This is a genomic window from Rhizobium sp. PAMB 3182, assembly GCF_052908355.1.
This window is the reverse complement of sequence record NZ_CM128607.1, coordinates 4,109,262-4,164,240: the sequence shown is the minus strand read 5'-3', so window position 1 is coordinate 4,164,240 and position 54,979 is coordinate 4,109,262. Positions and strand designations below refer to the sequence as shown.

At 61.7% G+C, this 54,979-nt stretch carries 60 protein-coding genes; 29 read left to right on the top strand and 31 right to left on the bottom strand.

Annotated elements, in window-relative coordinates:
* The first annotated feature begins 89 nt into the window (after positions 1-89).
* Both ACU5AZ_RS19960 and ACU5AZ_RS19955 read left to right on the top strand, forming a co-directional pair.
* Positions 90-1,184 (top strand): hypothetical protein, encoded by a 1,095-nt coding sequence (locus ACU5AZ_RS19960; RefSeq protein ID WP_446824055.1) that lies wholly within the window; start codon positions 90-92, stop codon positions 1,182-1,184.
* A complete protein-coding gene (locus ACU5AZ_RS19955; RefSeq protein WP_446824054.1) occupies positions 1,171-1,410 on the top strand; it encodes a phosphopantetheine-binding protein in 240 nt (79 codons plus the stop codon). Before ACU5AZ_RS19960 ends, ACU5AZ_RS19955 begins: the two co-directional genes overlap by 14 nt.
* Here ACU5AZ_RS19955 and ACU5AZ_RS19950 read toward each other — a convergent pair.
* The 8 genes from ACU5AZ_RS19950 to ACU5AZ_RS19915 form a co-directional block, all read right to left on the bottom strand.
* Positions 1,385-2,131 carry a hypothetical protein gene (locus tag ACU5AZ_RS19950; RefSeq protein ID WP_446824053.1) on the bottom strand — a complete coding sequence of 249 codons (747 nt, stop codon included), beginning with the start codon at positions 2,129-2,131 and terminating at the stop codon, positions 1,385-1,387. The two genes, ACU5AZ_RS19955 and ACU5AZ_RS19950, sit on opposite strands and share 26 nt — an antisense overlap.
* A 99-nt stretch (positions 2,132-2,230) precedes the next feature.
* Positions 2,231-2,617: a Fe-S cluster assembly scaffold SufA gene (sufA, locus tag ACU5AZ_RS19945; protein ID WP_446824052.1), complete on the bottom strand. Its 387-nt coding sequence runs from the start codon at positions 2,615-2,617 to the stop codon at positions 2,231-2,233.
* Between the two features lie 76 nt (positions 2,618-2,693).
* Positions 2,694-3,074 carry an SUF system Fe-S cluster assembly protein gene (locus tag ACU5AZ_RS19940; RefSeq protein ID WP_446824051.1) on the bottom strand — a complete coding sequence of 127 codons (381 nt, stop codon included), beginning with the start codon at positions 3,072-3,074 and terminating at the stop codon, positions 2,694-2,696.
* Between the two features lie 10 nt (positions 3,075-3,084).
* Positions 3,085-4,329: a cysteine desulfurase gene (locus ACU5AZ_RS19935; RefSeq protein ID WP_446824050.1), complete on the bottom strand. Its 1,245-nt coding sequence runs from the start codon at positions 4,327-4,329 to the stop codon at positions 3,085-3,087.
* Positions 4,330-4,345: 16 nt separating this feature from the next.
* Positions 4,346-5,623: a Fe-S cluster assembly protein SufD gene (gene sufD / locus ACU5AZ_RS19930; RefSeq protein ID WP_446824049.1), complete on the bottom strand. Its 1,278-nt coding sequence runs from the start codon at positions 5,621-5,623 to the stop codon at positions 4,346-4,348.
* A gap of 33 nt (positions 5,624-5,656) precedes the next feature.
* A complete protein-coding gene (sufC, locus tag ACU5AZ_RS19925; RefSeq protein ID WP_446824048.1) occupies positions 5,657-6,409 on the bottom strand; it encodes a Fe-S cluster assembly ATPase SufC in 753 nt (250 codons plus the stop codon).
* Between the two features lie 209 nt (positions 6,410-6,618).
* Complete coding sequence (sufB, locus tag ACU5AZ_RS19920) at positions 6,619-8,088, bottom strand: Fe-S cluster assembly protein SufB (RefSeq protein ID WP_446824047.1); 1,470 nt, start codon at positions 8,086-8,088, stop codon at positions 6,619-6,621.
* Positions 8,089-8,247: 159 nt separating this feature from the next.
* Positions 8,248-9,414, bottom strand: coding sequence for a cysteine desulfurase family protein (locus ACU5AZ_RS19915; RefSeq protein WP_446824046.1), 1,167 nt, complete (start codon positions 9,412-9,414; stop codon positions 8,248-8,250).
* Positions 9,415-9,635: 221 nt separating this feature from the next.
* Here ACU5AZ_RS19915 and ACU5AZ_RS19910 point away from each other — a divergent pair, with 221 nt between their 5' ends.
* Together ACU5AZ_RS19910 and tyrS are read left to right on the top strand one after the other, a co-directional pair.
* On the top strand, positions 9,636-10,313 hold the full coding sequence (locus ACU5AZ_RS19910; protein WP_261930013.1) for an alpha/beta hydrolase: 678 nt from the start codon (positions 9,636-9,638) through the stop codon (positions 10,311-10,313).
* Between the two features lie 173 nt (positions 10,314-10,486).
* A complete protein-coding gene (gene tyrS, locus ACU5AZ_RS19905; RefSeq protein WP_446824045.1) occupies positions 10,487-11,740 on the top strand; it encodes a tyrosine--tRNA ligase in 1,254 nt (417 codons plus the stop codon).
* A gap of 54 nt (positions 11,741-11,794) precedes the next feature.
* On the opposite strand, the gene ACU5AZ_RS19900 is transcribed toward tyrS, so the two are convergent.
* Complete coding sequence (locus ACU5AZ_RS19900; RefSeq protein WP_446826066.1) at positions 11,795-15,142, bottom strand: hypothetical protein; 3,348 nt, start codon at positions 15,140-15,142, stop codon at positions 11,795-11,797.
* Positions 15,143-15,334: 192 nt separating this feature from the next.
* Between ACU5AZ_RS19900 and ACU5AZ_RS19895 the strand changes: the two genes are divergently transcribed.
* The 5 genes from ACU5AZ_RS19895 to ACU5AZ_RS19875 all read left to right on the top strand — a co-directional run bounded on the left by ACU5AZ_RS19895 (position 15,335) and on the right by ACU5AZ_RS19875 (position 20,163).
* On the top strand, positions 15,335-15,805 hold the full coding sequence (locus tag ACU5AZ_RS19895; protein WP_446824044.1) for a peroxiredoxin: 471 nt from the start codon (positions 15,335-15,337) through the stop codon (positions 15,803-15,805).
* 7 nt (positions 15,806-15,812) lie between these two features.
* Positions 15,813-16,640 carry a ferritin-like domain-containing protein gene (locus tag ACU5AZ_RS19890; protein ID WP_446824043.1) on the top strand — a complete coding sequence of 276 codons (828 nt, stop codon included), beginning with the start codon at positions 15,813-15,815 and terminating at the stop codon, positions 16,638-16,640.
* 115 nt (positions 16,641-16,755) lie between these two features.
* On the top strand, positions 16,756-18,039 hold the full coding sequence (locus ACU5AZ_RS19885) for a M23 family metallopeptidase (protein WP_446824042.1): 1,284 nt from the start codon (positions 16,756-16,758) through the stop codon (positions 18,037-18,039).
* Between the two features lie 244 nt (positions 18,040-18,283).
* On the top strand, positions 18,284-19,744 hold the full coding sequence (locus ACU5AZ_RS19880; protein WP_446824041.1) for a DEAD/DEAH box helicase: 1,461 nt from the start codon (positions 18,284-18,286) through the stop codon (positions 19,742-19,744).
* Positions 19,745-19,746: 2 nt separating this feature from the next.
* Positions 19,747-20,163, top strand: a complete 417-nt coding sequence (locus tag ACU5AZ_RS19875) for an NUDIX domain-containing protein (protein WP_446824040.1) — start codon at positions 19,747-19,749, stop codon at positions 20,161-20,163.
* A 215-nt stretch (positions 20,164-20,378) separates the two neighbouring features.
* On the opposite strand, the gene ACU5AZ_RS19870 is transcribed toward ACU5AZ_RS19875, so the two are convergent.
* The 5 genes from ACU5AZ_RS19870 to ACU5AZ_RS19850 are packed head-to-tail and all read right to left on the bottom strand — an operon-like array spanning position 20,379 to position 22,864.
* Positions 20,379-20,702 carry a TfoX/Sxy family protein gene (locus tag ACU5AZ_RS19870; protein WP_446824039.1) on the bottom strand — a complete coding sequence of 108 codons (324 nt, stop codon included), beginning with the start codon at positions 20,700-20,702 and terminating at the stop codon, positions 20,379-20,381.
* Entirely contained in the window at positions 20,695-21,312 is a 618-nt protein-coding gene (locus ACU5AZ_RS19865) for a nucleotidyltransferase family protein (RefSeq protein ID WP_446824038.1), read from the bottom strand. Before ACU5AZ_RS19865 ends, ACU5AZ_RS19870 begins: the two co-directional genes overlap by 8 nt.
* Positions 21,313-21,314: 2 nt before the next feature.
* A complete protein-coding gene (locus tag ACU5AZ_RS19860; RefSeq protein ID WP_446824037.1) occupies positions 21,315-22,001 on the bottom strand; it encodes an XdhC family protein in 687 nt (228 codons plus the stop codon).
* 5 nt (positions 22,002-22,006) lie between these two features.
* Positions 22,007-22,333: an XdhC family protein gene (locus tag ACU5AZ_RS19855; RefSeq protein ID WP_446824036.1), complete on the bottom strand. Its 327-nt coding sequence runs from the start codon at positions 22,331-22,333 to the stop codon at positions 22,007-22,009.
* Positions 22,334-22,369: 36 nt separating this feature from the next.
* Positions 22,370-22,864, bottom strand: coding sequence for a flavin reductase (locus ACU5AZ_RS19850; protein ID WP_446824035.1), 495 nt, complete (start codon positions 22,862-22,864; stop codon positions 22,370-22,372).
* Positions 22,865-23,063: 199 nt separating this feature from the next.
* Between ACU5AZ_RS19850 and ACU5AZ_RS19845 the strand changes: the two genes are divergently transcribed.
* On the top strand, positions 23,064-24,134 hold the full coding sequence (locus tag ACU5AZ_RS19845; protein ID WP_446824034.1) for an ABC transporter substrate-binding protein: 1,071 nt from the start codon (positions 23,064-23,066) through the stop codon (positions 24,132-24,134).
* Positions 24,135-24,155: 21 nt separating this feature from the next.
* Here the strand turns inward: ACU5AZ_RS19845 and ACU5AZ_RS19840 are convergent, their stop codons facing one another.
* On the bottom strand, positions 24,156-24,605 hold the full coding sequence (locus ACU5AZ_RS19840) for a MarR family winged helix-turn-helix transcriptional regulator (protein WP_446824033.1): 450 nt from the start codon (positions 24,603-24,605) through the stop codon (positions 24,156-24,158).
* A gap of 80 nt (positions 24,606-24,685) precedes the next feature.
* On the opposite strand from ACU5AZ_RS19840, the gene ACU5AZ_RS19835 reads away from it, so the two are divergent.
* On the top strand, positions 24,686-25,147 hold the full coding sequence (locus ACU5AZ_RS19835; RefSeq protein WP_446824032.1) for a carboxymuconolactone decarboxylase family protein: 462 nt from the start codon (positions 24,686-24,688) through the stop codon (positions 25,145-25,147).
* Positions 25,148-25,159: 12 nt separating this feature from the next.
* Here the strand turns inward: ACU5AZ_RS19835 and fosX are convergent, their stop codons facing one another.
* Positions 25,160-25,591 (bottom strand): FosX/FosE/FosI family fosfomycin resistance hydrolase, encoded by a 432-nt coding sequence (gene fosX / locus ACU5AZ_RS19830; protein ID WP_446824031.1) that lies wholly within the window; start codon positions 25,589-25,591, stop codon positions 25,160-25,162.
* Between the two features lie 113 nt (positions 25,592-25,704).
* Between fosX and rpe the strand changes: the two genes are divergently transcribed.
* The 5 genes from rpe to ACU5AZ_RS19805 all read left to right on the top strand — a co-directional run bounded on the left by rpe (position 25,705) and on the right by ACU5AZ_RS19805 (position 29,722).
* On the top strand, positions 25,705-26,385 hold the full coding sequence (gene rpe, locus ACU5AZ_RS19825) for a ribulose-phosphate 3-epimerase (protein ID WP_446824030.1): 681 nt from the start codon (positions 25,705-25,707) through the stop codon (positions 26,383-26,385).
* The gene (locus ACU5AZ_RS19820) at positions 26,385-27,119 is read left to right on the top strand and encodes a DUF2259 domain-containing protein (RefSeq protein ID WP_446826065.1); all 735 of its coding nucleotides are present in this window, start codon (positions 26,385-26,387) and stop codon (positions 27,117-27,119) included. Before rpe ends, ACU5AZ_RS19820 begins: the two co-directional genes overlap by 1 nt.
* Entirely contained in the window at positions 27,120-27,620 is a 501-nt protein-coding gene (locus tag ACU5AZ_RS19815; RefSeq protein ID WP_446824029.1) for a hypothetical protein, read from the top strand.
* Positions 27,621-27,683: 63 nt separating this feature from the next.
* Positions 27,684-28,988, top strand: coding sequence for an adenylosuccinate lyase (purB, locus tag ACU5AZ_RS19810; RefSeq protein WP_446824028.1), 1,305 nt, complete (start codon positions 27,684-27,686; stop codon positions 28,986-28,988).
* A 173-nt stretch (positions 28,989-29,161) separates the two neighbouring features.
* Positions 29,162-29,722, top strand: coding sequence for an RBBP9/YdeN family alpha/beta hydrolase (locus ACU5AZ_RS19805; RefSeq protein WP_446826064.1), 561 nt, complete (start codon positions 29,162-29,164; stop codon positions 29,720-29,722).
* A gap of 4 nt (positions 29,723-29,726) precedes the next feature.
* On the opposite strand, the gene ACU5AZ_RS19800 is transcribed toward ACU5AZ_RS19805, so the two are convergent.
* From ACU5AZ_RS19800 to ACU5AZ_RS19790, 3 genes are all read right to left on the bottom strand, one after another.
* Positions 29,727-30,266 carry a methylated-DNA--[protein]-cysteine S-methyltransferase gene (locus ACU5AZ_RS19800; RefSeq protein ID WP_446824027.1) on the bottom strand — a complete coding sequence of 180 codons (540 nt, stop codon included), beginning with the start codon at positions 30,264-30,266 and terminating at the stop codon, positions 29,727-29,729.
* The gene (locus ACU5AZ_RS19795) at positions 30,259-30,855 is read right to left on the bottom strand and encodes a bifunctional transcriptional activator/DNA repair enzyme AdaA (protein ID WP_446824026.1); all 597 of its coding nucleotides are present in this window, start codon (positions 30,853-30,855) and stop codon (positions 30,259-30,261) included. The genes ACU5AZ_RS19800 and ACU5AZ_RS19795 overlap by 8 nt, the downstream gene beginning before the upstream one ends.
* 76 nt (positions 30,856-30,931) lie before the next feature.
* Positions 30,932-31,255 carry a DUF1476 domain-containing protein gene (locus ACU5AZ_RS19790; RefSeq protein WP_446824025.1) on the bottom strand — a complete coding sequence of 108 codons (324 nt, stop codon included), beginning with the start codon at positions 31,253-31,255 and terminating at the stop codon, positions 30,932-30,934.
* Positions 31,256-31,536: 281 nt separating this feature from the next.
* Here ACU5AZ_RS19790 and purC point away from each other — a divergent pair, with 281 nt between their 5' ends.
* From purC to ACU5AZ_RS19770, 4 genes are read left to right on the top strand one after another with little or no spacing between them, the layout of a single operon-like run.
* A complete protein-coding gene (gene purC, locus ACU5AZ_RS19785; protein ID WP_446824024.1) occupies positions 31,537-32,301 on the top strand; it encodes a phosphoribosylaminoimidazolesuccinocarboxamide synthase in 765 nt (254 codons plus the stop codon).
* A gap of 17 nt (positions 32,302-32,318) precedes the next feature.
* Entirely contained in the window at positions 32,319-32,561 is a 243-nt protein-coding gene (purS, locus tag ACU5AZ_RS19780; RefSeq protein ID WP_446824023.1) for a phosphoribosylformylglycinamidine synthase subunit PurS, read from the top strand.
* A 55-nt stretch (positions 32,562-32,616) separates the two neighbouring features.
* Entirely contained in the window at positions 32,617-33,288 is a 672-nt protein-coding gene (gene purQ, locus ACU5AZ_RS19775; RefSeq protein WP_446824022.1) for a phosphoribosylformylglycinamidine synthase subunit PurQ, read from the top strand.
* A 38-nt stretch (positions 33,289-33,326) separates the two neighbouring features.
* The gene (locus ACU5AZ_RS19770) at positions 33,327-33,728 is read left to right on the top strand and encodes a hypothetical protein (protein ID WP_446824021.1); all 402 of its coding nucleotides are present in this window, start codon (positions 33,327-33,329) and stop codon (positions 33,726-33,728) included.
* A 114-nt stretch (positions 33,729-33,842) separates the two neighbouring features.
* On the opposite strand, the gene ACU5AZ_RS19765 is transcribed toward ACU5AZ_RS19770, so the two are convergent.
* Positions 33,843-34,085 carry a DUF1127 domain-containing protein gene (locus ACU5AZ_RS19765; protein ID WP_446824020.1) on the bottom strand — a complete coding sequence of 81 codons (243 nt, stop codon included), beginning with the start codon at positions 34,083-34,085 and terminating at the stop codon, positions 33,843-33,845.
* Positions 34,086-34,212: 127 nt separating this feature from the next.
* Here ACU5AZ_RS19765 and ACU5AZ_RS19760 point away from each other — a divergent pair, with 127 nt between their 5' ends.
* Positions 34,213-35,634, top strand: a complete 1,422-nt coding sequence (locus ACU5AZ_RS19760; protein ID WP_446824019.1) for an aminotransferase-like domain-containing protein — start codon at positions 34,213-34,215, stop codon at positions 35,632-35,634.
* A gap of 7 nt (positions 35,635-35,641) precedes the next feature.
* On the opposite strand, the gene ACU5AZ_RS19755 is transcribed toward ACU5AZ_RS19760, so the two are convergent.
* Positions 35,642-36,091, bottom strand: coding sequence for a DUF5680 domain-containing protein (locus ACU5AZ_RS19755; RefSeq protein ID WP_446824018.1), 450 nt, complete (start codon positions 36,089-36,091; stop codon positions 35,642-35,644).
* Positions 36,092-36,315: 224 nt separating this feature from the next.
* Between ACU5AZ_RS19755 and purL the strand changes: the two genes are divergently transcribed.
* The 5 genes from purL (at position 36,316) to ACU5AZ_RS19730 (ending at position 41,016) form a co-directional block, all read left to right on the top strand.
* Positions 36,316-38,553 (top strand): phosphoribosylformylglycinamidine synthase subunit PurL, encoded by a 2,238-nt coding sequence (gene purL, locus ACU5AZ_RS19750; protein WP_446824017.1) that lies wholly within the window; start codon positions 36,316-36,318, stop codon positions 38,551-38,553.
* 23 nt (positions 38,554-38,576) lie between these two features.
* Positions 38,577-38,810, top strand: a complete 234-nt coding sequence (locus ACU5AZ_RS19745; RefSeq protein ID WP_261929981.1) for a BolA family transcriptional regulator — start codon at positions 38,577-38,579, stop codon at positions 38,808-38,810.
* 27 nt (positions 38,811-38,837) lie between these two features.
* Entirely contained in the window at positions 38,838-39,092 is a 255-nt protein-coding gene (locus tag ACU5AZ_RS19740) for a hypothetical protein (protein WP_446824016.1), read from the top strand.
* Between the two features lie 123 nt (positions 39,093-39,215).
* Positions 39,216-39,551, top strand: a complete 336-nt coding sequence (gene grxD, locus ACU5AZ_RS19735) for a Grx4 family monothiol glutaredoxin (protein WP_446824015.1) — start codon at positions 39,216-39,218, stop codon at positions 39,549-39,551.
* 208 nt (positions 39,552-39,759) lie between these two features.
* Complete coding sequence (locus tag ACU5AZ_RS19730; protein ID WP_446824014.1) at positions 39,760-41,016, top strand: multidrug effflux MFS transporter; 1,257 nt, start codon at positions 39,760-39,762, stop codon at positions 41,014-41,016.
* A gap of 15 nt (positions 41,017-41,031) precedes the next feature.
* Here the strand turns inward: ACU5AZ_RS19730 and ACU5AZ_RS19725 are convergent, their stop codons facing one another.
* Positions 41,032-41,850 (bottom strand): inositol monophosphatase family protein, encoded by an 819-nt coding sequence (locus ACU5AZ_RS19725; RefSeq protein WP_446824013.1) that lies wholly within the window; start codon positions 41,848-41,850, stop codon positions 41,032-41,034.
* A gap of 191 nt (positions 41,851-42,041) precedes the next feature.
* Between ACU5AZ_RS19725 and ACU5AZ_RS19720 the strand changes: the two genes are divergently transcribed.
* Positions 42,042-42,647, top strand: coding sequence for a thioesterase domain-containing protein (locus ACU5AZ_RS19720; RefSeq protein ID WP_446824012.1), 606 nt, complete (start codon positions 42,042-42,044; stop codon positions 42,645-42,647).
* Between the two features lie 46 nt (positions 42,648-42,693).
* On the opposite strand, the gene ACU5AZ_RS19715 is transcribed toward ACU5AZ_RS19720, so the two are convergent.
* The 7 genes from ACU5AZ_RS19715 to ACU5AZ_RS19685 form a co-directional block, all read right to left on the bottom strand.
* Complete coding sequence (locus ACU5AZ_RS19715) at positions 42,694-43,275, bottom strand: protein-S-isoprenylcysteine O-methyltransferase (protein ID WP_446824011.1); 582 nt, start codon at positions 43,273-43,275, stop codon at positions 42,694-42,696.
* On the bottom strand, positions 43,275-44,477 hold the full coding sequence (locus ACU5AZ_RS19710; protein WP_446824010.1) for a lipase: 1,203 nt from the start codon (positions 44,475-44,477) through the stop codon (positions 43,275-43,277). The genes ACU5AZ_RS19715 and ACU5AZ_RS19710 overlap by 1 nt, the downstream gene beginning before the upstream one ends.
* 177 nt (positions 44,478-44,654) lie before the next feature.
* Positions 44,655-45,527, bottom strand: a complete 873-nt coding sequence (ttcA, locus tag ACU5AZ_RS19705) for a tRNA 2-thiocytidine(32) synthetase TtcA (RefSeq protein ID WP_446824009.1) — start codon at positions 45,525-45,527, stop codon at positions 44,655-44,657.
* A gap of 52 nt (positions 45,528-45,579) precedes the next feature.
* Complete coding sequence (locus tag ACU5AZ_RS19700) at positions 45,580-46,530, bottom strand: glutaminase (protein WP_446824008.1); 951 nt, start codon at positions 46,528-46,530, stop codon at positions 45,580-45,582.
* Between the two features lie 78 nt (positions 46,531-46,608).
* A complete protein-coding gene (gene rpsD / locus ACU5AZ_RS19695; protein WP_446824007.1) occupies positions 46,609-47,226 on the bottom strand; it encodes a 30S ribosomal protein S4 in 618 nt (205 codons plus the stop codon).
* A 252-nt stretch (positions 47,227-47,478) separates the two neighbouring features.
* Positions 47,479-48,555 (bottom strand): glycosyltransferase family 2 protein, encoded by a 1,077-nt coding sequence (locus ACU5AZ_RS19690; protein WP_446824006.1) that lies wholly within the window; start codon positions 48,553-48,555, stop codon positions 47,479-47,481.
* Positions 48,556-48,695: 140 nt separating this feature from the next.
* Positions 48,696-49,634 (bottom strand): alpha/beta hydrolase, encoded by a 939-nt coding sequence (locus tag ACU5AZ_RS19685; protein WP_446824005.1) that lies wholly within the window; start codon positions 49,632-49,634, stop codon positions 48,696-48,698.
* 244 nt (positions 49,635-49,878) lie between these two features.
* On the opposite strand from ACU5AZ_RS19685, the gene pepT reads away from it, so the two are divergent.
* A complete protein-coding gene (pepT, locus tag ACU5AZ_RS19680; protein ID WP_446824004.1) occupies positions 49,879-51,111 on the top strand; it encodes a peptidase T in 1,233 nt (410 codons plus the stop codon).
* Between the two features lie 105 nt (positions 51,112-51,216).
* Complete coding sequence (locus ACU5AZ_RS19675; RefSeq protein ID WP_446824003.1) at positions 51,217-52,074, top strand: D-alanyl-D-alanine carboxypeptidase family protein; 858 nt, start codon at positions 51,217-51,219, stop codon at positions 52,072-52,074.
* A gap of 3 nt (positions 52,075-52,077) precedes the next feature.
* On the opposite strand, the gene ACU5AZ_RS19670 is transcribed toward ACU5AZ_RS19675, so the two are convergent.
* On the bottom strand, positions 52,078-53,586 hold the full coding sequence (locus tag ACU5AZ_RS19670) for a helicase HerA domain-containing protein (RefSeq protein ID WP_446826063.1): 1,509 nt from the start codon (positions 53,584-53,586) through the stop codon (positions 52,078-52,080).
* Between the two features lie 141 nt (positions 53,587-53,727).
* On the bottom strand, positions 53,728-54,885 hold the full coding sequence (locus ACU5AZ_RS19665) for an MFS transporter (protein WP_446824002.1): 1,158 nt from the start codon (positions 54,883-54,885) through the stop codon (positions 53,728-53,730).
* Positions 54,886-54,979: the final 94 nt, after the last annotated feature.

Sequence of the window (54,979 nt, the reverse complement as noted above, 5' to 3'; positions counted from 1 at the left end):
ACGTTAATGGATAGATACTATTGACCAACTTCATATGATCATTCATCACCAAGCCGGTGGGATGTACGGCGGGGTGAGAACAGCAATTCATGATTGCGCTGGATGTCTATAAATTTCTCAATAGGACCATCGCCGAACGGCCGTCTGTTTTCACGGAGGAAGACGCGGCTCAGTCGCGGAATTTCGTTCTGTTCCAAGACAAAAACAGTCGAATCATCGTTGTTTTCGATCAGCACATTTGCCGATCGATCCTGGTCGGTAGTTCATTCATACAGCCTGGTATAGCCGATGCGGTCGACCGCATTTTGAAAGTCGAGGACGACAAGCCCAATACATTGGTCAATACCTTCCTTCGGAAAAACCCAATCCAGGCAGACGGCGAGACGCATGCTTGCAAGCGCAAAAGATACCTGGCCGCATTCTCGGAAGCCGAGAAGGCCGCATCCCCGATGCTCCCAGATATTGCACGCGGCGTGTTGGAGGCCGCGGCGAACCGCAATGACGGAGTCACTGCGGACGATCTGGTCGCGCCCTATGTCGACCGCGCGCTGGCCATCATCGTTGAGAGATGCCTGGGTCAGAGTCTCGACCCTGAACTCTGGAGTGGAAGTGCCGGGTGCATCATGGAGTTTTTCCACTCGCGATCAAAGCTGCTCAAAAAGGAGGAACAGGTTAGGGATTTGATCGACAAACTCGGTGGTTCAGGACGTCATGACATGCTCGATTTGGCGTTAAGCTATGTCCTGCAGGGACGCGATCCCCTGCTTGGTACGCTCACCGCATTTTCCCTCTACCTTGCGTCGCTTTCCCCATCCAAAAGAGCTGTGTGCTTGGAAAAATGCGATGTACGTCAGCTGTTCGCCACGACATCTCCCGTCAATTACATAGGCAGGACAGCCACGAAGTCGGTCAAGATTGGCAACCTTGACGTTCACGAAGGCGATCAAATAATCCTCATGCTTCCCTGGGCCGCCAACCAAGGCACTCCCGGCAGCGCTGTCGGACTGGCATTCGGAGCTGGAAAGCATATTTGTGCGGGCCAAGCGCTGGGGCTAAGAATGGCGACAGCCTGGCTATCGATACTTCAGGAAATGCATGGACGGATATCTTGGGACCGCATGCCGAAACCGGCCGTGTCACCATCGGTATTCCTGCAGTGGGAGGCAAGTAATGGGTATAAATGAACGCGATTTTGAAGAATTCATTGGCGAATATTTTCGCGCAACAGGCAGAAAAGCAGGCAGTTCTACTCGACTGAGAGACTCCTGCATGGATTCGCTCGATTTTGTCGAGTTCCTGATGGCCTTGGAAGAACGGTTTGAGATCAATATAGACCCGTCGTTAATCGACCAGGACAAGGAAATACTTCAAATATACGCCATCATTAAAGACGCTCAGAAAATCTCATGATGTCTAAATTTTTCTGATCACCTTCAACTGAGTTGAAAAAGTCGATCCCCGCCTGCAGCGATACATTGGCGTCCATGACGAAAGATGCCGGTGAATGACAGAGAATAATCATTCCATTCTCATCAATCAGCGTCTTCAGGAACACAACAGTTATGGACAGGCGGCCAGCAAGCTCAAGCATGGCCGGGCTCGCAAATCTTTGAATACCGGCGGATTTAAAGTCAATTGAACTACAGATTATATTTCGTTTCTGAGCCGCTTTTCTCAAGATCGCCAGACTGCTGATCGACCGTTCGACAAAATGGATAAGGGAGACATCCAATCCCATTGCCGTTAGCTTCGACCTCATGTCGCTCTCGCTGGCGACCACACGATAATGTGCGATTCCATGATCGCACAGACACTTCGTGACGCCCGGATAGCGTTGATGGAAATCGACAAGCATGATCGGCATGTCGCTCCTCAACATGCTTAGCAGTTCGTCAGGAATGGAAGACTTGGCCGCCCCATAAAGATTGGGTGCCAGGCTGCAGTACAGGCGAAGAAGCTCTCTTCTGATGGCACTCTCGGTCCGTGCACCGGCACCAAATGCCATCATGGAAGAAAACAGGCTTGAATTGTGGAGAAGTCTCCAGCTTTTCTCAAAAGCGATCCGGTTGTCAGACTTGCCCTGAGCGGCGATTGCGATGCGAAACGCGCCTACTGTCAGGCTCTTCATCAAGCGCCGCAATTTTCGTTCGAAATACACGGTCAACCCATCGTTCAGCATACACACCCGAACGACTATTACCGCATAGGCCTGCCCACAGGTAGCGGGATTTTACGCTCCCGCCCCTTCACGCTGACGGGCCAGGTCGGCGAGATCGGCAGCCTTCAGCTCGACGGACTCGCCGCAGCCGCAGGCGGACGTCTGGTTGGGGTTGCGGAAGGTGAAGCCGGAGCGCAGCGTCGTGACTTCATAGTCCATCTCGGTGCCGAGAAGGTAGAGGACGGCCGACGGGTCGATCCAGACGTTGGCGCCGTTGCGGCTGACCTTGTCGTCCTTCGGGTCCGGGTCGCGCACGAGGTCGACCGAATACTCCATCCCGGCGCAACCGCCCTTCTTGATGGAGACGCGGATGCCCATGGCGTCTGGTCCACTATTGCCGACGATCGCGTTCACACGCTCGGCGGCCGCATCGGTCAGGGTGATGACTTCGAATGCCATATTGGCTGCTCCTTCCACGACCGGGTTCAAGGCCCGGTGCTTCCGTTTCAAGATGTAGGCGTCGGCCGCCGGCGGATCAATACCAGCCGAGCGCGACCTGCGCCTCTTCCGACATACGGTCCGGCGACCATGGCGGATCGAACGTCATTTCCACTTCGACGCCCGAAACGCCCTCCACGGCGCTGACGGCGTTTTCCACCCAGCCCGGCATCTCGCCGGCGACCGGGCAGCCGGGGGCGGTCAAAGTCATGACGATCTTGACCATGCGATCGTCCTCGATGTCGACCTTGTAGATCAGGCCGAGTTCGAAGATGTCGGCCGGGATTTCCGGGTCATAGACCGTCTTCAGCGCCGCGATGATGTCATCGGAAAGGCGGGCGATCTCCTCGGAGGGGATCGCCGAGGTCACGATGCCGTCGCGGGCATCCCATTTTTCTTCCGTTCCGGTCTCACTCATCAAAATCACCTCAGGCGAAGAAATTGCGGGCATATTCGAGCGCCTCCGCCAGCGCGTCGACCTCCGCCCTTGTATTGTAGAGGCCAAACGAGGCCCGGCAAGTGGATGTCACGCCGAAGCGCTTCAGCAATGGCTGCGCGCAATGGGTGCCTGCCCTAACGGCAACACCGCGCCGGTCGATCACCATCGACACATCATGCGCGTGAATGCCTTCAAGCTCAAAGGAGAATATTCCCCCCTTGCCCGGCGCTGTGCCAAATATTTTCAGGGAATTGATCGCCGACAGCTGGCTCTGCGCATAGGCGGCAAGATCGGCCTCGTGCGCGGCAATCGCCGAACGGCCGATCGTTTCCATGTAATCGAGCGCATAGCCGAGACCGATCGCCTGCACGATTGGCGGCGTGCCGGCCTCGAACCGGTGCGGCGGATCATTGTAGCTCACGGCATCCTCGGACACGTCGAGGATCATCTCGCCGCCGCCCTGGAACGGCCGCATGGCGGCAAGCCGCTCCTTCTTGCCGTAGAGCACGCCGATGCCCGACGGACCGTAAAGCTTGTGGCCGGTCATCACATACCAGTCGCAGTCGATGTCGCGGACGTCGACCGGCATATGGACCGCACCCTGCGAACCGTCAATCAGCACGGGAATGCCGCGCTCATGGGCGATGCGGCAGATCTCCTTGACCGGGACGATGGTTCCGAGCGCATTCGACATATGCGTGATCGCGACGAGCTTCGTCTTTTCCGTCAGCGACTTCTCGAAATCCTCGATATGGAAGGCACCTTCATCGTCAACCGGCACCCAGACGAGCTTGGCGCCCTGCCGCTCGCGGATGAAATGCCAGGGCACGATGTTGGAATGGTGCTCCATGATCGAGATGACGATCTCGTCGCCTTCGCCGATATTCGGCATGCCATGGCCGTAGGCGACCGTATTGATCGCTTCCGTCGAGGACTTGGTGAAGACGATCTCGTCGACCGAGGACGCATTCAGGAAACGGCGCACCTTCTCGCGCGCCGCCTCATAGGCGTCCGTCGCGGCATTGGACAGGAAATGCAGTCCGCGGTGCACGTTCGCATATTCTTCCGAATAGGCGCGGGACACCGCATCGATCACGACCTTCGGCTTCTGTGCCGACGCGCCGCTGTCGAGATAGACCAGCGGCTTGCCGTAGACCGTCTTCGACAGGATCGGGAAATCCTTCCGGATCGCCTCGACGTCATAAGGTCCGCTCATGGGTGCCATCTGGTCCATCCTGCTTGTCGCTTCCTCAGGCTCGCTGTTCCAGCCAGCTATCGATGACGCCTTCCAGCGCCTCGACGATGGCTTCGTCTTCCAGTTCCTCGACGATCTCGGCGACGAAGGCCTTGATCAGCAGGCCGCGCGCCTTGGCTTCGGAAATACCGCGGGCCATGAGATAGAAGAGGTGCGTGTGGTCGATGTCGGCAACCGTCGCGCCATGGGCGCACTGCACGTCATCGGCAAAGATCTCGAGCTCGGGCTTGACCGAGAACTCGCCCTCGTCCGACATCAGCAGCGTGTTGCAGGCCATGCGCGCATCGGTCTTCTGCGCGTCCGGCGCAACGCGGATCTGGCCCTGGAAGATGCCCTTGGCATTGTCGAACACGACATTCCGGATCACTTCCGTCGAGGTGGTGTTCGGCAGATCGTGGCCGAGCGTCAGCGTGACGTCCGTATGGGTCGCATCGCCCAGCAGATTGACGCCGCGCAGCTTGAGGTCGGCGCCCTCGCCCGTCGTCACGCCGTGGATTTCCTGGCGCACCAGCTTGCCGCCGACATTCAGCACGAAAAGGAACAGCTTGGAATCCTTGCCGAGATCGATGTTGATCTGGCCGAGATGGGTGTCGTCCGCACCTTGCGCCTGCTGGATGATCCAGGTGACCTCTGCGCCGTCTTCGAGCTTGATGTCACTGACCGATGACACGAGTGCCGCCGCCGCTTCGTCCATCGGCATATGGCGCTCGATGACGGTCGCTTTCGCGCCGGCACCGAACGTCGCAACAATCCTGCCGTGAACCTGGCCGCCGGCATGCACCGACTGCAGTTCGATCGGCTCGCCGACATCCGCACCGGCGGAGACCTCGACGATGAGCCCGTCGCGGACGAAAGCGCCGTTAATTCGGCCGATGGCATCGTCGGCGTCAGAGACCGACAGGCCTTCGGCGGCCGTGCCGCTTGCCAGAGCCGTGGAATAGGCCTTGATCGACACGCCGTCGATCGCGCCGTCCAGGCTTGCCTTGCCCTGGACGATCGCTTGCACCGAGGCACCTGCGACAAGCGGTGCCAAGACATCGGCATGGACGTCACGGACGTTGGCCGGGATCGTCTTCAGCAGCGTCTTCAGGTCCGTGTAATGCCACGCCTCGATACGGCGGGTCGGCAGACCGGCGACCTTCAGCTCGTGCATCAGCCGGTCGCGCGTCGAGGTCACCGCCCCATCGCCCGGAAGCTGGCCGAACAGACCGGCATAGGCCTCGATCAGCGCCGTCTCGGCGGTCGTCAGCCTGGTCTGAGCTTGCATGTTCATAATCTCAATCCTTGTACCGTTTCCGCTCAGGCCTCACGCCGCCTCGATGATGTCGGCATAGCCGTTGGCTTCCAGTTCATGTGCCAGCGTCTTGTCGCCGGACTTGATGATCTGGCCCTTGTAGAGGACGTGAACGGTGTCCGGCACGATGTAGTCGAGCAGGCGCTGGTAGTGGGTGATGACGATCACGGCGCGGTCCGGGGACCTCAGCGCGTTGACGCCGTCGGCGACGATCTTCAGGGCATCGATGTCGAGGCCCGAATCGGTTTCGTCGAGCACGCAGAGCTTCGGCTCCAGAAGTGCCATCTGCAGGATTTCCGCGCGCTTCTTCTCACCGCCGGAGAAACCGACGTTGAGCGGACGGCGCAGCATTTCCGGCGCGATCTTGAGTTCAGCCGATGCTTCCTTGACGCGGCGCATGAACTCCGGCGTCGAAAGCTCGTCTTCGCCGCGCGCCTTGCGCTGCTCGTTCATCGCCACCTTGAGGAACTGCATGGTGGCGACACCGGGAATTTCGACCGGATACTGGAAGGCGAGGAAGATGCCCTTGGCGGCGCGTTCGGCCGGGTCCAGTTCGAGAATGCTCTCGCCGTTGTAGAGAATGTCGCCATCGGTGACTTCGTAGTCTTCGCGACCCGACAGGATGTAGGAGAGCGTCGACTTGCCGGAGCCGTTCGGGCCCATGATGGCAGCAACTTCACCGGCCTTCACCGTCAGGTTCAGGCCGCGGATGATTTCGGTGCCGTCCTCGGCGATCCGTGCGTGCAGGTTCTTGATTTCAAGCATGATTGTTTCCTGTCTTCATGCGCGAGCAGGCTCAGCGCGATCTTAAGGTCAAATTCACAAAGCGGTTCGAATGAAAGGGAGTATCGAGGCGGAGATGGCTCCGACCGCCAGCCCGACAACCAGGCGCATCATCCTTCCCGGAATTCTCTCCAGGAGCACGGCGAGACCGCCGCAGACAATCGCATAGTATGTCAGGCCGACCGGATCCATCAGCCCACGCTCCCCTCCAGCGAGATGCCGATCAGCTTCTGTGCTTCGACGGCAAACTCCATCGGCAGTTCCTGGATGACTTCGCGCACGAAGCCGTTGACGATCAGCGCGATCGCCGCTTCTTCCGGGATGCCACGCTGCAGGCAGTAGAATAGCTGGTCCTCGGAGATCTTCGACGTGGTCGCCTCGTGCTCGAACTGCGCCGTCGAGTTCTTCGCCTCGATGTAGGGCACCGTATGGGCGCCGCACTTGTCGCCGATCAGAAGCGAGTCGCACTGGGTGAAGTTGCGGGCGTTCTCCGCCTTGCGGTGGGCCGAGACCTGGCCGCGGTAGGTGTTCTGCGAGACGCCGGCGGAAATGCCCTTGGAGATGATGCGGCTCGACGTGTTCTTGCCGAGGTGGATCATCTTGGTTCCGCTGTCGACCTGCTGGTGACCGTTCGACACCGCGATCGAATAGAACTCGCCGCGCGAACCGTCGCCGCGCAGGATGCACGACGGATACTTCCAGGTGATCGCCGAACCGGTTTCCACCTGCGTCCAGGAGATCTTCGAGTTCTTGCCGCGGCAATCGCCGCGCTTGGTGACGAAGTTGTAGATGCCGCCCTTGCCGTCCTTGTCGCCCGGGAACCAGTTCTGGACGGTGGAGTACTTGATTTCGGCGTCATCCAACGCGACGAGCTCGACGACGGCCGCATGCAGCTGGTTTTCGTCGCGCTGCGGCGCCGTGCAGCCCTCGAGATAGGAGACGTAGGCTCCCTCCTCGGCGATGATCAGCGTGCGCTCGAACTGGCCGGTGTTCTTCTCGTTGATGCGGAAATAGGTGGAAAGCTCCATCGGGCAGCGAACGCCCTTCGGAACGTACACGAAGGAACCGTCGGTGAAGACCGCCGAATTCAGCGTCGCATAGTAGTTGTCGGAGACCGGCACGACCGTGCCGAGATACTTCTTCACCAGTTCCGGATGCTCGCGCATGGCTTCCGAGATCGACATGAAGATCACGCCGGCCTTCTTCAGCTCTTCCTTGAAGGTGGTCACGACCGAGACCGAATCGAACACGGCATCGACGGCGATCTTAGACTTCTGGACGCCGGCCAGGATTTCCTGCTCTCTAAGCGGAATGCCGAGCTTCTCGTAGGTCGCCAGCAGCTCCGGGTCCACTTCGTCGAGCGTCTTCGGGCCCGAGGCCGATTTCGGCGCGGAGTAGTAGTAGATGTCGTTGAAATCGATCTTCGGATAATTGACGCGCGCCCAGCTGGGCTCTTCCATCGTCAGCCAGCGTTGATAGGCGGCAAGGCGCCATTCCAGCATCCACTCCGGCTCCTGCTTCTTGGCGGAAATGAAGCGGATGACGTCTTCCGAAAGGCCCTTGGGGGCCTTGTCGACTTCGATAAATGTCTCAAAACCGTATTTGTACTGGTCGACATCGATCCGGCGCACCTGATCGATCGTTTCCTGAACGGCTACCATTCTCGTTCTCCAATCTCGCCGGGTCCAAGGTCCGGCAGCTTGTCAACGTTTGACGGCAGATGTGGTGATCTGCCCCCTTATCTATTGTTCCGATACCGAGATTTCACCCTCTTGGGTGGAAGAAATCTGGCAATTCTCAATTTTTTCCGCGCACCATCGTCAGGCCGCTTGTCCGGCCGGCTTGCGCCGCCCGGCGATTTTGCGAAAGGCGGCGAGCGCCGCGTCGACGTCCTCGCCGGTGGTCGTCGGACCGATGGAAAGGCGCAGGGCGCCGAGGCGCGCATCCTTTCCCATCGCCACGAGCACGTGGCTCTCGCCGACTTTTCCCGACGAGCAGGCCGATCCGGCCGAAAGCGCAATGCCCTCAAGGTCGAATGCAATCTGCCCCGTCTCCGACTTCAGTCCCGGTAAAGTAAAGAAGCTGGTATTGGCAACCCTTGTCTCGTCCTGGCCGTGAATGAGCACATCATTTGCCGCGTCCCGCATGCCGGCCTCGAGGCGATCGCGCATGGCCGCAATACGTTCGTTGCGGGCGCGAAGATCGATCGCATTTTCCCGTGCAGCGATACCGAAGCCGATGATCGCCGTGGAATTTTCAGTCCCCGAGCGGTGACCCTTTTCCTGGCCACCGCCGCGGATCAGCGGTGCCGGCATCAGGATTTCGCCACGCGACACCAATGCGCCCGCCCCCTTGGGACCGCCGATCTTGTGAGACGACAAGATCAGGAAATCGGCGCCGAGCGCCGCAATGTCGACCGGAATGCGACCAACGGCCTGTACCGCATCGACGACAAGTACGCCGCCATGGGCCTTGACGATCTCGCTCGCCTTCGCAACCGGCTGGACGATCCCTGTTTCATTGTTGACCAGCATCAGGGCGACGAGTGGCAAGCCTTCCGCCTTGTCGTGATCGGCAAGCAGCGCCGCAAGCGCGTCCAGATCGACCACGCCACCTGCCGTCACCGGAATTTCCGTCATCGCGGCCCTGGCAAAACGGCCGCCCTCGCGGATCGCCGGATGCTCGATTGCCGAAAAATAGAGCCGCCCGGCTTTCAGCGGCGTGCGCCCCATCCGGAAGTCCGGCGTCAGAACGAGATTGGCGGCTTCGGTCGCGCCGCTGGTAAAGGTCACATGCGCCGCTTGCGCCCCGACAAGCGCCGCCACGTCCCGTCGGGCCGCCTCGATCGCCGCCCGGACGGCCCGGCCTTCGCCGTGTACCGACGACGGATTGGCGAACTGGGAAAGCGCCGCAACGACGGCGTCACGCGCGGCCGGCAACATCGGCGCGGTGGCATTCCAGTCGAAATAATGACGCGCGGCGGCCATGGCTACACTTCCAGGGTTTAGACATTAACAGGCAAGACAGCGCATTTTTCTTGAATTTTCTGCAACGCTTGCCTTATGACACCTCGAAACCCGTCCTTGCGGCGGCAGAACAAGTTTCGAATGGTTCTAAACTAGCTTCTAGAAAAGTTGACTGATCTCGTCAAGTCAACTTTCGTCCGAGACGCCGGTTTTTGGATCGTGAATATGAAGCCGGAGTACAAATGCCTGAAGTAATTTTCAACGGCCCTGCCGGCCGTCTTGAAGGCCGCTATCAACCCTCCAAGGAAAAGAACGCCCCGATCGCAATCATCCTGCACCCGCACCCCCAGTTCGGCGGCACGATGAACAACCAGATCGTATACCAGCTGTTCTACATGTTCCAGAAGCGGGGCTTCACCACGCTCCGCTTCAACTTCCGTGGCATCGGCCGCAGCCAGGGCGAATTCGACCATGGCGCCGGCGAACTCTCGGACGCCGCCTCGGCGCTCGACTGGGTTCAGAGCCTGCATCCGGACTCGAAGAGCTGCTGGGTCGCCGGCTACTCCTTCGGCTCGTGGATCGGCATGCAGCTTCTGATGCGCCGGCCGGAAATCGAAGGCTTCATGTCGATCGCACCGCAGCCCAACAGCTACGACTTCTCGTTCCTGGCGCCCTGCCCCTCGTCCGGCCTGATCATCAACGGCACGGCTGACAAGGTTGCGCCGGAAAAGGACGTCATCGGCCTCGTTGAGAAGCTGAAGGCGCAGAAGGGCATCCTCATCACCCACCGCACGGTCGAAGGCGCCAACCACTTCTTCAAGGACCGGGTCGATCAGCTGATGGCCGAATGCGAGGACTATCTGGATCGCCGCCTCGACGGCGAACTGGTTCCGGAGCCGGCTGCCAAGCGCATTCGCTGAGCGGATTGCAAGACACGCGGCCGGCCGGGTTCATTTAGCCCGCGCCGGCCGCATGCATTTTCAGCCAGGCAACCTGCCTTGCCACCGAGACAGGTGCACTTTTCAAAAAACAATGCTAAAGCCGCGCTCGTTTTCAGCCAGAAGCGCGACACCAGTCACGAAAGAACCACGTCATGTCCGAGTTCAAGTCCGATTTCCTCCGCACTCTCTCCGAACGCGGCTTCATTCATCAGATTTCCGATGAAAGCGGTCTCGACGAGTTGCTCTGCAAGGAAAGCGTGACGGCCTATATCGGCTATGATCCGACGGCATCGAGCCTTCATGTCGGCCATCTGATGCAGATCATGATGCTGCACTGGTTCCAGGAAACCGGCCATCGCCCCGTCTCCCTGATGGGCGGCGGTACCGGCATGGTCGGCGATCCCTCCTTCAAGGATGAGGCCCGCCAGCTGATGACGCTTGAAACGATCGAGAACAATATTGCCTCGATCAAGCGCGTCTTCGCCAACTACCTTGACTACGACAAGGCCGGCAATGCGGCGCTGATGATCAACAACGCCGAATGGTTGCGCCCGCTGAACTACCTTGAATTCCTGCGCGATGTCGGCCGCCATTTCTCGGTCAACCGCATGCTGTCCTTCGACAGCGTCAAGACGCGCCTCGACCGCGAGCAGTCCCTGTCCTTCCTGGAATTCAACTACATGATCCTGCAGGCCTACGACTTCGTCGAGCTGAACAAGCGCTACGAATGCCGGCTGCAGATGGGTGGTTCGGATCAGTGGGGCAACATCGTCAATGGTATCGATCTCGGACACCGCCTCGGCACGCCGCAGCTTTACGCTTTGACGGCCCCGTTGCTGACGACGGCCTCTGGCGCGAAGATGGGCAAGTCGGCTTCCGGCGCGGTATGGCTGAACGCCGATCTGCTGCCGGTCTACGATTTCTGGCAATACTGGCGCAATACGGAAGATGCGGACGTCATCAAGTTCCTGAAGCTCTTCACGAAACTGCCGATGGACGAAATCGGCCGCCTGTCCAAGCTGGGCGGATCGGAACTGAACGACGTCAAGAAGATCCTTGCCACTGAAGTCACTGCCGTACTGCATGGCCGCGCCGCCGCCGAGGAAGCCGCCGAAACGGCCCGCAAGACCTTCGAGGAAGGTGCGCTTGCCGAAAACCTCCCGTCGGTCGAGGTTCCGTCGGCGGAACTTGACGGCGGCCTCGGCATCCTGACGCTGCTGGTGCGCGCAGGCCTCGCCGGCTCCAACGGGGAAGCCCGCCGCCACATCCAGGGCGGCGCGGTCCGCATCAACGACAATCCCGTCAGCGACGACCGGATGACTGTCGGCTCGCCGGACGTCACCGCGGACGGCGTGATCAAGGTGTCGCTCGGAAAGAAGAAGCACATTCTCGTCCGTCCGGCCTGATCAGGCCGACCCGGACGCCCGAACATTTCAACCCCGCCCCTTGAGGCGGGGTTTTTATTGGAACTCGAAGATCTGCCGGAAAATGCCCGGAGCGATGACCGACAGCGGATTGATCAGGAGGTCCGGGTGATCGAAGCTGCCGGTCAGCTTGAAGGTGATGCCAATCACGCCCTGATCGTTGCCGTTGCCGAGAATGAGCCCGATGATCGGCAGGCCGGTGAACAGCCGGTTGAGACCGTAGGCCGGCATGAAGGTGCCGGTCATCGACATCTGCCCCTTCTTGTCGCGCAGGACACCCTGGAAGGTGGCGCCGATCTGGTCTCCCCGCACGACGCCGTTCTCGATCGTCAGAACGCCCTTGTTCGAATTGATCCGGGCGAAAGCACGCTGGAAGCGCTCGCTGCTGACGTCGATGTTGCGCTTGACAGCGCTGTTGAGGCTCTGGCCATCCTTGCCGGTCGGCGTCGAGACGAGTTTCTGCAGGCGCTTCTCGTCCACGATCCGGAACTTGCGGATGTCGACCGCTCCGCTCCAGTTGTCCGTCCGCATGCCCCTGATCTTGATGTTGAGCAGACCTTCCTGCATTTGCCGGTAGAGATCGGCGAAGCGTGCCATGGCGCCCGCATCGCCGCTGGTGATCTGCACGAAGGGCCCGCTGGCATCCGAAGCGGTCTGGATGACGAACGCCGCCCCGGTATCGGTGACGGCCGATGCCGACACGGACTTTATCGTCGTTCCCTCGGCGGAATACTTGAAGTTTGCGGCGCTCAGCACTTCGCCGTTGAAGCCGATGAGCTTGCTGAGATTGGCGGTGATGCTGAGGCCGAATTCACCCTGCGCTGCCGTCTCCTCGCCCGTCTTCAGCTTCTGGAGCACGGAGCGCATGTCGGCGCTCTGGCCATCCACCCGCACGTCGTAACCGCCGCTGACCCGCTTGACCTTCAGCGCATAGCGATCGTCCTGGGAAAGCCGAACATTGTCGAAGTCGGCTGAAATCAGGCCCGACTTGCCGATGGTCAGATCGCCGGTGATGCGGAAACCGTCGCCGTTCAGATCGAAATCGCCGATCTCGCTGCGCGCACCATCCTGCTTCAGGTCGAAGGTCGCGATCGCCTTGATGCCTCGGCCCTTGATCCAGTCGATCCAGGGCAAGATCAGCGCCGCCTTCGTTATGTCGACGGAAACCGACTGCCGGCCTTCGGTGCTCTGGTCGACGTCGATCGTCAGCGGCCCGTCGATCAGCTCACCAAGTCCCGGCAGAATCCGGTTGCGGTCGTCATTGTTGAGCGTCAGCTCGATCTTCCGGCTTCGCTGGACCTTCGACGTCGACTCAACCGGCTCGATCGCCGTCAATTGCATCGGCGCGCCGTCGAGATTGCCCTTGGCATCCACCTTGGCCACCTCGGGCGTGATGTCCAGCGTTCCGTCCAGATTCGTCAGCCAGTGACCGCTGAACTCCTTCTCCAGATCGACGCCGTTCAAGGTCATGACGGTATGCCACTGTGGCGGCGGCGGATCCTGTTCCGGAATGAGGCCGAAGGTCGCGTCCACCTTGGCGCTGATCTTGCCGGAGAAATCCGACGGCACGAAACCGGTCCGCTCCAGCGCCCCGATGGGCTTGTAGGTGGCGAGTTCCGCCACCCCGTCTGCGGCACCGGACACGTTGATATGCATGTCCGCCATCAGCGGCTTTTCGTAGGTGTTGGCGATATTGAACTGGCCGCCGTCGAGGGATACCGACCGCCCGGACGGGAAATAGGACGTGCCGTGATCGATATCGACCGTCAATTTCGGACCGTTCAGGCTGAAGTGACCGGCCGTGTCCCGGATTGGCGGGATATTGCCGGCGACGTTCATCCGGACATTGTCCACGTCGAAACTGATTCTCAGTTCGTTCTCGTCGAGATCCAGCGGCTCCGGATAGATCGACATCCGCCCAGCGGGAATGAAGACGGCCAGAGACGCGTTGGTCACATTGCCGCCGAACAGGTTCTTGTGCACCCATTCACGCGCCTTGGACGCCATCCAGAACGGCCAGAGCTGCTTGACGACGGACGAATGCAGCCGCGCCGCGCGCATGCCGAAGGAAACCTGCGGAGACCCTTCGCCGAAGACCATCCGCAGCGAACCCGCCGCCGCGCCGCGGGCGCTGGAAATCACGATCTGGTCGGCGGCAAGTTCCATGGTCTGCGTCAGGAACTGGCCGGAGAATTTCGCATCGAACGGCACGGCCGCCTCACCCGCCGTTTCCGTATCCGCACTGGCCCCTGAGAAGAGAAAATCGAACCCGAAGCCGCTGCGGCCATCATCGTCCAGCCGGTCGAGATCGATCACCGCACCGCTGAACGGCAGGGACGTATCGCCGAACACGCCCTTCGAGGATTTCACCTCGAGAGAATGCTTCTCGTTGTCATAAGCGGCATTGATTGTCAGTTCCGGCACGTCGACGGGTGTCCAGCGCATGTAGAAGCGGCCATCATCGACCTTGGCGGACGCATTCACCGTCGCCTCGCCGCCGCTCTGGCCACGCTCCGCCGTCAGCTCCACGCTCAGCTTGCCCGTCGCTCCCTTGATGATCTCTCCCTGAGCGTCAAGCAGTGTCAGGAGTGGCCCGAGCGCGGCGCCTTCGAGGCTCGCCTTGAGACTTTCGGCCCGGCCTTTCGTGGTGTCGGCCAGAATGGACAGCGACGCCTCGTACCCGCCGATGTCGAACGTGCCATTGAGTTCCACGTCGCCCGGTTCCGGCTCCTTGAGACTGAGCTCGGACATGATGACCGCCTGCGGCCGGCCACCAAGCGCCTTCATCATGATGGTCACATCGGAGATGCGCAGCACCGAGAGCCCGCCCCGGCGCTTGATCGCCAGAAGCTCGTCGAGCTTGTTGAACAGCTCCTCCGTCAGCTTCGGAATGCCGTCGACCCGGATCTTTGCCCAGTCAAGCTTTCCATCGCTTTGCCAGATGGAGTTCCCGACGACGATACCGCTGGCATCGATCGAGGAGACACTGAGCTGGCCGCGGGCAAGCCGCAGAGGGTCGAGAACCAGCCGGACCGCGCTGATCTTCGACGCGGCACCGGCGCTCGACGCGGCCCCATCGCCCTTGGCGAGCGTGACGTCCCGCGCCTCCAGCGCCAGGCGCCCGTCGGAGGTAAAACGCAAGGCGGTGCTGCCGATCGATACCGCATCCGACGTGCCGACCGCCTGCTGCAGCAGTTTCTGAACGCGGTCATTCAGGCTCTTGTCGAGGACGCCGTTTTCGAGTGCCAGAAAAATGCCGGTCAGCCCGATGCAGACCAGGGTAATCACGATCAGAAACCCGCGCACCACCCAGGAAGACCGGCGTCGGGGCTTTCTCTTCGGCGGCAGGCCGTCAGCCCGCCTGTCACCGCTCTCGGGAAGCACGTCCAAGATGTCTGACTCCCGATGGTGCTCTTTGCGAAAAGCGTTCTGGTCATGGAGCTGGCCCATACCGACCGAGCACCTCCCAATTTTATGCTTCAGTGTCACTCGTTCGTATGGACGAATACCATAGCATGCCTATATCACCGGAAAGAACTCCCATCACAATAGCGGCTCGAAGAAAGGTTGGCGTCAGTGACCCTCGAAACAGGCAATACCGCCCCCAATTTCACACTTCCTGCGACCGGAGGAAATCCCGTCACACTGTCAAGTTTCCGTGGAAAACCGGTCGTCATCTTCTTCTATCCCAAGGACGACACCTCCGGCTGCACCACCGAATCGAAGGACTTCTCCAGCCTGCTTCCCGACTTCAAGGCGCTTGGCGTCACGGTCATCGGCATTTCGCCCGATTCGCTCAAAAGCCATGAGAAGTTCGCCAATAAACACGACCTTTCGGTGACGCTCGCCGCAGACGAGGATCAGGCCGTGCTCGAAGCCTATGGCGTCTGGCAGGAAAAAAGCATGTACGGCCGCAAATACATGGGCGTGGTACGCACCACGGTTCTGGTGGCACCGGACGGCACGGTGGCCAGGATCTGGCCGAAGGTGAAGGTCGCCGGACATGCCAAGGACGTTCTCGCCGCCGTGCGCGAATTGCGCGCCTGACTGCCTGATGACTGAAATCCCGAAGATTTCCTCGCTCCGCCAGGGCGCGACGGCCGCCATCATGGCGGCGGACCTCGACGTGAAGACGGAGCTGGCCCAACGGACCGCCACGCTCTGGCAACAGCGCCGGCTTTCGCTGCGCTCGCCGCTTGATCCCTCCATTCCCGAGCGCCCAGGCCGGCCGGCCAAGCCGGATCTCGTGCCGCCGACGCAGATGAAGAAGCGGTCGCTCCACAGCCTGCACGGCCGCATCGCGCTGCTGCATGCGATTGCCCATATCGAGCTGAACGCCGTCGACCTGGCGTTGGACATCGTCGCCCGCTTCGCTACCGAGAAGGTACCCTATTCCTTTTTCGACGGCTGGATGCAGGTGGCGTTCGAGGAGGCCAAGCATTTTCGCATGGTACGCGAGCGGCTGCGGGCGCTTGGCGGCGACTATGGCGATCTGCCGGCCCATGACGGGCTCTGGCAGGCCGCCCATGCGACGAAGAACGACCTGACCGCCCGCCTCGCCGTCGTGCCGCTGATTCTCGAGGCGCGCGGGCTCGACGTTACGCCGTCGCTGCAGGAGAAGATGCGCGAGACCGGAGACATGGAGAGCGCAGCCGTCCTCGACGTCATCTACAACGACGAGAAAGGTCACGTCGCCATCGGTGCCAAATGGTTCCGTTTTCTCTGCGCCCGCCAGTCGAAGGATCCGGCCAGAACCTTCCACGAGCTTGTCAGGGCCAATTTCCGCGGCCCGCTGAAGGCGCCGTTCAACGATATCGCCCGTGCAGAGGCCGGCCTGACGCCCTCTTTCTACCGCTCGCTGACATCCACCAGCCACGCCTGATCGCACCGCAAAGCAAGCCGGAAACCCGCCCGGCAAAGCTTTGTTAACCTTAACGGTGTGTAATCACACCAAGCTCGAGATGAGGAATCAGCAGTCCGTGCGGGAGTAACAGTCAGTGGCAAACGGCGCAAAAGACCAGGTCTTCGGCAAGCGAAGCAAGCAGCATGTGCTGATCCTGGCAAGCGGCAACGACATTCGTCACATGACGATCAGGCCCTGGATGCTGGCCGTTGGCGCATCCTTCGCCGGCGTGATGGCCATCGGCTACCTCGCCGCGACATCCTACCTCGTATTCCGGGACGATCTGATCGGTGCGTCGACGGCCCGCCAGGCCCGCATACAGCACGCCTACGAAGACCGGATTGCCGCCCTGCGCGCCCAGGTGGACCGCATCACCTCCCGACAGCTCCTCGACCAGCAGGTTGTCGAGGAAAAGGTGGACAAGTTGTTGAAACGCCAGCAGGCGCTGACCAGCCGCCACGGCAAGCTCGACCTGCTTCTGGAGCGTGCCTCCGCCGATCTTCCGTCCAGCAACGTCCCCGTCCCCGCCGCCAATCCCCGCCTGCCCGAAAAGCAGGCTGACGCAACCGGCGCAGAGGCCATCGATACGCTGCTGGGCCTGAGAACCGGGGATCAGCCTCCGGCACAGAAGGCGCTCGGCTATGCCCCCTTGCGGGAAAGCATGGCTGAAAAGGCCGACCAGGCCTTCTCGAACGTATCGCTGTCGCTGAAGACCATCGAAAGCGAACAGATTGAAAGCATCCGGACACTGACCGCCGGCGCATCTGAGACGGCCAATGCCATTGCCGGCATCCTGCAGAAGACCGGGATTAGGGTGAAGGGTACTTATGCCAACGGCTCTGACGCCGCAATCGGCGGACCCTACATTCCCACCAGTGCCCAGATGAACTTCGAAAGCTCCATCAGCGCGCTCGACGGCGCCCTTGCCCGCCTCGAGACGATGCGCGACAAGGCGCGTGAAATCCCGTTCGCCAGCCCGGAACCGGGACGGCCGATCACCAGCCGGTTCGGCACACGCAAGGATCCCTTCCTCGGCACGATGGCGCTGCATGCCGGCGTCGACTTCCAGGCACCGACCGGAACACCGATCCGACCGACCGCGCCGGGTCGCGTCATCGCCGCCGGCTGGGCCGGCGGCTACGGACAGCGTGTGGAGATCGACCACGGAAACGGAATCACCACCCGCTACGGCCATATGTCGAAGATTCTCGCCCATGTCGGCCAGATGGTCGACGTCAACGACGTGATCGGCCAGGTCGGGTCGACAGGGCGCTCGACCGGATCGCACCTGCACTACGAGATCCGCAAGGGCGGTCAGGCCGTCGATCCGATGCCCTTCATCGTCGCAGGGCGGGAGCTCAAGAGCTACCTCGACTGATTCCCAAGTCATCCCGGCCACACAGGGGCATGGGATTGCGGTAATGTCCGCCGTCGGTGGCTGCGCAACGTAAATTTCCGTTACGTGAAGTGTTATATCAACCAAATCCGGCATTGACGGCCCGAAACTGGCCGATTTCCTTGACTTCCGGGCATTTTCGGACTATTCCGCCGACACATATCTGGCATAGACGCCTGATAAAGACACATTCGTGTTCTTAACAACCGAACGGAAAAAGCTTCCATTGACCTCATTTGACGATCTTGGCCTCAGCCAAAAAGTACTCGGCGCGGTCGCCGACGCAGGATATTCCACTCCCACTCCGATCCAGGAAGGTGCCATCCCGCATGCGCTGCAGCGGCGGGATATCTGCGGTATCGCCCAGACCGGCACGGGTAAGACGGCATCCTTCGTCCTGCCGATGCTGACGCTTCTGGAAAAAGGCCGGGCTCGGGCGCGCATGCCGCGCACAATGATTCTGGAGCCGACCCGCGAGCTCGCCGCGCAGGTAGCGGAGAACTTCGAGAAGTACGGCAAGAATCACAAGCTCAATATCGCGCTTCTGATCGGCGGCGTGTCGTTCGACGAACAGGACCGCAAGCTGGAACGCGGCGCCGACGTGCTGATCTGCACGCCCGGCCGCCTGCTGGACCACGCCGAGCGCGGCAAGCTGCTGATGACTGGCGTCGAAATCCTGGTGATCGACGAAGCCGACCGAATGCTCGACATGGGCTTCATCCCGGACATCGAGCGCATCGCCAAGATGATTCCCTTCACGCGCCAGACGCTGTTCTTCTCGGCCACCATGCCGCCGGAAATCCAGAAGCTGGCCGACACCTTCCTGCAGAACCCGGTCCGCATCGAGGTGGCTCCGCCATCTTCGACCGCCAAGACGGTGACCCAGCGTCTCGTCGCCACCGGTTCGAAGGACTACGACAAGCGCGCCCGCCTGCGCGATCTGATCCGCGCCCAGGACGAACTGAAAAACGGCATCATCTTCTGCAATCGCAAGAAGAGCGTCGCCGACCTGTTCCGTTCGCTCGAGCGGCACGGCTTTGACGTTGGTGCCCTGCACGGCGACATGGACCAGCGCTCGCGCACGACCATGCTGGCCAATTTCAAGGATAACCGCATCAAGCTGCTGGTTGCCTCGGATGTTGCCGCACGCGGTCTCGATATTCCCGACGTCAGCCACGTCTTCAATTTCGACGTGCCGATTCATGCCGAAGACTACGTTCACCGCATCGGCCGCACCGGCCGTGCCGGCAGAAGCGGCAGCGCCTTCACGCTGGTCACCAAGGCCGACACCAAGTATCTCGATGCCATTGAAAAGCTGATCACCCAGAAAATCGAATGGCTTGATGGCGACCTGACCACCGTCACTCCGTCTTCGGACGATGCTGACGAAGGAAAGGGCCGCGGTCGTGAACGCGATCGTGACCGCCGCAGCAAGGGCCGCCGTCCGGCGGCTGAGGCCACCACCACCACCACCGAGACGACCACCGGCAAGAAGGCTGAAAACGTGAAACAGGCTCGCAACACCGAAAATACGACGGAATCCGCAGCCCGCAATTCGCGGCCAAGGCCCGCAAACGACGATCACCGTGCACGCCGTAGCCGCAATCGCGACAACGACGACGGCCCGACCCCCGTTGGTTTCGGCGACGATATCCCCGCCTTCATGCTGGTCGCCGCCAAGGCCTGATCATGCTCGGCAAGCCCGGTATTGATTTTCCCGGATTGGGAACCGGCCTGGCCATTTTGCGCGACAACAAGATCCTGCTCTACCGGCGCCTCAAGGCGCCGGAGGCCGGTTACTGGAACATCGTCGGCGGCAAGATCGAGCATATGGAGCCGGCCGACATCGCGGCAGTCCGCGAGGCCGAAGAAGAGACAGGCATGCGGATCGGCAGCGTCGAGCACCTGCTGACCACCGAACAGATCCTCGAAGACGACCGGCAGCATTGGGTGTCGCTGATCTATGTCAGCCGCGACAGCCAGGGCGAAGCACGGCTGACCGAACCGGACAAACTGAGTGATTTCGGCTGGTTCGAGCTTGATGCCACACCGACGCCCCTGTCCGCCTTTGCAATCGCTGCCATCGCCGAACTCCGCAAATTCTGACGAAATGAATGAAAAGCCGCACCGGTTGGACCGATGCGGCTTGTTTCGTCATGAAAATGGAATGTCGTCTCGGGAGAAATTAGCAATCGCTTAAAATTGCTGCGATGCACAAACCTTATAACGCGGCATGGCCAACAGGTCAACGAATAATCACCTTCGGAAAAATAACATTCCCTTCAGTGAATTCAGACGACTTCTAGCGCCGATGACAATGGCTACTTGCGCGCCCGCAGCGCCGCCTCGTAGGCCAGCCGCACCCACTTCGCCATGATGTCGGGATCGTCATAGGCATCTTCCGGTATCGACCAGTAGGGCATGGCGACAGGCTTCCGGCTTCTGTTCGACTCGTAGATCCATTGCACGGCGCCTGCGGCCTCGAACTCGTGTTTCGTCTCGGCGTCCGCCTTCAGCAGGACCGCACCGTCGAGCTCGATCGCGAAGATCTCGCCGGCGTGATAAATGCCCTTCCCGCCGAACATCCGCTTGATGGTGATTGGCGCAAGGGAGATGAACATGTCCTCGATGTCGGTATTATCCATGGATGATTTCCCTCAATTCTCCGCCTGCTGCGAGAAGAGCCTCCGGCGTGTCGACGTCCTGCAACGCCGCCGGCCCGATATCGACAAGATGCACCGGCAGGCCGCCGGCGGCAATCACGCGTCTCGCACCCTCATCACCACCAAGTGACATGATCGGCACGAACAAGGACCGCGGCAGCACCACAGGATTGCCCGGCCTGTCGCCGTCGGCGGCACGAATGACCGCACGACCGTCGTTATCGACAAATCGGTCACGCAATTTCCCGAGTGCCACTGCGCCGACATTCGGCATGTCCGCCAGCATGACGATCACGCCATTAACGTCCCGAAGGGCCGGATGCGCGAGGCCCATCTGCAGCGATCCGGCCATACCTTCCACATGCTTTGGATTGACGATGATCTCCAGCGGCAGGTCCCGAAGCGCCGCTTCCACCTCTTGAGCCCGAAATCCCGTGACGACGACCACAGGCCCGGCCCCGCTCGCAACCGCTTCCGCGCAGACATGCCGAACCAGAGGCACGCCCGAGAAGCCGCAGAGCAGCTTGTAGGGCGCGCCTGCCCCCATGCGGCGCCCCTCGCCGGCCGCGAGGATCAGGATACCCGTCTCCAAGGTCAGTTCTCCACGCGCTTGCGCAGGCAGGCGATGATCTCCGCCATGATCGAGACGGCGATCTCGCCCGGGTTGGCCGCGCCGATGTCGACGCCGACCGGCGCGTGAATACGGGCTGTCTGCTCGGGCGACAGCCCAAGGCCGGCAAGGCGTTCGAGCCGCTTCGCATGTGTCTTGCGGCTGCCGAGCGCACCGACATAGAAACATCCGATGTTCAGCGCCTGGCCTATCGGCTCGTCATCGATCCGCGGGTCATGGCAAAGCGCGATCAGCGCGGTATAGCGGTCCAGTGGCTGTCTGGACAGCACCTCGTCCGGCCACTCGGCGAAGAGATCTACGCCCGAGAAGCGCTCCGGCGTCGCGAATGCGGTGCGCGGATCGATGACCGTCAGCGGAAATCCCGCGGCGGCCGCAATGGGAGCCAGCCTCTGGCTGATATGGACGGCGCCGATCGCGACGAGCCGGATCGGCGGGAAGTGGACGTTCAGAAAGAACGGTCGGCCATCGATCTCGACGGCCTTCGAATTACCGGAACGGAACGCCTCTTCAATGGCCCTGCCGAGGTCGCCGCTCACCTCGTCACCATGGACGACGACGCGATCCCGGCCGTCCTCGAGGTCGGTGACGAGGACGGCCGCAACGCGCCCGCGCCGGGCCGCGTTCAGTTTCTTCAGGTTGACGGGATCCATATGCCTCAGCCGAGCCTTTCGAGATAAACGCGGATGCGGCCGCCGCAGGAAAGGCCCGCGCGCCATGCCGTTTCGTCGGCCACGCCGAATTCGAGAATCTTGGGTTCGCCATGGCGAATGACGTCCAGCGCTTCGGCGATGACATCACCCTCGACGCATCCGCCCGAAACGGAGCCGTGAAACTCTCCGGCCGAATCGATGACGAGATGGCTGCCGGCAGGCCGCGGCGCGGAACCCCAGGTCTCGACGACGGTGGCAATCGCAACCTCGCGGCCCTGCCCCATCCATTCCTCGGCAATCATCAAGGGATCGTCGCTGTCCACGCCCTGCATAACCGGCCCCGCAAACTGTCGTCTGAAAGAGACAGCCTACAGCGAGCGATAACCCCGGTCCAGATAGATCAGCGCCTTGTCCTTCTCGCCGAAATGGACGCCGAGAACCTCGCCGAACAGCACCGTATGAGTCGCAAATGACTTCATGTCGGTCAGGCGGCAATCGAAGGCGACCAGCGGGTCCTTGAGCACCGGCGCGCCGGTCGCGCCGACGATCCATTCGGCTCGTGCGAAACGCTCCTCGCCTTCAAGTTTTTCCCGTCCGGAAAAGGCGTCCGCCAGGCTCTGGTGACGCGCGGCAAGCGTGTTCAGCGCGAAAACGCCGCTTTCGAAGAAGATGCGATTGCTGGGGTTGCCGTTGTTGAGGCAGACCAGCACGCTTGCAGGATTGTCGGAGACCGAGCAGGCTGCCGTGACGGTCACGCCGCGTCGACTGCCTTCGTGAGCGGTGGTCACGATCTGCACGTGGCCGGCATACTGGCTCATCGCGTCCCGATAGAGAACCGGATCCAGTTTCTGTCTGTCCAACACGCGCCTCTCCTTGGCTGTCAAATCGCCACTCCCTTACATAAGCCCCGAAAGTATGAGGTCAAAGGGTTACATTTTCCACAACACAGCATGCCGATAACGCATTGCCGGGCAAGGGTTGAGCCGCTATGTCTTGCACATGCAAGCCGGGTTCCCTGCCCTCGGACAAAACCCTCTATCCAATCTCGGGAATTGCCTGCCAATGGGCCGATTGTTGCACATTCCTGCCGCGTTGCTGCTCACCGTTTGCGGCAGCATTGATGCATCCGCCGCCGTCATCGGCGTCGTGGCGCCGCAATCAGGCACGTTCGCCGTCCTGGGCAAGCAGATCACCGATGGCGCAAAGGTGGCAGCCACCCTTGCCGGCAACAGCGTCATCGTCATCGATGAGCCCTGCGACACCAATGCCCGCCCACAGATCGCCGAAAAGCTCGCTGCCGCCAAGGCCGAGATCGCCATCGGTTTTCTCTGCGGCGAGACGATCACCGCCGCCATGCCGGGCATGAAGGACAAGGGCATTCCCGGCATCACCGTCTCCGTGCGCTCCGAAATCGCCATGGAAGACGCTATGCGCGACGGCTGGCCGTTGTTTCGTCTGGCGCCTTCCGACAGGCAGGAAGCGGACGCGATTACCAATGTCATCCTCGACCGCTGGGCGGACGAGGCGATTGCGCTGGTCGACGACGGCACCATCCGCAGCCGCGAACTGACGGCCGCCGTGCGCGCCGCGCTCGAAAAGAACGGCCTCGATCCGATCTTTACCGATACCTATCGGCCGGGCGAGGAGAAGCAGGTCGCCCTGGTACGACGGCTGAAAAAGGTTGGCGCCACGCACGTCTTCGTGGCCGGCGACCGCTCGGACATCGCGATCATCGCCAACGACGCCAAGAGCGACAACATCGCCATGACCTTCTTCGGCGGCGATGCGTTGAGGGCGGCCGATGGCCAGGTGTCGCTTCCGGATGGCGTCATGGGCGTCGTCTTACCGCTTTATTCCAACCTGCCGGAAGCTTCCAAAGCGGCGGCCGCATTGCGTGACAATGGCAGCGAACCGGAGGGCTATGCGCTCCCGGCCTACGCCGCCGCCGAGATCGCGTCAGCCGCCCTTTCCGATGCGGCCGGCAGCAAGCGGCCGATTGCCGAGGTTCTCGTCGGCACGACCTTCAGCACCGCGATCGGCAAGATCGGCTTTGCCGAAGACCACAATCTGGCGGAAAATCCTTTCCGCCTGCAGGTCTGGAAGGACGCCGCATTCCGCGATCTGGCACCCTGACGGGCCCCGGATCGCCACGCCTCACCCCTTGGCCGCCACGCTCACCAGCCAGCGCCGGATAATCGCTTCATCCTCCGGGCCGAAGCCGTCGAACAGATCCGCCTCGACGGCATAGACTCGCTTCTTGGCCTCGGCGAGGAGCTTGCGCCCCGCAGACGTCAGCTCCAGAACGCGGATTCTGCCGTGAACCGCATGCGACTTCTTCTCGATCGCTCCGGATTTTTCCAGGTTGCCGATCGTGACGCTGACGGTCTGCGGCGTGAGGAGCGCAAGACGGGCCAGATCGGCATTGTAATGGCCGGGATAGGCTTCGAGCATGGTCATCAGCACGAACTGCGGCATGGTGATGTCGAGGTCCGACAGCGCCGCCTCGACACGGATGCGGTGGGCATGCGCGGCCTGCCTCAGCAGATAGCCTGGATGCCCGTCTTGTCCGCGTTTGTCTTCGCCCGGTCCGGGAAGTTTCGCCACCAGCGCCCCCTTGAATGTTGTCAGTGCACTGATATGTTATTCGAACTCTGATATCATTGCAAACTACCAAGGACGATCCAATGTCGCACCATGCCGAACACGTCTCCTACAAGACCTTCACCACCACCGCGAAGGACGCCTATGCAGGCCTCTCGGCACTCTCCAAGGCGGTCAACGACGCCGGCATGGATAAGGCGCTGACGGAACTGGTCAAGATCAGGGTCTCGCAGATCAACGGTTGCGCCTTCTGCCTGCAGTTCCACATCACGCTCGCCCGCAAGCTTGGCGTCGAACAGCGCAAGCTCGATCTCGTCGCCGTCTGGAAGGAAGCGGGCATCTTCTCGGCCCGCGAGATGGCAGCCCTTGCCTGGGCCGAACAGCTGACGGCGATCGCCAGCGGCCCGGTCCCTTCGCATGCCTATGACGCCATGCGGCAGGAGTTTTCAGAAGAGGAAGGCATCTTCCTGACGGTTTCGATTGCCACCATCAACGCCTGGAACCGCATCGGCGCCGGCCTCGCCTTCGCCCCGCCTGCTCCCTGACGCCTTGGGGCGTCACCCCAGATAGCGCTGCAACCGCTCCTGCAGGGTGCCGGTGTGCAGCTCGAACAGATGATTGTCATGGTCGTGGAAATAGATGGACCGGCCCTCGCCTGCGACGCGCGGGCGGCTTTCGCGTAATTCCAGACCGAGCGTTCTTATCCGCTCCAGACAATCATCGTAATTCTCTTCGGCGATCTTGAAGGCGATGTGATTGTAGCTGCGCGACGGCAGCGGCTCGCCTTCCATGGTGGCGATCCACAGCGCCGCTTCGCCTTCGCCAACCAGAAAGAACCGCTCCCTCGACAGCGAAAAGGTCTTCTCGCCACTGTCATAGACCCGTCGAGCGCCGAGCACGGTCACCAGCACCTCCTCCATCCGGTCGAGATCGGCGACGATAAAGGTCATGTGGCTGAGGCCTTCGATTGCGGGCGTATTCCGTTCCATCCCTGCACCTTTCCTTGTGGGGAAGACGCCGGACAAGCGGCTGCCCGGCATTGCCCGCCGTTTCAGGCGGTGATATGGCACCGGCACATGCGTTACGGAGGAATTTCGCACCGATGAGCACTCAGGTTCGCCTTGCACCGTCCATTCTCGCCGCCGACTTTTCGCGTCTGGGCGAGGAAGTCAAGAATGTCTGCGATGCGGGCGCCGACTGGGTCCATCTCGACGTGATGGATGGCCATTTCGTGCCGAACATCTCCTTCGGCCCCGCCGTCATCCAGTCGCTCCGCCGCTACACCGACAAGGTGTTCGACTGCCACCTGATGATCGCCCCGGCCGATCCCTATCTCGAAGCCTTCGCCAAGGCCGGCTGCGACTACATCACCGTTCACGCCGAAGCCGGACCGCACCTGCACCGCTCGCTGCAGACGATCCGCGCGCTCGGCAAGAAGGCCGGCGTCTCGCTCAATCCGGCGACGCCGCTTTCGGCCATCGAGCATGTCATGGACGATCTCGACCTGATCCTGATCATGAGCGTCAATCCGGGCTTCGGCGGACAGAAGTACATTCCGGCGATGACCGAAAAGATCCGCATGGCAAAATCACTGATCGGTGACCGATCGATCCATCTCGAAGTCGACGGCGGGATCACCGCCGAGACGGCACCGCTCGCGACCTCGGCCGGCGCAGACGTGCTCGTGGCCGGCTCGGCGATCTTCAAGGGCACTTCGGTTGACGATTATCGCAAAACAGTCGACACTCTGCGTAAAGCCGCGGAGGAGGCGGTCACACGGTGATGAGAAAGCTAACCACCGCCATTCTGTCTGCCGCGCTGGCTTTCCTGTCGGCGCCGGCATTCGGCGGTGATTTCTCGCATTTCCAGCTGATCGGCTTTTCCGAGGACGGCGGCATCTTCGCCTTCGAGGAATACGGTGTACAGGACGGCTCCGGCCTGCCCTATTCCAATATCTTCTTCATCGACACCGCCAAGGACCAGTATCTGCCCGAAACCCCTTACCGGGTGCAGATGAAGGAAGGCGACGACACCAGCCTCGCCAGCGCGCGAAGCCAGGCCTATGCGCAAGCCTCCGCGCTGATCGTCGAACACGGCATGACCGGCCATACCGGAGCAATCGTCGCCTTCAATCCGCAAAGCGAGCTCGGCAGCGACGGCAAGCAGATCCGCTACCGGCCCTTCTCGTCCGATCCGCCGATCGACACGACCTATGCGATGAAGATCGAGGACGTCGGCCTGCCGCCCTATTCGAGCTGCAAGGACATCACGCCGGACAACGCGGCCGGTTTCCGTCTCACGCTGACCGAACGCACCGGCAAGCCGGCATCCGAAGTCATCCACGAAGACGATCGTATTCCAGAAAGCCGCAAATGTCCGGTCGGCTACAGGCTCGGCGGTGTGGTCAGCTATTATCCGCCGTCCCGCGATCTGTTGAACATCGCACTCGTCCAGGTTCTGAGCTACGGCTTCGAGGGCCGCGACGGCCGCTGGATCGCCGTCCCGGTTCGGCCCTGAATGGATGATGGCGACATCCGGCCGGCAAAACCGCCCTCGCTATCACTGACAGGCCTGATTGCTGGTGCATTGCTGTGGGCCATCGCCATGGACGCGTCCTCGCTCCTCGGCGTCTATCTGCGCAACCGGCTGGAAACGCCGCATCTGTCGACCATTCTGCTGATCTTCTTCCTCGGTGCCCTGCCCGGCTGGATCACGGCGATCATTCTCTGTCAGCCGGCATTGGCCAGACTGGGAAAGATGGCAGGATTGGCTGCCGCATTCGTGGTATTGTGCGGTTCGACGATCGCATGGACGGCCTTTGCCTTCGCCATGCAATATCGCCTCTTCTACGCGCATTGGCACGACCCGCTGACGACGGTGCGCGGGCTCTACCAGTTCAGCTTCACGACGGTGGCCGCCGTCTACCAGTTCCTGGTCCTCGGCACGCCGCTCTACCTGCCTGCCGGAATCCTGTGCCTTGCCGCCGCCAGCCTGCTGATCGCGCGTCGCAAGCGTTGAGAAATCCGGGAGCCTTTGCTAAAGCGGCACTCAATTGACGTTAGAACAGAAAGCCGAACCCCAATGATCCCGCGTTACTCCCGTCCCGACATGGTCGCCATCTGGTCGCCGGAAACGAAATTCCGCATCTGGTTCGAGATCGAGGCGCATGCCTGCGACGCCCTGGCCGAACTCGGAGTCATTCCCAAGGAATCCGCCAAGACGATCTGGGAAAAAGGTGGCGCGGCGGAATTCGACGTCGCCCGTATCGACGAGATCGAGGCCGTCACCAAGCACGACGTCATCGCCTTCCTGACGCACCTCGCCGAATTCATCGGCCCGGACAGCCGCTTCGTCCACCAGGGTATGACCTCGTCCGACGTGCTCGACACCACGCTCAACATCCAGCTGACCCGCGCCGCCGACATCCTGCTCGCCGACATGGACAAGCTCCTGGTTGCGCTGAAGAAGCGTGCCTACGAGCACAAGGATACGGTCCGCATCGGCCGCAGCCACGGCATCCACGCCGAGCCGACGACGATGGGCATCACCTTTGCCCGCTTCTACGCCGAAATGGACCGCAACAAGGCCCGCCTGGAAGCCGCCCGCGCGGAAATCGCCACCGGCGCCATTTCCGGTGCCGTCGGCACCTTCGCCAACATCGATCCCCGCGTCGAGGAACATGTCTGCGAAAAGCTCGGCCTGAAGCCGGAACCAGTCTCCACCCAAGTCATCCCGCGCGACCGCCACGCCATGTTCTTCGCCACGCTCGGCGTCATCGCCTCGTCGATCGAGAACGTCGCGATCGAAATCCGCCACATGCAGCGCACCGAGGTTCTGGAAGCCGAAGAGTTCTTCTCGCCGGGCCAGAAGGGCTCGTCGGCCATGCCGCACAAGCGCAATCCGGTGCTGACCGAGAACCTCACCGGTCTTGCCCGCCTCGTGCGCATGTCGGTCACGCCGGCACTCGAAAACGTGGCCCTCTGGCACGAGCGTGACATTTCCCATTCGAGCGTCGAGCGCGCCATCGGTCCGGACACCACGATCACGCTTGATTTCGCGCTGAACCGTCTGGCCGGTGTCATCGAGAAGCTGGTGATCTACCCCGAGAACATGCTGGCCAACATGAACAAGTTCAAGGGCCTGGTGATGAGCCAGCGCGTGCTTCTGGCGCTGACGCAGGCCGGTGTATCACGTGAGGACAGCTACCGCCTCGTCCAGCGCAACGCCATGAAGGTCTGGGAAAAGGGTGCCGACTTCCTGGAAGAACTGCTCGCCGACGAAGAGGTCCGGGCAGCACTTTCCGAAGAGGAGATCCGCGAGAAATTCGACCTCGGCTATCACACAAAGCATGTCGACACGATCTTCAAGCGCGTCTTCGGCGCATAAGCTGCGAACCAAATTGAATGGTCAGGGGCGCCCCGAACGGGCGCCCTTTTCCTATCCCTCATTGCGCAATGGCCCGCTTGCGGATCGCAACAACCCGGATCAGGCCCGAAATTGCCCTGTTTTCCGGCCTCTCCTCTTGACAATCGGGCATGCCGATTTCACATCCCGCCATCATGAAAGCATCAGAAGCAGACATTCTCATCGTTCCCGGGTTCAAGAACTCCGGACCGGATCACTGGCAGAGCCGCTGGGAAGAAAAGCTCAGCACGGCGCGCCGCATCCGTGAGGTCGAATGGCACAAGCCCGTCCGCGAGGACTGGGTGCAGTCGGTCGTCGATTCCGTCAACGAGGCGAACAAGCCGGTCGTGCTGGTGGCTCATTCGCTTGGCGTCGCCGCCGCCATCCACGCGATCCCGCAGCTGCGCAAACCGGTCGTCGGTGCCTTCTTCGTCGCACCGCCGGATGTCACCAATCCGGAGATCCGGCCAAAGCACCTGATGACCTTCGGCCCCTATCCGCGCGATCCCTTGCCCTTCCCGGCCATCACGGTCGCCAGCCGCAACGATCCCTTCGGCTCCTATGAGCACGCCGACGACATCACCGCCGCCTGGGGATCGCTGCTGATCGATGCCGGTGAAGCCGGCCACATCAACGCCGAATCCGGCCACGGCCCCTGGCCGGAAGGCACCATGGTCTTCGCCCAGTTCCTGAGCCGGCTAAAAGCCCCGAACTGAGTTTTCAGAACAGTGTCATTTGCGCGTCGGGCTCCTTGAGCCGGACGCCTTCATGTTTGAGCAGGAAGGTCTTGCGTGGCAGGCCGCCGCCGAAACCGGTCAGCGAACGGTCGGCGCCTATCACCCTGTGGCACGGAATGACGATCGGCAACGGGTTGGCGCCGTTGGCCGCGCCCACCGCCCGGCTCGCAAGCTTGGTCTCGCCGATCCGTTCGGCCAGTTCGCCATAGGAAATCGTCTCCCCGAACGGGATGGCCTGCAGTTCTTGCCAGACCCGGTTCTGGAACGGCGTTCCGTCGAAATGCAGGTCGAGCTCGAACCGACGCAACGTTCCCGAAAAATAGGCGGCAAGCTGCGATGCCACCTCCCGGAGACATGCCTCGTCCTCCGTCCAGCCGTCGAGCGGCGCCACAGCCCGGCTGCCGGAGGGAAAGGCGATCAGGTGAACCTCCTCGTCCCTGCCGGCCAAAAGCAGCGACCCGACGGGACTGTCGACATATCGGTAGCTCAGATCGCGCCGCCGCACGGGTTTGAAGTCAAGCATGCGCAGCCTCGACGGTAGAGGCGTTTTCCGGCATCCGACGGCGCAATGCGGTCGGCGGCCGACGATAGATTTCGGAAAATGCCGCATTGAACCGCCTGAGACTGCCGAACCCCGATGCCTTGGCGACCGCGGCCATTGGCATGGCCGTCTCGTCGATCAGCCGCTTCGCACGCTGGATCCGGTTCGAGCGGGCAAACTGTACCGGGCTCGCACCGAGATGCCGGGCAAAAAGGCGCGTCAGCTGGCGCGGTCCGATGCCGAGCTTGTCCGACAGCGCCTCCACTGTTCCATCGCCATCGAGCGCGCCGTCGGCAATCAGCTTCATCGCCCGCTCCACCGTGGTGCGCGTGCCGTTCCAGGCCGGGCAGAACGGCGCGGTTTCCGGGCGGCACCTGAGGCATGGGCGAAAACCGGCCTTCTCCGCCGCCGCAGCGCTCGGATGAAAGGTGACATTCTTCGTCAGCGGCTGGCGCACCGGGCAAACGGGCCGGCAATAGATGCCGGTCGTCTTCACGCCGATGAAGAACCGTCCATCATAGTCAGGATCGCGCCGCAGTCGCGCGGCATTGCATTCGTCAAAATCAAGCATGCCGAAATGCTAGCCCGGAGCCAGAACCACGTCGAGAGCATAGTCCATGATGAGGTCCGGAAACGGCCAACTGCCGTCACGCCCCCGCCTGGACATCCGCCGTCGCCGCGATCAGCAGCGCATCGAACTTTGTCCGTAGCTCGTCATCGCCGGGATGCACCCCCGCAGCTCTCAAATCGCGGTTGACGAAGAGCAATGCACCTCCGTCCGGCCCCTGTGAAAAGCCGGCCTCGACGACTTCCAGCGCATAGGCCTCCGCTTCTTCCCCTGACTTGCCGAGGAGCCCGGCCGCCCAAAGCCCGGCCAGCCGGTTACGCCGCGCCATGGACCTGAACTTCATCTCCTCGTCATGGGCAAACTTGCTCTCGTATGCCCGCTCCCGCTCGTCCATCTCATCCATCGGTGATCCTCCCGTGATAGCAGACGCCAACCCCAAGGGTCTCACATTCGGGCTGCGGTGGAAAGCGGAACGGTCCATTTCCCTATCGCCTTCGAAAGTGCTAGATTCGCAGTTATCTTGATGCGTTGAGTCCGCCGCCTTCCGCAAAGGCCCCCGAGTCTATGAAAACCAGGGAAGGAATGTCAGCCGGATTGTGAAATCGAATCTTTTCGGATATGGACCGCTTGAGATTTCAATCGTGCGCCCGCTCCCAGGATGCGCACTAGAAAAGAGTATATCATATGAACCGTCGCCGCCGTATCTACGAAGGCAAGGCAAAGATCCTCTATGAAGGACCGGAGCCGGGCACGCTGGTCCAGTTCTTCAAGGATGACGCCACTGCTTTCAACAAGAAGAAGCATGAAGTCATCGATGGCAAGGGTGTGCTCAACAACCGCATTTCCGAGTACATCTACTCGCATCTGAACAAGATCGGCATCCCGACCCACTTCATCCGCCGCCTCAACATGCGCGAGCAGCTGATCAAGGAAGTGGAGATCATTCCGCTCGAGATCGTCGTGCGCAATGTTGCCGCCGGTTCGCTGTCCGAACGCCTGGGCATCGAGGAAGGCGTGGTCCTGCCGCGCTCGATCATCGAGTTCTACTACAAGTCCGACGCCCTTGCGGACCCGATCGTTTCCGAAGAACACATCACCGCCTTCGGCTGGGCCAATCCCGCCGAGCTCGATGACATCATGGCGCTCGCCATCCGCATCAACGACTTCCTGAGCGGCCTGTTCCTCGGCGTCGGCATCCAACTCGTCGACTTCAAGATCGAATGCGGCCGCCTCTACGAAGGCGACATGATGCGCATCATCCTGGCCGACGAAATTTCGCCGGACAGCTGCCGTTTGTGGGATATCGAGACCAAGGAGCGGATGGACAAGGACCGTTTCCGCCGCGACCTGGGCGGGCTTCTGGAAGCCTATCAGGAAGTCGCCCGCCGCCTCGGTATCATGAATGAAAACGAGCCCGTCCGCGGTACGGGTCCGGTGCTCGTCAAGTAAGCAAGGAAAGAGGGAAAGTGATCAAGGCACGCGTAACCGTAACGCTGAAGAACGGCGTTCTCGACCCGCAGGGCAAGGCCATCGAAGGCGCGCTCGGCGCACTCGGCTTCGATGGCATCGGCCATGTCCGCCAGGGCAAGGTGTTCGATCTGGAAATCGACAACTCTTCGAGGGAAGAGGCCGAGGCCGACCTGAAGGCCATGTGCGAAAAGCTCCTCGCCAACACGGTCATCGAGAACTACTCGATCGCTATCGACTGATCCATAGATCTGCCTGCGGCTTCGTGCGCAGGCATTGCCAAAAGGTGCAAGACCGATGAAATCCGCCGTCGTCCAGCTTCCCGGCCTCAATCGCGACCGTGACATGATCGCCGCCCTGACCAAGATCTCCGGTCAGGCGCCGGTAACCGTCTGGCAGACGGAAACGGATATTCCGGACGTCGATCTGATCGTCATCCCCGGCGGCTTCTCCTACGGTGACTACCTGCGCTGCGGCGCCATTGCCGCCCGCATGCCGGTGATGCAGGCGATCATGAAGAAGGCCGAAGAAGGCGTGAAGGTGATCGGCGTGTGCAACGGCTTCCAGATCCTGGTCGAAGCCGGCCTCCTGCCCGGCGCGCTGATGCGCAACGCCTCGCTGAAGTTTGTCTGCCGTGAAATCAAGCTCGAGGTCGCCAATGCCGATAGCGACTTCACCCGCGCTTACGACAAGGGCCAGATCATCCGCTGCCCGGTAGCCCATCATGACGGCAACTATTTCGCCGACGCCGAGACGCTGAAGGCGATCGAAGGCAACGGCCAGGTTCTGTTCCGCTATGCCGCCGGCACCAACCCGAACGGTTCGGTCAACGACATCGCCGGCATCGTCAATGCCAAGGGCAACGTGCTCGGCATGATGCCGCATCCGGAAAACCTTATCGAAGCGGCCCATGGCGGCAATGACGGGCGCGGCATCTTCGCCTCCGCCCTCGACGTCATCGCGGCCTGATCGACCGCCCCCTGCCACAGCCCTCCCAGAAGGCACTCATGGAAAACCGGACAATGCGTCTCGTCGCGCCCGCCGCCACCTCCCTCCTGATGGCGCTAGCGCTTGCCGCGTGCCAGAGCAAGCCGCCGGCCCCGGTTGCCGGCTCCTCGGCGCTGTCGATGATGGAACGGGTCGCTGTCGCCGCCAACACCTGCTGGTTCAAGTCCAAAGACCCGGCCTTCGCGCCCTACCGCCTGGCGCCGGAGCTCAATTCCTTCTCGGGCCGCCCGCGCATTCTCATCGTCAACAAGCACAAGCCCGAATCCCTGCCGCTGCTCGTCGTTCAGGCGGAAGGATCACCGGCTAAGCTCAGTGCTTTCGGACCGCTCCTGGCGGAATCCTCAGGCAGCCGGATCAATGCCGACGTCAACCGCTGGGCCAGCGGCCAGACGAGCTGCTGAAAGCACCGCTTCTCCGAAATCACCGCGTAAAAAAAGCCCGCACACCGCCGTTGGGATAGCGGATGCGGGCCTGAAACGGGACCATGGACGTGGCCCCGGGGGAAAAACATGCGGTCAAGCGATGAAGCGCGACTTCGCAGCCTCGTGATCGGCCATCCGGCGGGTGATGCCGACGTCGCGCAGCTGCTCGTCGGTCAGCTCCATGAGGCTCTGCCGCGTCCGGCGCAGCTGCAGCCATTCCTGGAAGCTTGCCGAGACAGCGCCGGCGCGACCGGTGAGCGCATCCATCAACAGTTCAACACCCGACGGCTTTCGCACGGCATTGTCCGTCTTCGCGGAAGCACCGATTGTATTCATTGCACCGTCAAGGAATTGTACCCGTCTCATGATTGCACCTGTCTGCCTTTCTCTGTTAAAAAATGCTCTTGCATGACTGTCGTATACAATTGACTCACATTGGGTGACAATGTATAGAATTGTCACCATGACAACTTGGCTTCCCGATATATCCAAGGGCTCCGGCCCTCTATACGTCCGCCTCGCGGACCGGATCGAAGATGCGATCGTCGACGGCACCTTGCCGCCGGGGACGAAGCTTCCGCCCCAGCGGAACCTGGCATTCGACATAGGGGTGACAATAGGTACAATCGGTCGCGCCTACTCGCTGATCCACGAACGTGGACTGGTCAGCGGCGAGGTCGGCCGCGGCACCTATGTGCTGGATCAGACGGAAAGCGGTGAGGAAATCCAGCAGGCGACGCCGCCGGCGATGACATTGCAGGGCACACGCCCGGACGTCGCGCCCAGCGGTGCCTTGCGGTTCGACACGACTGCCGCACCCGACAGCGGCCAGGCCGCAACGATCGGGCGCCTGACAGGCGACATCATCCGTGATCATCCTGCCGAGATTGCCAGCTACACCCGCACCTTCCCGCGCCACTGGTTCGAAGCCGGTGCGCAATGGCTGACGCGCGGCGCCTTTGCGCCGGAAGCGGAAAACGTCGTGCCGACGCTCGGCGCCCATGCCGCCATCATGGCCCTGCTGACGGTCGCCACCTCGCCGGGCGACAAGATCGTCTTCGAGCACCTGACCTATTCGCAGATTGCCCGCAGCGCCACGCTGATCGGCCGCCGCACGGTGCTCGCCAATATCGACGAACACGGCATGATCCCGGAGGATTTCGAAAGCGTCTGCGCCCAGCAGCACCCGAAGATCGCCTTCCTGATGCCGGCGGCCCACAATCCGACCGCCGTCGTCATGCCGGCCGAACGCCGCAGGCAGATCGCCGAGATCGCCCGCAAGTACAATGTCTGGCTGATCGAGGACGACCTGTACGGCTCGCTCTGCCGGGACGAGACGCCGCGCCTCGTGGAATTCGCGCCGGAGCGCACCTTTCTGGTCGGCGGCCTGTCGAAATCGGTCGCCGCCGGCGTGCGCGGCGGCTGGGTCGCCTGCCCGCCGCATTACGCCCACCGGGTCCGCATCGCCCACAAGATGATCACCGGCGGCATGCCGTATCTGTTTGCCGAACTCTGCGCTCGCCTGGTGCTCTCGGGCGAGGCTGCGGATCTCAAAGCGACCAGCATCGCCAAGATCATGGATCGCCAGAAAATCCTCGAAACCAACTTCGCCGGCTTCGAATACACCGCCCTGCCCGGCCTGCCCTTCATCTGGCTGAAGCTGCCGGAGCCCTGGCTCTCCGGCACGTTCAAGAATGCCGCTTTCAACGAGGGCATCCTCGTCGACGACGAGGACGAATTCAAACCCGGCCGCTCCGAACGCGTCTGGCACCGCATCCGCATCGGCTTCTCCTCGGTCAAGGAGGACAGAGAAGTCGACCGCGGTTGCAAGCTGCTGCGCCAGATCCTGGAGAACGGCACGAGCAGCTACGACAGCTATTCGTGATCCGTCCTCAAGGACGGATCAGTCCGCCGTGGAAATCCAGCCGATAAACCTCCCGGTCCGCGCGGTAGATCCTCTCGACGCCCTGGAAACTCCGCGGCGTACCCGCGCTCCCATGTTCGTAGCGATATCCAAGATATTCGCTCTTGAATTCACCGAGGAACCGGCCCTCGTTGTAAAGAGCCGCCCGCGCCTGCTTCACGATTGATCCCGCCTTCTCGGCGTTGATCGCATCATCGTCGGATATGCGGCCGTAGTAGTTCATCGCCCAAACCGGCACGCCGTCGGTCCAGACGGTTTCCTGGCCCAGAAAGTCCGTGCCGCCGAAGTAGCTGTCGAGATAGCTCCAGTGTCCCCTCCGATAGCCTATGTCATGCGACGCCGCTCGCGATGAAGCTCCAGGCTTGCCGCCCCCGACATAGGCAGCGGCCTTCGCCTCGACAATGAATTCTTCCAGCATGCTTGAATCTCCAAATAAGAACATAAAGCGAACATTTCATCGTAAATCGATGTCGTCAAGCGATGAAGGAATGCGTCCACATCCCGATAGCCACGTTTCTTGCGTATCTCCGGAAAAACACGGGATTCGCCTGTTATTCTCGGCATTTTCCTGTCGCACTCGCCCGTGACATGGGATAAAGAGACGGCAAACCTCTCCCATCGCGCACGGACACGTCTGGACACATGACCATCTCGAATACCATCGCCATCACCCCGGAGCTCATCGCCGCCCATGGCCTGAAGCCGGATGAATACGATCGCATTCTGGAACTGATCGGCCGCGAACCGACCTTCACCGAACTCGGCATCTTCTCCGCCATGTGGAACGAGCACTGCTCCTACAAGTCTTCCAAGAAGTGGCTGCGCACCCTGCCGACCACCGGCCCGCGCGTCATCCAGGGCCCCGGCGAAAACGCCGGCGTCGTCGACATCGATGACGGCGATTGCGTCGTCTTCAAGATGGAAAGCCACAACCATCCGTCCTACATCGAACCCTATCAGGGTGCAGCGACCGGCGTTGGCGGCATCCTGCGCGACGTCTTCACCATGGGCGCCCGTCCGGTCGCCGCCATGAACGCGCTGCGCTTCGGCGAGCCGGATCATCCGAAGACCCGTCACCTGGTCTCCGGCGTCGTTTCCGGCGTCGGTGGCTACGGCAATTCCTTCGGCGTTCCGACGGTTGGCGGGGAAGTCGAATTTGACGCCCGTTACAACGGCAACATCCTCGTCAACGCCTTTGCCGCCGGTCTCGCAAAGTCCGACGCGATCTTCTACTCGAAGGCCGAAGGCGTCGGCCTCCCCGTCGTCTATCTCGGTGCCAAGACCGGCCGTGACGGCGTCGGCGGCGCCACCATGGCCTCGGCCGAATTCGACGAGACGATCGAGGAGAAGCGCCCGACCGTCCAGGTCGGCGACCCCTTCACCGAGAAGTGCCTGCTGGAAGCCTGCCTCGAACTGATGCAGACCGGCGCCGTGATCGCCATCCAGGACATGGGTGCTGCGGGCCTCACCTGTTCGGCGGTCGAAATGGGCGCCAAGGGCGACCTCGGCATCGAGCTCAACCTCGACCAGGTGCCGGTCCGCGAAGAGCAGATGACGGCTTATGAAATGATGCTGTCGGAAAGCCAGGAGCGCATGCTCATGGTGCTGAGCCCCGAGAAGGAAGAGGAAGCCAAGGCGATCTTCGTCAAATGGGGCCTCGACTTCGCCATCGTCGGCAAGACCACGGACGACCTGCGCTTCCGTGTGCTGCACCAGGGCGAGGAAGTCGCCAACCTGCCGATCAAGGAACTGGGCGACGAAGCACCCGAATACGACCGCCCGTGGCGCGAGCCGACCGTTCCGGCGGTCCTCCCGGCCAATCTCGTTGCCGAACCCGAAGATTACAACCAAGCACTGCTGACGCTGGTGGGCTCGCCCAACCAGTCGAGCCGACGCTGGGTCTACGAACAGTACGACACGCTGATCCAGGGCAACTCGCTGCAGCTGCCGGGCGGCGACGCCGGCGTCATCCGCGTCGACGGCCATCCGACCAAGGCACTCGCCTTCTCCTCGGACGTGACCCCGCGCTATGTCGAGGCCAACCCGTATGAAGGCGGCAAGCAGGCCGTCGCCGAGTGCTGGCGCAACATCACCGCCACTGGCGCCGAGCCGCTGGCTGCGACCGACAACCTCAACTTCGGCAATCCCGAAAAGCCGGAAATCATGGGCCAGCTGGTCAAGGCGATCGAAGGCATCGGCGAAGCCTGCCGCGCGCTCGACTTCCCGATCGTCTCGGGCAACGTCTCGCTCTACAACGAGACCCATGGCGAGGCGATCCTGCCGACCCCCACCATCGCCGGCGTCGGCCTCCTGCCCGACTGGTCGAAGATGGCGAAGATCGGCGGCGCCAATAACGGCGACCACCTGATTCTGATCGGCGGCGACGGCAGCCATCTCGGTGCATCCGTCTATATGCGCGACGTGCTCGGCCTCATCGACGGACCGGCGCCGGAAGTCGACCTGGTCGCCGAGAAGCGCAACGGCGACTTCATCCGCTCGGCGATCCGCAACGGCCAGATCACCGCCTGCCACGACATTTCCTCTGGCGGCCTCGCCATCGCGCTCGCCGAAATGGCGATCAAGTCCGACAAGGGCGCCAAGGTCAGCCTCGAGGAAAGCCGTGGCCCGGCGCATGCCCTGCTGTTTGGCGAAGACCAGGGCCGCTACGTCATCGCGGTTCCGGCCGATCTCGCCAACTTCGTCTGCGCCAGCGCGGAAGGTTCAGGCATCTTCTTCCGGCGCATCGGCACGGTCGAAGGCACGAGCCTCGTTGTTGACGATCTGATTTCGCTGCCCGTCAGCCGATTGCATGATGCGCATGAATCGTGGTTTCCTTCCTACATGGACGGCAAGGGCGAACTGCCCGCAGCCGCCGAATAACAACAACAAGGGAAAGAACCGTCATGGCCATGAAACCAGGTGACATCGAAGACATGATCCGCTCCGGCATTCCCGGTGCCGTGGTCAAGATCCGGGATCTGGCAGGCGACGGCGACCATTATGCGGCTGAAGTCGTGGCGGAGGCCTTTCGGGGCAAGACCCGCGTCCAGCAGCACCAGATGGTCTACGACGCCCTGAAGGGAAACATGGGCGAAGCGCTGCACGCGCTTGCCCTGCAGACCTCCGCGCCGAAGTAAGCGGCGCGGCGGCAAGGGGGAGCGACAATGGCGGATTTGATGAAGGAACTGGTCGACGGCGTCGTCAAGAGCGTCGTCAGCGAAATCCTCAAGAAGACGGGCCTGACGGGCACGACGCGGCGCAAGAAGCGCACGACGACAAAGCGTAAGCCCGCCACCCGGACGACCGCCAGCCGCGCCTCCGGCGCCCGTAAGAAGACGACGCGCGCGCCCGCCAGGAAGCAGGTCAGCCGCCGGCGGACGGTGAAGGCGAGAAGCAAGCCACGCCAGAGGTCCCGCTAGCCGGGCGCTCAGGCTCACGCATCTTTTTTGGGTTGCCCTGCTGGAATTCCGTCCGGAGCGTGTTATTTAGCGGCTAGACAATCAACATCGGGCCTTGACCCCGCATGTCAGAGGATTTTTGCAATGAGCGCCATTCACGATTTTATCGACAATGAAGTGAAGTCGAACGACGTCGTCGTCTTCATGAAGGGAACGCCGCAGTTCCCGCAGTGTGGGTTTTCCGGCCAGGTCGTCCAGATTCTCGATTACCTCGGCGTCGACTACAAGGGCATCAACGTGCTCGAGGACATGGAAATCCGCCAGGGCATCAAGGACTATTCCAACTGGCCGACGATCCCGCAGCTCTACGTGAAAGGCGAGTTCCTCGGCGGTTGCGACATCGTGCGCGAAATGTTCCAGGCCGGCGAACTTCAGACCCACATGCAGGAAAACGGCATCGCTGTGCGCGGCGCCGCCTGACACAATCGGTCCAATAGGCAAGCATGCAGGCCGGACCACATCCGGCCTGCATGCATTTTGGACACCCGGAAGACTTCCGACCCGCCGCCCCGCCCCGTACCACCTCCCGGAATGGGCGCACCAGGACGACCACGACGAAACACCGGCCATCCGCCGCAGACGCGAACGCCTGCCTGCGCGATGGTTTGCCGACCGAGAAAGCCAGATCATGACTGCCCTCGCGCCCCAGACCTATCGCACATCGAAAACGGAATTCATCGCGCTCTGCGCCGGCCTGATGGGCATCAATGCGCTGGCGATCGACATCACCCTGCCGATCCTGCCGCATATCGGCGAAGCACTGAACGTGATGGTCGAGAACGATCGCCAGCTGGTAATTTCCGCCTACCTGTTCGGCTTCGGCATCGCGCAACTGTTCTTCGGCCCGATCTGCGACCGCTTCGGCCGCCGCTGGCCGACGATCATCGGCGTCGGTGTCTATGTCGTGGCCGCGCTTGCAGCGATCTTCATGCCGACATTCACCAGCCTGCTCGCCGTCCGCCTTCTGCAGGGTCTGGGGGCCGCATCCACCCGCATCGCGCTGCAGGCCGCCATCCGTGACCGCTATGACGGCCGCGACATGGCCCAGGTCATGTCGCTCGTCTTCATGGTGTTCCTCGTGGTGCCGGTCATCGCGCCGACTGTCGGCCAGCTTCTCTATCTGACCGGCCACTGGCAGGCGGTCTTCCTGTTCATGGGGCTATTCGCCCTCGCCATCGGCGTCTGGAGCTTCCTGCGCTTCGACGAGACGCTGCATCCGGAATATCGCCGGCCGATCAGCGTCGCGGCCATCTCGTCCGGATACATGACCGTCCTCAAGAACCGTCTTGCGCTCGCCTATGGCATCGCCGGCACCTGCATGATCGGCGCGCTGCTGAGCTTCATCAACACGGCCCAGCAGATCTATGTCGACGTCTATGGCCTCGGCGACCTCTTCCCGCTCGCCTTTGCCGCGGTGGCCGGGCTGATGTCCGTCTCGTCCTTCCTTAATTCGCGGGCCGTCGGACGGTTCGGCATGCGGCGCCTTTCGCACGGCGCGCTGCTCGCCTTCATCGCGCTCAGCGGCATCTGGTTCGTGCTGGCCTGGCTCGAAGCGCTACCGTTCTGGGCGTTCTTCGGGCTGTTCGCCTCGATCATGTTCATGTTCGGCTGGTGCTCGTCCAACATGAACTCGCTGTCGCTGGAACCGCTCGGCGAACTGGCCGGAACGGCATCTTCCGTCTTCGGCTTCCTGCAGACAGCCGGCGGCGCGATCATCGGCGGACTGATCGGCCATGCCTTCAACGGCAGCGTCCTTCCGGTCGCCGCCGGCTTCTTCTTCCTCGGCCTGATCGGCCTTGTCTGCGTGCTGATCGCCGAGAACGGCAAGCTGTTCGGCGTCGGAGACAAGTATGCCCACACGGATGTGGTGGAGGCCGGTCACTGACCGGCCTCGCCTGCCTCAGACGGTAAAGACTTCCCGGCGCAGCATCGCCCAGGTGTGCTTGTCGGGTGCTATCAGCAGACCGCCATCCACGTGTTGGGGTCGATAGGCGGAACCGTCGAAGCGCGCCGCGTAGGCACCGGCCTCCTGCGACATCAGCGTGCCCGCCAGGTGATCCCACGGCATCAGCTTGTTGTACATCAGGAACTGGATGTGCCCGCCGCAGAAGGCGCGATATTCATGGGCGGCGCAGCGGTAGCTCGTGGCGTAGCGTGCCTTGGCGAGGTTGGCCATGATTTCAGGCCGCTTCTCCTTCGGCAGGAAGCCGACCGAAGCGATGCCCATCATCTCCTCGAGCGGAAGTGGTTCGGCTATTCTCGCCCGCTCGCTGTGCCCGTCCGGACGGACGAAGTAGGTGCCCGCGCCCTTTTCGGCAATCATCCAGTCGTCGCCCATCGGATCGTAGATGATGCCCGCAACCGTCTCGCCACCGGAAATGACGGAGGCCATCACTCCGAAGAGCGGCAGGCCGGAGGCGAAGTTGAAGGTCCCGTCGATCGGATCGACAACCACCGCCTTGTCGGCAGTTCCCAGTTTTCCCAGCAGGTCGGGATCGGCCGCCACGCTCTCCTCGCCGACGAACAGGTAGCCGGGCGCAAGTGCTTCGAACTCCGCCCGAATCATCCGCTCGGCCGCTTCATCGGCTTCGGTCACCAGATCGGTCAGCTCGCTCTTGATGCGAACGTCGTCGCCGCCCAGCCGGCGAAACCGGGGCAATATCTCCGCCTTGGCGGCGCGGCGCAGCAGGTCCGCGATGGCTTTCACGTCCAAATTCATAAAATACCTCTTCCGGTTCGATTGTGCGGCAAAGCAATGTGCGCCACCGCAAATAACGCAAAGAAGCCGCGCCGGTAACCATCCGGCGCAATCTTTCTGAATGTCCGGCTGCTTCTGCCCGAAACTATTGTCTGCATTCACAAAAGATGCATGATCTTCATCGTTTCCAAACCAGAGGAGCCCTCCCCAGCATGTATTCCCGACGCGCTATCCTGTCTTACGGTGCAGCTCTTGCCGCGACGGCAATTTTGCCAGGCATCGCAGACGCCAAGGCGGTCAACGGACAAATCTACCTGATCCGCGGCCTTGCCAATATCTTCTCCACCGGACTTGACGCCCTGGGACGGGAACTGAAGAAGCAGGGCATTCCCGCCGAAGTGGTGTCGCTTCGCGACAGCGACAGCTTCGCCAGCCAGATCGCCAGCAGGTATCAGAAGTCGAAAGCAGCTCGCCCGGTCATCCTCATTGGTCACTCCTTCGGCGCTGATGAAGCCTATGCCGTCGCAGCCGCACTGAAGAAGCGCAATGTTCCGGTTGCCCTGATCGTAACCTTCGATCCAACTGGACAGGGCCCCGTTCCGTCGAACGTCCGCCGCGTCCTCAACTTCTATACCGGCAGCGACGCCCTCTGGGCCCCCGTCAAGGCGGCCCCAGATTTCCGCGGCAAACTTTCCAACATCAATCTTCGCAAAGGCAACGACGCCATCAAGGGCATCGGCCATTTCAACGTCGACAATAACGAGCAGCTACACGCCCGGACAGTCAAGGAAATCAAGGCCGTGCTGCGCATCCGTTGACCGCCACGAAAGCGCTAGGACCTCGCCCTCGGGCATCATGCTCGGCCTAGAAAATACCCGGCACGATCCGCCGCGTGCGGGCACAGTAGGCGTCATATTCAGCGCCAAAGGTCGCCCGCATCATGGCCTCTTCCCGCCCTTGCCGTTCCGCATAGAGGCATAGGATGGCGGCAAGGCCCGAGAGCCCGGCAATCCAGTTCGGAATCAGCAACGCCTGCGTGATCCCCCACAGGAAAAAGGACGCATACATCGGGTGGCGCAGATAGGCATAGACGCCGTTCGTAACCAACCGGTGGCCTTCGCGGATTTCAAGCGTCACCGACCAGTTGCGGCCGAGATCCTTGTGGCTGCGGCGAAAGAGCCAGAGAAACGTGATGCCGGTCACGATACCGGCCGCGATTGACCAGACGCTCTGCCTATGGTCGGCCATGTGATGAAAAATGCCGACACGCCAGAGGACCGGCATGACCAGAAGCCCGACGACGCAAAGCCCAAGCAGGGAAATATCGAGCGGAGTGCGATTGTCCCGCGTCGTCTTCTGCCGACGAGCCCGCCGCATCGCCGGATACCGCATGGCTCCAAATGCAACCATGAAAACCACCCAGATCCAGAACGATAGCCCGTGCATTACACAGTCTCCCGCTTGAGGCCATCTGTCGCGATCAGTGGCAGTCCCTTTTCCGAAACCGCCGCGAGCGACCGGGGACCGCAGGTCACCATGAAGAAATCGAAGAAGTAGGGTCGGTTGTTGGCGGAAATGAACTGGTAGTGCACGCGAAAGAAATTCCTCTTGATCCGCTTGTATTGCTTGGCGTCCAGCATGCCTTTGAAGCGGACCTGGAACATCCTTGGAAAGGCGTCGCTTCGTTTATGCTGCAGTCCGGCCATGCGGTACGGATCACACTTGTAGAAATTGATGATGTCGGTCAGCGCCTGGAACTCGGTCCAGCGGATATTCGGGTATTCGGCAAGACTTGCCAGCCGCTGCCGCGCCTTTTTCGCAGCCGGATGCAGCGCGACCTTCAGTGAGGTCGAGCCGACCGTCACCAGCGAGAAGTCGACCGGCCGCCCCTCCCGCCGAAGCTTTTCGGCAAGGATCGCCGCAAGATCGAGAATCAGCGCGCCGCCCGTCGAATGGCCGACCAGCAGGACCTCGTCGTAATGCTTTTCGCCAATGCATTCGGCGATACGCTCCGCCCACAGCACATAGTGGGTTTCGATGTCCTGTCGCCGCCCGCGCAAATGCTCCCGGCTGAACGACCAGAGGTCCATCAGGTGGAAGACGAAGTACCGCGTGCCGAGATAGCGCCCGACGCCGAATGCCGCCGCAATGCCGAGAAGAGCCGGAATGACCGGTCCCCCGGGGAGCCCGACGATCAGGGCCAGCCGGTAGACCATCCAGCCCGCGAAGGCGAAGAAGCAAAGGGATACGAACGGGTAGAGGAAATAGAGGGCAAAACGCCAGTTCGCTGCAAAGAAGCGGAACATCGTGCCGCTGAGGACATAGTCGAAAAAGCCGGCGAGATAGACGGCCAGCCGCACGATGAAGGGCCGCGCGCCATCCGTCTTGACGATGTCGTCGAAGCTCAGAAAGGTGAAATCGGTCTGGCACGAGGCCTTGTCGTCGCCATAGGAAATGCGTGCGGTCGCCATATGGCCGGCATCGTCGAAAGCCGGTTCAGCCATTTCGGTACGCACGGACCAGCACGCGGCGAAGCGCTGCAGCTCCTTGGCAATGCGGACAAAGAAACGGCGCGCGTCATTACGCTCGTAACCGCCGATCAGAAAGACCGCCCTTGTCGTAACCGAAGTGTTCAATTCCGCGGTCAAGTCGATGCTTCCCTGCAATCCGTCTCTGTTGCAAAACAACCCGCCCCAGTCTGCCGTCGGCCCTTGACGGAAAACTGTCTGCGAATCTCTCGTTTCAAACCGGCGGCCGCCTCAAGACTGGCGAAGCCCCCATCCCTATCGTCCTCAATAAAAGGAACCGCGTGGATGGGAAAGACCCTATGTGGAAGAACCCGTTGATATTGCGGTCAGACCCGAAAAATCGAAAAGCGCCGGGTCGAGAAGATGCGACGGGTTCACATGCGACAACGCCCTGAGCATCGTGTCCTTGCGGCCCGGCATGCGCGTCTCGATATCGGCAAGCATCGCCTTCATCGCATTGCGCTGCAGGCCATCCTGGGATCCGCAGAGGTCACAGGGAATGATCGGAAACTGCATGGCGGCAGCGAATTTTTCGAGATCGTCCTCGGCCGCATAGGCAAGCGGCCGCATGACGAAGAGATCGCCCTCATCGTTCAGAAGCTTCGCCGGCATGGTCGCAAGCCGACCGCCATGGAAGAAATTCATGAAGAAGGTTTCGAGGATGTCTTCCCGGTGATGGCCGAGGACGAGCGAGTCGCATCCTTCTTCGCGGGCGATGCGGTAGAGGTGACCGCGCCGCAGCCGCGAACAGAGCGAACAATAGGTCGCCCCCGCCGGCACCTTCTCCGTCACCACCGAATAGGTGTCCCGGTATTCAATCCGGTGCTCGACGCCAATCGAGGTGAGGTATTCCGGGAGAATATGCTTCGGAAAGTTCGGCTGCCCCTGGTCGAGATTGCAGGCAACGAGCTCCACCGGAAGCAGGCCGCGCCATTTGAGATCAAGGAGCAGCGCCAGCAGCCCGTAGGAATCCTTGCCGCCGGAAACGCCGACCAGCCAGCGCTTCTGGCCCTTCAGCATGTCGAAGTCGGCAATCGCCTGGCGCACCTGTCGCAGCAGGCGCTTGCGCAACTTGTTGAAGGATACCGATCGCGGGGCGTCGGCGAACAGCGGATGGGCACCCTGCTCTTCTGCCTGCTCCGGTTCATCCGTTTCGATCCTGTTCAGCATTCGCATCGCTCCCAAGCGTCTTCCACCGGCATGCCCTTTGACGGGCCCAAGATCAAGCCCTGCTTTCGCTGCCATGCCCGGCAAAGACCGACCAGCCGGTGCGCGCAGCCAGCATTTCCAGCGCCACGGAGCCGAGCAGCGAGTTGCCGACCTTGTTGAGGCCCGGCGACCAGACGGCGATCGAGGCCTTGCCCGGAGCCACCGCCAGAATGCCGCCGCCGACGCCGCTCTTGCCGGGCAGGCCGACGCGGAAGGCGAAATCACCAGATCCGTCGTAATGGCCGCAGGTCAGCATCAGGGCGTTGATGCGTCGTGCCCGCTTGGCGGAAACCACCGAATGCCCCGTCAAAGGGTTCTTGCCCTCAGCCGCCAGGAAAAGTCCGGCCCGGGCAAGCTGGGCGCAGGTGATCGACAGCGCGCATTGATGGAAATAGACGCCGAGGACATGTTCGACCGGATGATGCAGATTGCCGAATCCGCGCATGAAATTGGCAAGCGCAAAATTGCGGTAGCCGGTCTCGTTTTCGGATCGCGCCACCTTGCCGTCGATGGTGATCGATTCGTCATCGGCAAGCATCCGCATGAAGCGCAGATATTCGCCGATCGCCTCCTTCGGCTGATAGCCGGCAAGCACGATGTCTGTCACGGCGATTGCGCCGGCATTGATGAAGGGATTGCGCGGAATGCCGTGCTCATGCTCGAGCTGGACAATCGAATTGAAGGCCGAGCCCGACGGCTCGCGTCCGACCCGGTTCCAGACCGCCTCGCCGACCTTGCCGAGCGCCAGCGTCAGCATGAACACCTTGGAGATCGACTGGATCGAAAACGGCGTCGCCGCATCGCCGACGGTAAAGAGCTGTCCGTCGACCGTCGCGATCGCCATGCCGAACTGCTTCGGATCGACCTTGGCGAGTTCCGGAATGTAATCGGCAACCTTCCCCTCGCCGAGACGCGGCGTCAGGTCGGAATAGATACCATCTACGATGGATTGCAGGTCTGCCATCTGCGTCTTCCTTCCCCGGAATGCGAAAAAGCCGCCCCGAAAGGAGCGGCTTTTCCAAAGAACGGATATCCGCCCGGATTAACGCGAATAGAATTCGACGACCAGGTTCGGTTCCATGACGACCGGATACGGAACGTCGGCGAGAACCGGAACGCGAGCGAAGGTGGCGACCATCTTGTTGTGGTCGGCTTCGATGTAGTCCGGAACGTCGCGCTCGGCGAGCTGGACCGATTCGAGAACCGTGACCATCTGCTTGGACTTTTCGCGAACTTCGATCACGTCACCAGCCTTGCAGCGGTAGGAACCGATGTTGACGCGTACGCCGTTGACCGTCACGTGACCGTGGTTGACGAACTGGCGGGCAGCGAAAACGGTCGGAACGAACTTGGCGCGGTAGACGATGGCGTCCAGACGCGACTCGAGCAGGCCGATCAGGTTTTCACCGGTATCACCCTTGCGACGGTTGGCTTCGTCGTAGGTTGCACGGAACTGCTTTTCGCGGATGTCGCCGTAGTAGCCCTTGAGCTTCTGCTTGGCGCGCAGCTGAACACCGAAGTCGGACAGCTTGCCCTTGCGGCGCTGACCGTGCTGGCCGGGGCCATATTCGCGACGGTTGACCGGGGACTTCGGACGGCCCCAGATGTTTTCGCCCATGCGGCGGTCAATTTTGTACTTGGACGATTCGCGCTTGCTCATCGCATTTCCTTTCAATCAGTTACACCGGTCTGTTGCCAAACCGGATCAAGGAAACACGCCCTCCTCTGAACCCCTTTTTCGAGCTCTGACAGGTCTCTGCACGATTACGCGACCGGAGAGACCACGGGACATGTCAATGAAAACACCGGGCTTTCGACCCGGCGTTGGCGCGGTCTTTAGGCGGAAACACTAGGCAAGTCAAGCGGAACAGGCCGAGGAAGCAATGAAATATGGCCTTCAGAGCGAGCGTCGTCACCGTTTCAACAGTTTCACCAGCTCGACATTCCTGAGATAACTGCCAAGCAACCGCATGGATTTCAAGGAGGTCCGCTCCCGGCGAACGCAGCGACGGACACCAAGCCGGATCGCAAGACGCATTTCCCGGCCTGGCGCCCCCAGCAACTGCCGAAACCGGGCATAGGCAGCAATGGCGCCCGACACCGTCTCGAACTTCAGCGGAACACCACGACCCCGGCTGAGGTTGATCACCTTCACATAACTGGAGCAGACGAGAAACGCCTCTTCTTCCCGACTGAGGCCGGGGACCAGCTTTGCCATCTCCTCGAAGGTGCGGCAATCGCAGATGGTGTTGGCAAGATCGACCGTAAGCGGGATGTCCTCAAGGCCAGCCACCAGTCGCCGGACAGATAGCGCCGAGAGCTGCGAATAGAAACTCTGGACCTCCCTGTAGCGCCCGCTGACGCTTTCCGCATGGACCCGGTAGGCGCCGAAGATGCATGGCAGGTTGACGAGCCGGCCTCTCAGCCACAGGCGCCAGCACAGATCGGCGTCCTCTGCATAGACGACGTGGCGATAGCCGCCGATCGCGCTCAGGGCATCCGTTCGCACCATCAGGAACGGATGCTTGAGATAGGGTTCCTTGGCCGGGATGAAGAAGGGATCGGCCACGTCCGGATCTCTCAAGGGGCTCGATCTGCCGTGAGGCACTCCCATATCGTTCATGGCAAAATAGCAGCCGGAGACCGCGATCACTTCGGAATTGCTCTCGAGGTAATCATACTGGATCTGCAATCGTCCCTCTGTCGAGACATCGTCGGCATCGTGCCGGGCCACATATGGCGCCGTCACCAGCGAAATTCCATGGTTCAACGTCGAAACGATGCCCGCATGCGGCAGGTCGATCACGAGGAAGCGGGCATCCCGGCTGGCAAACTCCCGGGCGATATCAAGGCTATGGTCGGTCGAGCCGTCATCCAGCACCAGCACCCGAAAATCCGTAAACGACTGCGCGCTCAAACTTTCCAGCGACTGACGAAGATATTTCTCGCCATTGAATACAGGCACAAGAATATCGATTCTGGCATTCATCGAAAAAGGTCACCATGTCCGAAAATTTGCGGCACTCAATGCACAAATTTTCCGCTTGCCAACGGACCATTTTTGACATCGCCGGAACTGCATTCACATGGAAGTTCTACCTGATACGTCATTCCGCAACGCGAAAGACGTCACGTTCCAGCGGCATCCACCTTCCTCAGCCAGCTCTGCAGGTGATCGCTCCAGCCGTAGCTGGGCTTGCCCGGCTTGCTCATTCCGAAGCCGTGCCCGCCCTTCGGGAGCTCGACGAACTCGACCGGCACCTTGGCCTGCTCGCAGCACTGCTCCATGATCAGGCTGTGGTGCACATTGGCGATCGGGTCGTCGGCGGCATGGACGAGCAGCAGCGGCGGCGTATCGGCATTCACATAGGTCTCGACCGACCATTCAGACACCTGTTCCGGCGTCGGGTGCGGCCCCAGCATCTGCCGCCTGGTCGACGTGTGGTCATAGGGCGTCTTCAACGTGATCACCGGATAGACGAGCGCTGTCCAGTCCGGGCGGTCAGGCTCGCTGTCAATATTGTCGACGGGGGAATAGCTTTGAAAGTCGGACCGCACAGACGCCAGCCCGGCGAGATACCCGCCCGCCGAAAACCCGAGAACCCCGACCCGTTCCTTCTCGATTCCGAATTCCGAAGCACGGGCCCGGATCAGCCGGATGGCGCGTTGCGCATCGGCGAGCGGCGCCTTCGGCCCCGCATGCCAGCCCTCACCCGGCAGCCGGTACGTCAGCACGAAGGCCGTATAGCCGAGCGCATTCAGCCACCTTGCGGCGGAATATCCTTCCGCCTTGCGTGAGATCAGCCTGTAGCCGCCGCCGGCGATCACCAGCATTGCCGCGCCATTCGGCTTTTCCGGCCGGAACACATGCACATCAGGCGTGCTGATATTGCTGACGACGCCCCAGGGCGTTTCCTTCAGCGGACCGCGAGGCCCGCCGCCGCCGGGCGGTTCACCCGGCCACAACCTAACGATTTCCATGGCGCCGCTCTCGGCTGCCGATACACCGCCGGCGACACCCAGCGCAGCAAGGCCGGTCGCGGCGATGAAATGCCTGCGCGTCAACATCAGACGTTTCTCCAGTCGGACAGGGACAAAACCAGCGGCAATCTTCACCAGTCATTTACTAACATTTCCTCAAACTTGGCGAATATCATTTTACTAATGCAGGGTTGGCGACGCACGCCGGAACGCGTGTTTTCCCACAATGTTGCCGCATTGTGACAGTTCCTTGCTTTCAAGGCGTTTCCCACGCCTGCCAGACGACGCTATATCCTTTTATCAAGACCTCTTCCCGCCAATGGATTTTTGCATGACCGATACCGTCCTTGACCGCTTCCTCCGCTATGTCGTCATCGATACGCAGTCCGATCCGCTCTCCACAGCCCAGCCATCGACGGAAAAGCAGAAGAACCTCGGCCGGGTCCTGGTCGAGGAACTGAAGGCGATGGGCCTTGAGGACGCGCATATCGATAATCACGGCAATGTCTATGCGACGCTTCCCGCCAACACCGACAAGGACGTGCCGGTCATCTGTTTCTGCTCGCATATGGACACTGCGCCAGATTTCACCGGGACGAACGTCAAGCCGCAGATCATCCGGAACTATGCCGGCGGCGACATTCCGCTTGCCGGCGATCCTTCTCAGGTCATCCGTGTCGCGAGCCAGACAGAGTTGAAGAACCAGATCGGCAATGACATCATCACTACCGACGGCACCACGCTGCTCGGTGCAGACGACAAGGCCGGCATCGCCGAGATCATGACTGCGGCGAGGTTCTTCCTCGACAATCCCGATGTGAAGCACGGCACCGTGAAAATCCTCTTCACCACGGACGAGGAAATCGGACGCGGCGCCGACAAGGTCGATCTAGACAAGCTCGGCGCCAAGTTTGCCTACACCATGGATGGCGGCACGGCCGGCGGGATCGAGAACGAAACCTTCTCGGCGGACGGCGTCGAGATCGAAATCACCGGCGTCGCCATGCATCCGGGCTATGCCAAGAACCGGATGGAAAACGCGATCAAGATCGCCGCAGAGATCGTCGCGCGCCTGCCAAAATCGATCACCCCGGAGCGCACCGACGGCAAGGACGGCTTTATCCATCCGGTCGCCATGCACGGCGCCATGGAAAAGGCGAGCCTGACCTTCATCATCCGCGACTTCGTCGACGAGAAGCTCAAGGAAAAGGAAGAGCTTTTGGAGGCGGTCGTCCGCACGGTGATGGCCGACTATCCCGGCTCGACCTACACCTTCAAGGTCCGCGAGCAGTATCGCAACATGAAGGCCGTCCTCGATCGCGATCCGGAAATCGTCGACTACGCCGTCGAAGCGGTTCGCCGCGCCGGCATGGAACCGAAGCTCGGCTCCATTCGCGGCGGCACGGACGGCTCGCGCCTCTCCTACATGGGACTGCCCTGCCCCAACATCTTCACGGGCGGCCACGCCTATCACTCGCCACTCGAATGGGTCAGCGTGCAGGACATGGAAAAGGCCGTGAAGACGATCGTGGAACTGGTCAAGATCTGGGAGGAGCGGGCCTAACGGCCCGTTTCTCCGGGTGACTTTCATGCGGCCGAACGGCATGCTGACCTTCAGAAAGAACTGCGACATGGCTCTTCGACCAGCCGCAACGCACGGAACGAGACGATGACCTTCTTGCCAAGCCGCCTGCTGATGGGCATCGCCCTCGCCGCCGCGCTGACCGCGAATGCCGGGATAGCCCATGCGAGCCGGGCGCATCTCGTGCTCGACGCCGACACCGGCGCGGTACTGGAGGCCGAGAACGCGGACGTCCAGAACTATCCGGCATCTCTCACCAAGATGATGACGCTCTACCTCACCTTCGAAGCGCTGCATGAGGGACACCTCGCCTGGGGCGGCAAGCTGGTGATGACGGAAAACGCCGAGAGCAAGGATCCGTACAAATATGCGGTCGGCGTCGGCCGATCGATTACGGTCGAGGAGGCGGTCCTCGGCATGATCGTACTGTCGGCAAACGACGCCGCGGTAGCGATCGCTGAAAAAATGACCGGCTCCGAAGCGGCCTTCGGGCAGATGATGACCGCCAAGGCACATGAACTCGGCATGAAGGATACCATCTTCACCAATCCCGCCGGCCTCCCGGACCCGAACCAGGTCACCACGGCCGCGGACCTCGCAAAGCTCGCGCAGGCGCTGATCCGCGACTATCCGGAGGATTACAAGCTGTTCTCCACGCAACGCTTCGAGTTTCGCGGCATGAAGCTGCGCGGCCACAACAACATGCTCGCCCACTATCCCGGCGCCGACGGCATCAAGACGGGCTATACGGAGGCCGCAGGCTACAATCTGGTGACGTCGGCAACCCATGACGGGAAACGCCTAATCGGCGTGGTTCTCGGCGCCAAGAGTGCCGCCGAACGGGACCAGGAAATGACCGCGCTGCTGGACAAGTATTTCGGCACCAGCACGAATGTCCCCCCACCGCCTGCCGACGAAGCAGGCACGGCCGCGACGGACCAGTAGGCCTTATTCAGCCGCCTGCTGCCCCGGTAGGTCCGGCGCGTCCGGACTGCCGGGCGCGCTCTCGGCATCGAGATCGGGGAACGCGGCAATCCGCTTGCCGGCAAAGTCCGTGTGCAGGACAATCAGCCCCTGTTCCTCGAAATAGCTCAGGAATCGGCGGGCGCGGCGTGCCGAATGGGTGCCGTATACGCGTGCAATGGCCGCATCCGGCGGACAAGGTTCGCGGCGGATCGCCGCCTTCGCCATCATCAGGAACACGCCCTGCAGGTCGTCGGTGACGGAACGGGCCAGTTCCAGCGCCTTGGCCCATGTCTCGGTCGCCGCCGTCTCCTCGTCCACGCCGGAGCGCGAAACGGCAAGCCGGTGGCGGAATTCCGCCAGCGACATCGGTGGTCCGGAGATACGGCGCATGCGCGCCCTGACCAGGAAATCCTGATAGAGCTCGGCATCGGAGCGGAAACCGGCGTCCGGATTGCCGAGGATTTCGGCGAGCACGCCCTCGATCTTCTCCGCCCGTTCCTCCGGATTGAGGTCGAGAGTCGCCTGACGCGGCGTCGGCTCGGCCTGCGCTGCCGGTTCGGCGCGCGCCAGCTCGGCGAGAATGTCGGTGGTCGGACGTGGCTGCGGTGAGGCGCGGCGGACGATTGGCCGGGTGAACTCTTCCGGGTCCGGCGTGAAGATCAGGTCCTCGACATCCTGCGGCGCATCCGGCAGCGGCATCAGCTTCGGACTGGAAGAGCGCGCCGATGTTTCCACCGTACCGATCGAGATCGGCAGCGGACGGCGTGACAGTGCCGGGCCGAGCGCGACGAAATTGCCGCGCTTCAGGTCGCGGAACATCTCCGCCTGCCGACGGTCCATGCCCAAGAGATCGGCGGCGCGTGCCATGTCGATATCGAGGAAGGTGCGGCCCATCAGGAAGTTGGACGCTTCCGCCGCCACGTTCTTGGCGAGCTTCGCCAGACGCTGCGTGGCGATCACACCGGCAAGCCCGCGCTTGCGCCCACGGCACATCAGGTTGGTCATCGCGCCGAGCGAAATCTTGCGCGCGTCGTCCGAGACTTCACCGGCGGCGGCGGGCGCAAACATCTGCGCCTCGTCCACCACGACCAGAACCGGATACCAGTATTCGCGGTCAGCGTCGAAAAGGCCGTTCAGGAAGTGCGAGGCGGCCCGCATCTGATCGTCGATCTCGAGACCTTCGAGCGTCAGGACGCACGAGACGCGGTGCTGGCGGATGCGCGTCGCGATCCCGACCAGTTCGGCTTCCGTCCGCTCGCCATCGACGACCACATGGCCGTACTTGTCGGCCAGCGTGACGAAGTCACCTTCCGGATCGATGATGACCTGCTGCACCCAGGGCGCGGATTGTTCGAGCAGGCGGCGCAGGAGGTGCGACTTGCCGGAGCCGGAATTGCCCTGCACCAGAAGACGGGTTGCCAGCAGCTCCTCGATATCAAGCGTCGCAGGCTGACCGCCCGAAACCGTGCCCATGTCGATGCCGACTTTCAACGCCTTGATAACCTCGCTCGAATTGAAACAGGATCGGTCCGCCAACCGAAGTGCCACCTCTCTATCATCGAGACATAGGGCGGCGGCAGGGCAAATTTCAGAAACCCACAGCCGATTCGCAAGCGGCAGTCCGCATCTTTCTCACAGGATTTCCCCGGCCACAACCGGCTCGTGTTTCGGCGGACGGCCTCTCGGCCGCAAGGAGCCGGTGAGGAACAGCGACAGGACGAGTGGCGGCAGAAGCATGGCGAGCCCTTCCCGCAAGCCCGAATATTCGGCGACAAAACCGATCATCGGCGGTCCGACCATGAAACCGGAGATCGCGACAAAGGTAAGGATGGCAACGCTCGCAGCCGGCGGCCGGTCGGTGAGGCTCGCAGCCGCGGTGACGCCGAGCGGGAAGCCGACGGAAACGCCGAAGCCGATCAGGGCGAAGCCCGCAAAGGCAACCGCTGTGACGGGTGCCAAAAGCACAATGACGAGGCCGAACAGCAAGGTCACGCCACAGAGCCGCGCCGTCATAACCGGTCCGAAGCGTCCGCGCATCCAGTCGCCGATGAACCTGCCGCCCGCCGCCGTCATCGAAAACAGCGCATAGCCGAGGCCCGTGGAGACACCGCTCGTCGAGAAGATATCGCGCAGATAGACGCCGGACCAGTCGGCGATCGCTCCCTCCGCCATCGTCACGCCAAACAGGAAGAAGCAGATGGCCAGAAGCGGCTTGCCGGGGAGTTGGAAACGCTTGACGGCCGCCGCATCATCCCCCGCCTCCACCACCTGCGGCACAGGCAACCGCATCGAGACATAAAGGCATACGGGCAGCGAGAGGATGGCCGCAATCAGCAGCGACCAGCGCGGTTCCAGCATGAGCCCGGCAAATCCCGCGCCGATCAGGCTGCCGGCCATCATGCCGAGGCTCCAGAAGCCGTGGCAGCGGCTCATGATCGCCGATCCGGTCTCCTTCTCAATGAGATCAGCCTCGACATTCATGCCGAGCTCGATGATCGACAGCGTCGCGCCCAGCACGACTAGCGCCAGATAGAGCATCGGGCCGTTCCAGGCGAAACCCGGCAGGCAGACGGCAGCGAGATAGGCAGGAAATCCGTAAATGATCGTGGCCCGTCCGCCGATCGCCGACGCCAGCCGCCCGGCGAAGGGCAGCGTCGTCAGCGTACCGGTGGCGGTGCCGAGCAATGTCAGCGCCAGTTCCGCCGGGCTCAGCCCAAGCTTTTCCTGGATATCGGGAATCCGCGGGATCCAGCTGCCGAAGGCAAGCGCCTGCAGAAAAAACACGGCCATGATCAGTCTTTGTGGAGACATGGTGTAAACGTCCGGATCTAAAATGGGGTCACGGTCGGGCGGGATGCCGGACGGGGAATCGCTGCGATAGATT

Excerpts from the sequence above, each read along its gene's own strand:
- ACU5AZ_RS19960 (WP_446824055.1), top strand. The coding sequence starts at position 90 with ATGATTGCGCTGGATGTCTATAAATTTCTCAATAGGACCATCGCCGAA.
- ACU5AZ_RS19955 (WP_446824054.1), top strand. The coding sequence starts at position 1,171 with ATGGGTATAAATGAACGCGATTTTGAAGAATTCATTGGCGAATATTTT.
- sufA (WP_446824052.1), bottom strand. The coding sequence starts at position 2,617 with ATGGCATTCGAAGTCATCACCCTGACCGATGCGGCCGCCGAGCGTGTG.
- ACU5AZ_RS19940 (WP_446824051.1), bottom strand. The coding sequence starts at position 3,074 with ATGAGTGAGACCGGAACGGAAGAAAAATGGGATGCCCGCGACGGCATC.
- ACU5AZ_RS19935 (WP_446824050.1), bottom strand. The coding sequence starts at position 4,329 with ATGGACCAGATGGCACCCATGAGCGGACCTTATGACGTCGAGGCGATC.
- sufD (WP_446824049.1), bottom strand. The coding sequence starts at position 5,623 with ATGAACATGCAAGCTCAGACCAGGCTGACGACCGCCGAGACGGCGCTG.
- sufC (WP_446824048.1), bottom strand. The coding sequence starts at position 6,409 with ATGCTTGAAATCAAGAACCTGCACGCACGGATCGCCGAGGACGGCACC.
- sufB (WP_446824047.1), bottom strand. The coding sequence starts at position 8,088 with ATGGTAGCCGTTCAGGAAACGATCGATCAGGTGCGCCGGATCGATGTC.
- ACU5AZ_RS19915 (WP_446824046.1), bottom strand. The coding sequence starts at position 9,414 with ATGGCCGCCGCGCGTCATTATTTCGACTGGAATGCCACCGCGCCGATG.
- ACU5AZ_RS19910 (WP_261930013.1), top strand. The coding sequence starts at position 9,636 with ATGCCTGAAGTAATTTTCAACGGCCCTGCCGGCCGTCTTGAAGGCCGC.
- tyrS (WP_446824045.1), top strand. The coding sequence starts at position 10,487 with ATGTCCGAGTTCAAGTCCGATTTCCTCCGCACTCTCTCCGAACGCGGC.
- ACU5AZ_RS19890 (WP_446824043.1), top strand. The coding sequence starts at position 15,813 with ATGACTGAAATCCCGAAGATTTCCTCGCTCCGCCAGGGCGCGACGGCC.
- ACU5AZ_RS19875 (WP_446824040.1), top strand. The coding sequence starts at position 19,747 with ATGCTCGGCAAGCCCGGTATTGATTTTCCCGGATTGGGAACCGGCCTG.
- ACU5AZ_RS19870 (WP_446824039.1), bottom strand. The coding sequence starts at position 20,702 with ATGGATAATACCGACATCGAGGACATGTTCATCTCCCTTGCGCCAATC.
- ACU5AZ_RS19860 (WP_446824037.1), bottom strand. The coding sequence starts at position 22,001 with ATGGATCCCGTCAACCTGAAGAAACTGAACGCGGCCCGGCGCGGGCGC.
- ACU5AZ_RS19855 (WP_446824036.1), bottom strand. The coding sequence starts at position 22,333 with ATGCAGGGCGTGGACAGCGACGATCCCTTGATGATTGCCGAGGAATGG.
- ACU5AZ_RS19845 (WP_446824034.1), top strand. The coding sequence starts at position 23,064 with ATGGGCCGATTGTTGCACATTCCTGCCGCGTTGCTGCTCACCGTTTGC.
- ACU5AZ_RS19835 (WP_446824032.1), top strand. The coding sequence starts at position 24,686 with ATGTCGCACCATGCCGAACACGTCTCCTACAAGACCTTCACCACCACC.
- fosX (WP_446824031.1), bottom strand. The coding sequence starts at position 25,591 with ATGGAACGGAATACGCCCGCAATCGAAGGCCTCAGCCACATGACCTTT.
- rpe (WP_446824030.1), top strand. The coding sequence starts at position 25,705 with ATGAGCACTCAGGTTCGCCTTGCACCGTCCATTCTCGCCGCCGACTTT.
- ACU5AZ_RS19820 (WP_446826065.1), top strand. The coding sequence starts at position 26,385 with ATGAGAAAGCTAACCACCGCCATTCTGTCTGCCGCGCTGGCTTTCCTG.
- ACU5AZ_RS19815 (WP_446824029.1), top strand. The coding sequence starts at position 27,120 with ATGGATGATGGCGACATCCGGCCGGCAAAACCGCCCTCGCTATCACTG.
- purB (WP_446824028.1), top strand. The coding sequence starts at position 27,684 with ATGATCCCGCGTTACTCCCGTCCCGACATGGTCGCCATCTGGTCGCCG.
- ACU5AZ_RS19805 (WP_446826064.1), top strand. The coding sequence starts at position 29,162 with ATGAAAGCATCAGAAGCAGACATTCTCATCGTTCCCGGGTTCAAGAAC.
- ACU5AZ_RS19800 (WP_446824027.1), bottom strand. The coding sequence starts at position 30,266 with ATGCTTGACTTCAAACCCGTGCGGCGGCGCGATCTGAGCTACCGATAT.
- ACU5AZ_RS19795 (WP_446824026.1), bottom strand. The coding sequence starts at position 30,855 with ATGCTTGATTTTGACGAATGCAATGCCGCGCGACTGCGGCGCGATCCT.
- ACU5AZ_RS19790 (WP_446824025.1), bottom strand. The coding sequence starts at position 31,255 with ATGGATGAGATGGACGAGCGGGAGCGGGCATACGAGAGCAAGTTTGCC.
- purC (WP_446824024.1), top strand. The coding sequence starts at position 31,537 with ATGAACCGTCGCCGCCGTATCTACGAAGGCAAGGCAAAGATCCTCTAT.
- purQ (WP_446824022.1), top strand. The coding sequence starts at position 32,617 with ATGAAATCCGCCGTCGTCCAGCTTCCCGGCCTCAATCGCGACCGTGAC.
- ACU5AZ_RS19770 (WP_446824021.1), top strand. The coding sequence starts at position 33,327 with ATGGAAAACCGGACAATGCGTCTCGTCGCGCCCGCCGCCACCTCCCTC.
- ACU5AZ_RS19765 (WP_446824020.1), bottom strand. The coding sequence starts at position 34,085 with ATGAATACAATCGGTGCTTCCGCGAAGACGGACAATGCCGTGCGAAAG.
- ACU5AZ_RS19760 (WP_446824019.1), top strand. The coding sequence starts at position 34,213 with ATGACAACTTGGCTTCCCGATATATCCAAGGGCTCCGGCCCTCTATAC.
- ACU5AZ_RS19755 (WP_446824018.1), bottom strand. The coding sequence starts at position 36,091 with ATGCTGGAAGAATTCATTGTCGAGGCGAAGGCCGCTGCCTATGTCGGG.
- purL (WP_446824017.1), top strand. The coding sequence starts at position 36,316 with ATGACCATCTCGAATACCATCGCCATCACCCCGGAGCTCATCGCCGCC.
- ACU5AZ_RS19745 (WP_261929981.1), top strand. The coding sequence starts at position 38,577 with ATGGCCATGAAACCAGGTGACATCGAAGACATGATCCGCTCCGGCATT.
- ACU5AZ_RS19740 (WP_446824016.1), top strand. The coding sequence starts at position 38,838 with ATGGCGGATTTGATGAAGGAACTGGTCGACGGCGTCGTCAAGAGCGTC.
- grxD (WP_446824015.1), top strand. The coding sequence starts at position 39,216 with ATGAGCGCCATTCACGATTTTATCGACAATGAAGTGAAGTCGAACGAC.
- ACU5AZ_RS19730 (WP_446824014.1), top strand. The coding sequence starts at position 39,760 with ATGACTGCCCTCGCGCCCCAGACCTATCGCACATCGAAAACGGAATTC.
- ACU5AZ_RS19725 (WP_446824013.1), bottom strand. The coding sequence starts at position 41,850 with ATGAATTTGGACGTGAAAGCCATCGCGGACCTGCTGCGCCGCGCCGCC.
- ACU5AZ_RS19720 (WP_446824012.1), top strand. The coding sequence starts at position 42,042 with ATGTATTCCCGACGCGCTATCCTGTCTTACGGTGCAGCTCTTGCCGCG.
- ACU5AZ_RS19715 (WP_446824011.1), bottom strand. The coding sequence starts at position 43,275 with ATGCACGGGCTATCGTTCTGGATCTGGGTGGTTTTCATGGTTGCATTT.
- ttcA (WP_446824009.1), bottom strand. The coding sequence starts at position 45,527 with ATGCTGAACAGGATCGAAACGGATGAACCGGAGCAGGCAGAAGAGCAG.
- ACU5AZ_RS19700 (WP_446824008.1), bottom strand. The coding sequence starts at position 46,530 with ATGGCAGACCTGCAATCCATCGTAGATGGTATCTATTCCGACCTGACG.
- rpsD (WP_446824007.1), bottom strand. The coding sequence starts at position 47,226 with ATGAGCAAGCGCGAATCGTCCAAGTACAAAATTGACCGCCGCATGGGC.
- ACU5AZ_RS19690 (WP_446824006.1), bottom strand. The coding sequence starts at position 48,555 with ATGAATGCCAGAATCGATATTCTTGTGCCTGTATTCAATGGCGAGAAA.
- ACU5AZ_RS19685 (WP_446824005.1), bottom strand. The coding sequence starts at position 49,634 with ATGTTGACGCGCAGGCATTTCATCGCCGCGACCGGCCTTGCTGCGCTG.
- pepT (WP_446824004.1), top strand. The coding sequence starts at position 49,879 with ATGACCGATACCGTCCTTGACCGCTTCCTCCGCTATGTCGTCATCGAT.
- ACU5AZ_RS19675 (WP_446824003.1), top strand. The coding sequence starts at position 51,217 with ATGACCTTCTTGCCAAGCCGCCTGCTGATGGGCATCGCCCTCGCCGCC.
- ACU5AZ_RS19665 (WP_446824002.1), bottom strand. The coding sequence starts at position 54,885 with ATGGCCGTGTTTTTTCTGCAGGCGCTTGCCTTCGGCAGCTGGATCCCG.